Annotated in this window: 50 protein-coding genes (1 of these 50 cut by a window edge); 24 read left to right on the top strand and 26 right to left on the bottom strand. The window is 72.0% G+C overall.

Going from position 1 to position 56827, the window contains the following annotated elements; all coding sequences use genetic code 11:
• Positions 1-361: 361 nt before the first annotated feature.
• Positions 362-2287 (top strand): methyl-accepting chemotaxis protein, encoded by a 1926-nt coding sequence (locus tag ACLBXO_RS04375; protein ID WP_447684611.1) that lies wholly within the window; start codon positions 362-364, stop codon positions 2285-2287.
• 13 nt (positions 2288-2300) lie between these two features.
• Here ACLBXO_RS04375 and ACLBXO_RS04370 read toward each other — a convergent pair whose 3' ends face one another.
• From ACLBXO_RS04370 to ACLBXO_RS04360, 3 genes are read right to left on the bottom strand one after another with little or no spacing between them, the layout of a single operon-like run.
• Complete coding sequence (locus tag ACLBXO_RS04370; RefSeq protein WP_447684610.1) at positions 2301-2963, bottom strand: ribonuclease HII; 663 nt, start codon at positions 2961-2963, stop codon at positions 2301-2303.
• A 38-nt stretch (positions 2964-3001) separates the two neighbouring features.
• The gene (locus ACLBXO_RS04365) at positions 3002-4048 is read right to left on the bottom strand and encodes a glycosyltransferase family 4 protein (RefSeq protein WP_447684609.1); all 1047 of its coding nucleotides are present in this window, start codon (positions 4046-4048) and stop codon (positions 3002-3004) included.
• Positions 4049-4058: 10 nt separating this feature from the next.
• The gene (locus ACLBXO_RS04360) at positions 4059-4874 is read right to left on the bottom strand and encodes a UDP-2,3-diacylglucosamine diphosphatase (protein WP_331313483.1); all 816 of its coding nucleotides are present in this window, start codon (positions 4872-4874) and stop codon (positions 4059-4061) included.
• A 521-nt stretch (positions 4875-5395) separates the two neighbouring features.
• On the opposite strand from ACLBXO_RS04360, the gene ACLBXO_RS04355 reads away from it, so the two are divergent.
• The 8 genes from ACLBXO_RS04355 (at position 5396) to ACLBXO_RS04320 (ending at position 15941) form a co-directional block, all read left to right on the top strand.
• Complete coding sequence (locus ACLBXO_RS04355) at positions 5396-6604, top strand: aminotransferase class V-fold PLP-dependent enzyme (RefSeq protein WP_149310232.1); 1209 nt, start codon at positions 5396-5398, stop codon at positions 6602-6604.
• 103 nt (positions 6605-6707) lie between these two features.
• Positions 6708-7652 (top strand): D-2-hydroxyacid dehydrogenase, encoded by a 945-nt coding sequence (locus ACLBXO_RS04350; protein WP_331313484.1) that lies wholly within the window; start codon positions 6708-6710, stop codon positions 7650-7652.
• A 181-nt stretch (positions 7653-7833) separates the two neighbouring features.
• Positions 7834-8697: an NADP-dependent methylenetetrahydromethanopterin/methylenetetrahydrofolate dehydrogenase gene (locus ACLBXO_RS04345; protein WP_447684608.1), complete on the top strand. Its 864-nt coding sequence runs from the start codon at positions 7834-7836 to the stop codon at positions 8695-8697.
• A gap of 14 nt (positions 8698-8711) precedes the next feature.
• A complete protein-coding gene (gene fchA / locus ACLBXO_RS04340; protein ID WP_447684607.1) occupies positions 8712-9353 on the top strand; it encodes a methenyltetrahydrofolate cyclohydrolase in 642 nt (213 codons plus the stop codon).
• 435 nt (positions 9354-9788) lie between these two features.
• Positions 9789-10982, top strand: coding sequence for a malate--CoA ligase subunit beta (locus tag ACLBXO_RS04335; RefSeq protein ID WP_447684606.1), 1194 nt, complete (start codon positions 9789-9791; stop codon positions 10980-10982).
• A gap of 16 nt (positions 10983-10998) precedes the next feature.
• Positions 10999-11889 carry a succinate--CoA ligase subunit alpha gene (gene sucD / locus ACLBXO_RS04330; protein WP_331293864.1) on the top strand — a complete coding sequence of 297 codons (891 nt, stop codon included), beginning with the start codon at positions 10999-11001 and terminating at the stop codon, positions 11887-11889.
• A 141-nt stretch (positions 11890-12030) separates the two neighbouring features.
• Positions 12031-14781, top strand: coding sequence for a phosphoenolpyruvate carboxylase (locus tag ACLBXO_RS04325; RefSeq protein WP_331313488.1), 2751 nt, complete (start codon positions 12031-12033; stop codon positions 14779-14781).
• Positions 14782-14969: 188 nt separating this feature from the next.
• Positions 14970-15941 carry an HpcH/HpaI aldolase/citrate lyase family protein gene (locus tag ACLBXO_RS04320; protein ID WP_447684605.1) on the top strand — a complete coding sequence of 324 codons (972 nt, stop codon included), beginning with the start codon at positions 14970-14972 and terminating at the stop codon, positions 15939-15941.
• A gap of 180 nt (positions 15942-16121) precedes the next feature.
• Here ACLBXO_RS04320 and ACLBXO_RS04315 read toward each other — a convergent pair whose 3' ends face one another.
• The 4 genes from ACLBXO_RS04315 to ACLBXO_RS04300 form a co-directional block, all read right to left on the bottom strand.
• Positions 16122-16973 (bottom strand): glycosyltransferase family 2 protein, encoded by an 852-nt coding sequence (locus ACLBXO_RS04315; RefSeq protein ID WP_447684604.1) that lies wholly within the window; start codon positions 16971-16973, stop codon positions 16122-16124.
• Complete coding sequence (locus ACLBXO_RS04310) at positions 16970-17563, bottom strand: SAM-dependent methyltransferase (RefSeq protein ID WP_331313490.1); 594 nt, start codon at positions 17561-17563, stop codon at positions 16970-16972. The genes ACLBXO_RS04315 and ACLBXO_RS04310 overlap by 4 nt, the downstream gene beginning before the upstream one ends.
• Entirely contained in the window at positions 17560-18297 is a 738-nt protein-coding gene (locus ACLBXO_RS04305; RefSeq protein WP_331313491.1) for a PIG-L deacetylase family protein, read from the bottom strand. The genes ACLBXO_RS04310 and ACLBXO_RS04305 overlap by 4 nt, the downstream gene beginning before the upstream one ends.
• 192 nt (positions 18298-18489) lie before the next feature.
• Positions 18490-18813 (bottom strand): XRE family transcriptional regulator, encoded by a 324-nt coding sequence (locus ACLBXO_RS04300; protein ID WP_331313579.1) that lies wholly within the window; start codon positions 18811-18813, stop codon positions 18490-18492.
• A gap of 217 nt (positions 18814-19030) precedes the next feature.
• Between ACLBXO_RS04300 and ACLBXO_RS04295 the strand changes: the two genes are divergently transcribed.
• Together ACLBXO_RS04295 and ACLBXO_RS04290 are read left to right on the top strand one after the other, a co-directional pair.
• On the top strand, positions 19031-19546 hold the full coding sequence (locus tag ACLBXO_RS04295; protein ID WP_331313492.1) for an META domain-containing protein: 516 nt from the start codon (positions 19031-19033) through the stop codon (positions 19544-19546).
• A gap of 94 nt (positions 19547-19640) precedes the next feature.
• Positions 19641-19811: a hypothetical protein gene (locus ACLBXO_RS04290; RefSeq protein ID WP_331313493.1), complete on the top strand. Its 171-nt coding sequence runs from the start codon at positions 19641-19643 to the stop codon at positions 19809-19811.
• Between the two features lie 29 nt (positions 19812-19840).
• Here the strand turns inward: ACLBXO_RS04290 and ACLBXO_RS04285 are convergent, their stop codons facing one another.
• Together ACLBXO_RS04285 and ACLBXO_RS04280 are read right to left on the bottom strand one after the other, a co-directional pair.
• Positions 19841-20056: a hypothetical protein gene (locus ACLBXO_RS04285; RefSeq protein WP_331313494.1), complete on the bottom strand. Its 216-nt coding sequence runs from the start codon at positions 20054-20056 to the stop codon at positions 19841-19843.
• 107 nt (positions 20057-20163) lie between these two features.
• The gene (locus tag ACLBXO_RS04280) at positions 20164-20442 is read right to left on the bottom strand and encodes a hypothetical protein (protein WP_331313495.1); all 279 of its coding nucleotides are present in this window, start codon (positions 20440-20442) and stop codon (positions 20164-20166) included.
• A 157-nt stretch (positions 20443-20599) separates the two neighbouring features.
• On the opposite strand from ACLBXO_RS04280, the gene ACLBXO_RS04275 reads away from it, so the two are divergent.
• Positions 20600-21133, top strand: coding sequence for a gamma carbonic anhydrase family protein (locus tag ACLBXO_RS04275; protein WP_331313496.1), 534 nt, complete (start codon positions 20600-20602; stop codon positions 21131-21133).
• 40 nt (positions 21134-21173) lie between these two features.
• Here the strand turns inward: ACLBXO_RS04275 and ppa are convergent, their stop codons facing one another.
• Positions 21174-21707, bottom strand: a complete 534-nt coding sequence (ppa, locus tag ACLBXO_RS04270) for an inorganic diphosphatase (RefSeq protein WP_020092642.1) — start codon at positions 21705-21707, stop codon at positions 21174-21176.
• Positions 21708-21818: 111 nt separating this feature from the next.
• On the bottom strand, positions 21819-22325 hold the full coding sequence (locus tag ACLBXO_RS04265) for a GNAT family N-acetyltransferase (protein ID WP_331313497.1): 507 nt from the start codon (positions 22323-22325) through the stop codon (positions 21819-21821).
• Between the two features lie 208 nt (positions 22326-22533).
• Here ACLBXO_RS04265 and ACLBXO_RS04260 point away from each other — a divergent pair, with 208 nt between their 5' ends.
• Entirely contained in the window at positions 22534-23259 is a 726-nt protein-coding gene (locus ACLBXO_RS04260) for a tyrosine-protein phosphatase (protein ID WP_331313498.1), read from the top strand.
• Positions 23260-23268: 9 nt separating this feature from the next.
• Here the strand turns inward: ACLBXO_RS04260 and ACLBXO_RS04255 are convergent, their stop codons facing one another.
• Genes ACLBXO_RS04255 through ACLBXO_RS04240 form a run of 4 tightly spaced genes read right to left on the bottom strand, consistent with a single transcriptional unit; the run spans position 23269 to position 25525 of the window.
• Positions 23269-23571: a BrnA antitoxin family protein gene (locus ACLBXO_RS04255; protein WP_447684603.1), complete on the bottom strand. Its 303-nt coding sequence runs from the start codon at positions 23569-23571 to the stop codon at positions 23269-23271.
• Positions 23552-23848 (bottom strand): BrnT family toxin, encoded by a 297-nt coding sequence (locus tag ACLBXO_RS04250; protein WP_447684602.1) that lies wholly within the window; start codon positions 23846-23848, stop codon positions 23552-23554. Before ACLBXO_RS04250 ends, ACLBXO_RS04255 begins: the two co-directional genes overlap by 20 nt.
• 51 nt (positions 23849-23899) lie before the next feature.
• Positions 23900-24757, bottom strand: coding sequence for a prephenate dehydratase (locus tag ACLBXO_RS04245; RefSeq protein WP_447684601.1), 858 nt, complete (start codon positions 24755-24757; stop codon positions 23900-23902).
• 24 nt (positions 24758-24781) lie between these two features.
• Complete coding sequence (locus ACLBXO_RS04240; protein ID WP_447684600.1) at positions 24782-25525, bottom strand: 3-deoxy-manno-octulosonate cytidylyltransferase; 744 nt, start codon at positions 25523-25525, stop codon at positions 24782-24784.
• 308 nt (positions 25526-25833) lie between these two features.
• Between ACLBXO_RS04240 and ACLBXO_RS04235 the strand changes: the two genes are divergently transcribed.
• Both ACLBXO_RS04235 and ACLBXO_RS04230 read left to right on the top strand, forming a co-directional pair.
• On the top strand, positions 25834-26805 hold the full coding sequence (locus ACLBXO_RS04235) for a c-type cytochrome (RefSeq protein ID WP_331313501.1): 972 nt from the start codon (positions 25834-25836) through the stop codon (positions 26803-26805).
• A gap of 158 nt (positions 26806-26963) precedes the next feature.
• Complete coding sequence (locus tag ACLBXO_RS04230) at positions 26964-28124, top strand: multidrug effflux MFS transporter (protein WP_331313580.1); 1161 nt, start codon at positions 26964-26966, stop codon at positions 28122-28124.
• Between the two features lie 269 nt (positions 28125-28393).
• On the opposite strand, the gene ACLBXO_RS04225 is transcribed toward ACLBXO_RS04230, so the two are convergent.
• Both ACLBXO_RS04225 and ACLBXO_RS04220 read right to left on the bottom strand, forming a co-directional pair.
• On the bottom strand, positions 28394-28897 hold the full coding sequence (locus ACLBXO_RS04225; protein WP_447684599.1) for a GNAT family N-acetyltransferase: 504 nt from the start codon (positions 28895-28897) through the stop codon (positions 28394-28396).
• Between the two features lie 64 nt (positions 28898-28961).
• The gene (locus ACLBXO_RS04220; protein WP_331313503.1) at positions 28962-30158 is read right to left on the bottom strand and encodes an MFS transporter; all 1197 of its coding nucleotides are present in this window, start codon (positions 30156-30158) and stop codon (positions 28962-28964) included.
• 80 nt (positions 30159-30238) lie between these two features.
• Here ACLBXO_RS04220 and ACLBXO_RS04215 point away from each other — a divergent pair, with 80 nt between their 5' ends.
• Entirely contained in the window at positions 30239-31030 is a 792-nt protein-coding gene (locus ACLBXO_RS04215) for a helix-turn-helix domain-containing protein (protein ID WP_447684598.1), read from the top strand.
• A gap of 13 nt (positions 31031-31043) precedes the next feature.
• On the opposite strand, the gene ACLBXO_RS04210 is transcribed toward ACLBXO_RS04215, so the two are convergent.
• The 8 genes from ACLBXO_RS04210 to ACLBXO_RS04175 form a co-directional block, all read right to left on the bottom strand.
• On the bottom strand, positions 31044-32507 hold the full coding sequence (locus tag ACLBXO_RS04210; protein ID WP_447684597.1) for an FAD/NAD(P)-binding protein: 1464 nt from the start codon (positions 32505-32507) through the stop codon (positions 31044-31046).
• 224 nt (positions 32508-32731) lie between these two features.
• Positions 32732-33838 (bottom strand): microcin C ABC transporter permease YejB, encoded by a 1107-nt coding sequence (locus ACLBXO_RS04205; protein ID WP_447684596.1) that lies wholly within the window; start codon positions 33836-33838, stop codon positions 32732-32734.
• A 4-nt stretch (positions 33839-33842) separates the two neighbouring features.
• Positions 33843-35690: an extracellular solute-binding protein gene (locus tag ACLBXO_RS04200; protein ID WP_447684595.1), complete on the bottom strand. Its 1848-nt coding sequence runs from the start codon at positions 35688-35690 to the stop codon at positions 33843-33845.
• Positions 35691-35704: 14 nt separating this feature from the next.
• Entirely contained in the window at positions 35705-37630 is a 1926-nt protein-coding gene (locus tag ACLBXO_RS04195) for an extracellular solute-binding protein (RefSeq protein ID WP_447684594.1), read from the bottom strand.
• Between the two features lie 146 nt (positions 37631-37776).
• A complete protein-coding gene (locus tag ACLBXO_RS04190) occupies positions 37777-39858 on the bottom strand; it encodes a hypothetical protein (RefSeq protein WP_447684593.1) in 2082 nt (693 codons plus the stop codon).
• A 250-nt stretch (positions 39859-40108) separates the two neighbouring features.
• Entirely contained in the window at positions 40109-42928 is a 2820-nt protein-coding gene (locus tag ACLBXO_RS04185) for a DUF4159 domain-containing protein (protein WP_447684592.1), read from the bottom strand.
• A 7-nt stretch (positions 42929-42935) separates the two neighbouring features.
• The gene (locus ACLBXO_RS04180) at positions 42936-43847 is read right to left on the bottom strand and encodes a DUF58 domain-containing protein (RefSeq protein WP_447684591.1); all 912 of its coding nucleotides are present in this window, start codon (positions 43845-43847) and stop codon (positions 42936-42938) included.
• Positions 43848-43849: 2 nt separating this feature from the next.
• On the bottom strand, positions 43850-44854 hold the full coding sequence (locus ACLBXO_RS04175) for an AAA family ATPase (RefSeq protein WP_331313511.1): 1005 nt from the start codon (positions 44852-44854) through the stop codon (positions 43850-43852).
• A gap of 336 nt (positions 44855-45190) precedes the next feature.
• On the opposite strand from ACLBXO_RS04175, the gene ACLBXO_RS04170 reads away from it, so the two are divergent.
• The 5 genes from ACLBXO_RS04170 (at position 45191) to ACLBXO_RS04150 (ending at position 52701) form a co-directional block, all read left to right on the top strand.
• Entirely contained in the window at positions 45191-48325 is a 3135-nt protein-coding gene (locus ACLBXO_RS04170) for a rhamnan synthesis F family protein (RefSeq protein ID WP_447684590.1), read from the top strand.
• A gap of 19 nt (positions 48326-48344) precedes the next feature.
• The gene (locus tag ACLBXO_RS04165; RefSeq protein ID WP_331313513.1) at positions 48345-49877 is read left to right on the top strand and encodes a glycosyltransferase family 2 protein; all 1533 of its coding nucleotides are present in this window, start codon (positions 48345-48347) and stop codon (positions 49875-49877) included.
• A 138-nt stretch (positions 49878-50015) separates the two neighbouring features.
• Positions 50016-50522, top strand: a complete 507-nt coding sequence (locus ACLBXO_RS04160) for a cupin domain-containing protein (protein WP_331313514.1) — start codon at positions 50016-50018, stop codon at positions 50520-50522.
• 116 nt (positions 50523-50638) lie between these two features.
• Positions 50639-51673, top strand: coding sequence for an acyltransferase family protein (locus ACLBXO_RS04155; RefSeq protein ID WP_447684589.1), 1035 nt, complete (start codon positions 50639-50641; stop codon positions 51671-51673).
• Positions 51674-51747: 74 nt separating this feature from the next.
• A complete protein-coding gene (locus ACLBXO_RS04150) occupies positions 51748-52701 on the top strand; it encodes a phosphatase PAP2 family protein (protein WP_447684588.1) in 954 nt (317 codons plus the stop codon).
• 10 nt (positions 52702-52711) lie between these two features.
• Here the strand turns inward: ACLBXO_RS04150 and ACLBXO_RS04145 are convergent, their stop codons facing one another.
• Entirely contained in the window at positions 52712-53977 is a 1266-nt protein-coding gene (locus ACLBXO_RS04145) for an FAD-dependent monooxygenase (protein WP_447684587.1), read from the bottom strand.
• Between the two features lie 101 nt (positions 53978-54078).
• Between ACLBXO_RS04145 and tesB the strand changes: the two genes are divergently transcribed.
• The 3 genes from tesB to ACLBXO_RS04130 form a co-directional block, all read left to right on the top strand.
• Entirely contained in the window at positions 54079-54978 is a 900-nt protein-coding gene (gene tesB, locus ACLBXO_RS04140) for an acyl-CoA thioesterase II (protein WP_447684586.1), read from the top strand.
• Between the two features lie 300 nt (positions 54979-55278).
• On the top strand, positions 55279-55617 hold the full coding sequence (locus ACLBXO_RS04135) for a P-II family nitrogen regulator (protein WP_010683623.1): 339 nt from the start codon (positions 55279-55281) through the stop codon (positions 55615-55617).
• Between the two features lie 81 nt (positions 55618-55698).
• A protein-coding gene (locus ACLBXO_RS04130; RefSeq protein WP_331313517.1) for an ammonium transporter crosses the window boundary here: on the top strand, positions 55699-56827 show its 5' portion. 371 nt of this gene lie beyond the right edge of the window; only the first 1129 of its 1500 coding nucleotides appear in the window; it begins with the start codon at positions 55699-55701; its stop codon lies off the right edge, out of view.

The following is a 56827-nucleotide window of genomic DNA, read 5'->3' as shown; positions in this document are numbered from 1 at the left end:
ACATACCGCGCTCCTCGCGGAGATGAGGAGTTCGACCGCGCGAATACTTGGCTTGTTGACCTGAGGTTTAACCGTGTTTGTCAGAATACACATTTCGATTGAGTCGTAAATCCGAGGTTGACAGCGAAGATCTTTCGTCATCTATGAAGTCGTTTTCCGGTTCTTTTTCAAGAAGGGTCTCGCTTTGTCTCGATATTTTAGATTTTCAATAGGTTCGGTCATCGGATTAGTATTGCTGGGTATGGGGGTGATGCTGATTGCGGTGCGTACAGACACGCTTCTGAGCGCCGTGGAGCATGCGCGAGAGGGGCAGCGCGTCGTCACGCTCACGCGTGTCAGCCGCACGTTGCTCCGATCGGTGATGGCGGCCCGCATGGCGCGGGGCATCGTTCAGAAGGTCCTGGCCGTTGAGGGGCCGATCTCGGTTGCCGACAGGGCGGATCAGCTGTCCGAGCGGCAGGCCCTGATGGACGCAGAGAGCGAATTCTGGACCCTCGTGCGCGACCTCGCCGTGCCGTCGGTCCAGGCAACGCTGGAGCCGCTTCGGAGTGCGCAAGCGACCTTGGCCGCGCTGAGGCCACAGATCGACACGGTCGTCGCGCTCCCGAGGGAGCGCCGCGATGCGGCGTTCGGACAGACCTTCGACACAGCCGTCACGAGCCTCCTCGACGCCTTCGCGGCAACCAACGCCGCGGTGGACGCGGCCATTCCGCGCCGTGACGCGGCGGTGGCGAAGGCCCTCGACATCAAGCGCGCCAGCTGGGCGACGCGGGTCGCCCTCGGCAATTCCTGGCGCCGTATCGAAACCTCGGTGGCTGCCAAGGCGGCTTGGTCGCAGGAGGAGATCGTCGCGGCGGCCGAGGAGCGGGGACGCCTGATGGCGGACTGGGGGGAAGTCGTCGGCCTGTTCACGGGGGACGTCCCGGTCGCCCTGCGTACCGCCTTCGAGAAGGCGGGAGCCAGCAACTTCGAGGGTGAGTCGGCGCGGCGCCGCGTAGCGGTCACGGACGCGCTCAGCCGCGGCAGGCCGCCCGGCATCGAGGCCGAGGCGCTGCGCGCGCGCGACATCGCCGACGGGAAGGTGCTTCTCGATCTGGTCCACGCGGGTCTCGACGCGATGATCGACCGGGCCCAGCTCCTCGCCGCCGAGTCGGAGCGCGCGCTTTCCGGGGCCGTGCTGTTCCTGACCACCGCGGTCCTGCTGGCGGTCGGCGGTATCATCATCGTGTTCCGCTGGGTGCTCCGGCCGTTACGGGCCATGACCCGCGCCATGCAGGCGCTCGCGGAAGGAGACGCCGGCGTGCCGATCCCGGCCCGCGGGCGGCGGGACGAGATCGGCGCGATGGCGGCGGCCGTGCAGGTCTTCCGGGACAACCTCGTCCGCACCCGCGCCCTGGAGGCGGACGCGGCCGAGGCGGCGCGCGCCGCGGAGCTGCAGCGCCGGACCGTGACGCACGCGCTGGCGGACACCTTCGAGGCGGCGGTGGCCGGCATCGTCGGGCGGGTCTCCGCCGCCGCGACCGAGCTGCAGACCACGGCCTGGCAGATGACCACGACCGCCCAGGAGACCGCCAGCCAGTCCGATACCGTGGCCGCCGCTGCCGAGGAGGCCTCCGCCGGCGTCAGGACGGTCGCCGCCGCGGTTGAGGAACTCGGCACCTCCGTCCAGGAGATCGGCCGGCAGGTCCAGGGCTCGTCCGATCTGGCCCGGGGCGCGGTCGGCGAGGCCGATCAGACGGCCGCCCTGGTGGCGGCGCTCAACGCGTCGGTCGCCCGGGTCGACGCCGTCGTCGAGCTCATCGCCGGCATCGCGGCACAGACGAACCTGCTGGCGCTCAACGCCACGATCGAGGCGGCGCGGGCCGGCGACGCCGGGCGCGGCTTCGCGGTGGTCGCCACCGAGGTCAAGGCACTGGCCACCCAGACCGGCCGCGCCACCGACGAGATCGGGCGGCAGATCGGGGAGATCCGGGCCGTGACCGGGCAGGCGGTGCGGGCGATCGGCACGATCACCGGCCGGATCGGCGAGATCGACACCGTGGCGGCGGCCATCGCGGCCGCGGTGGAGCAGCAGGGGGCGGCCACGCGCGAGATCGTCCGCAACGTCGCCCAGGCCAGTGCCGGCACGCAGGAGGTGACCGGCAACATCGCCGGCGTGGCGCAGGCGGCCGACCAGACCGGGCGCGCCGCGGACCACGTGCTCAAGGCCGCGACCGCGCTCGCGCGTCAGTCGGAGGAGCTCGCCGCGGAGGTCCAGCACTTCCTCACGGGCGTCCGGGCCGCGTGACCCCCCGCCCGCCTCAGTCGAAGCCGCGGGTGAAGCTGAGCCGATGGTGCGGGCTGCGCCCGAGCTGCGTCAGGCCGGCGCGGTGGACGGCCGTCCCGTAGCCGACGTTGCGCTCCCAGCCGTAGCCGGGATGGCGCCGGGCGAGGCGCCGCATCAGCTGGTCGCGGAGCACCTTGGCGACGATCGAGGCGGCGGCGATCTGCGGCACGAGGTGGTCGCCGCCGATCACGGCGCGGCCGGGCAGGCCCGGCAGGGCGTCGCGCCCGTCGACCAGCACGGGCGCGGCGAGGCCGAGCCGCGCCACCGCCCGCGCCATGGCGTCGAGGGTCGCGCCGCGGATGTTGATCCGGTCGATCAGGGCGCGCGACCCCGCCGCCACCGCGACCCGCGCGTGGGCGCGGATCAGCGGCGCCAGCCGGTCCCGCACGGGCTCGGGGACGCGCTTGCTGTCGTCGAGGGCCGCGAGGAGGTCGGCCGGGATCGCGGTCGGATCGAACCAGACCGCGGCCACCACCACCGGTCCGCAGAGCGCGCCGCGGCCGACCTCGTCGCAGCCGATCGCCGCCGGATACGCGGCGGCCCGGGCGGGATCGAACGGCCCGGCGACCGGGGGGCGGGCTCTGGCGGACCCGGCCGGTCTGGCTGGCGGCTTAATCGGCGGCATGGCGGGCGGCATGGCGCCGTCCTGCCATGCCGCGCGGACGCCGTCACGGGTCAGGCGGCGTCGCGGGTGCTCCGGGCACCGCCATGCGCCTCGACGATGTTGCCGAAGAACTGCCGGGCGCTCACGTCCCAGCCGCAGCGCAGGGCCTCGGCCCGGCACTCGGCGCGCGACAGGCGCAGGGCGGCCAGCGCGGCGACCCGCAGATCCGGGTCGAGCACGCCGACCCGGGTGCCGCCGACGACGTCGTTGGGGCCCGGCACCGGGAAGGCCGCCACCGGGAGGCCGCTGGCCAGTGCCTCCAGCAGCACGATGCCGAACGTGTCGGTGAGGCTCGGGAACACGAAGACGTCGCAGGCGGCGTAGACCGCCGAGAGGTCCGCGCCGGTGCGGGTGCCGAGGAAGCGAGCCTCCGGCGCGAGCGCCTGCAGGCGCGGGCGGTCCGGCCCGTCGCCGACCACCACCTTCGTGCCGGGCAGGTCGAGGTTCAGGAAGGCCGCGACGTTCTTCTCCACGGCGAGCCGCCCGACGTAGAGGAACAGCGGTCCCGGCAGGCCGGCGAGTTCCGGCGGCACGGGCGTCCCGGGCTCGGCCGGCCGGAACCGCTCCGTGTCGACGCCCCGGGTCCAGCGCATCAGCCGGCCGAAGCCCCGCGCCGCGAGTTCGCCCTGGAGCGAGGCGGTGCTGACCATCGTCCCCCGGGCGGCGCCGTGGAACCGGCGCAGGTACGCGTAGGACCACGCCTCCGGCACCGGGGCGCGGGCGGCGAGGTATTCCGGGAAGCGCGTGTGGTAGCTCGTCGTGAACGGCAGGTCGTGGGTGAGGCAGTGCCGGCGCGCCGCGAGGCCGACCGGCCCCTCCGTGGCGATGTGCACGTGGCTCGGCCGCTCGGCCCGCCAGCGCGCCGCCACCCGCTCGCGCCCGGCATAGGCGAGGCGGATCTCGGGATAGCCCGGCAGCGGCAGCGAGCGGAAATCGGCCACCGACAGCAGGGTCGTGGCGAAGCCGTGCTCCGGCGCGCGCCGGACCATCTGCTCGAGGGAGCGCACGACGCCGTTCACCTGCGGGTGCCACGCGTCGCTGGCGATCAGGAGCTTCACGGCGGCACCCTCACGCCACCGCGCGCCGGCCCGGCAGGGGCTGCGGCAGGGCCTCGGTCGCCCGCGCCCGCAGGAGGCTCGGATAGTGCAGCACCTCGATGCGGCCGTCGTAATGCTCCACGAGCCCCGTGCAGGATTCCACCCAGTCGCCGGTGTTGAGGTAGCGCAGGTCGCCGATCGGCCGGTCCGCGGCGTGGTGGATGTGGCCGCAGATCACCCCGTCGGCGCCGTGGCGTCGGGCCTCCTCGGCCAGGATCGTCTCGAAGCGGCCGATGAAGCTCACCGCGTTCTTCACGCGCAGCTTCGCCCAGGCCGACAGCGACCAGTAGGACAGGCCGAGGCGCCGCCGCACCTTGTTGATCAGCGTGTTGAGGGAGAGCGCCAGCGTGTAGGCGCCGTCGCCCAGGTGAGCGAGCCACGGCGAGTGGCGCACCACCATGTCGAACTGGTCGCCGTGGATGACGAGGTAGCGCTTGCCGTCGGCCGCCTCGTGGATCGCGGTCTCGGCCAGCTCGATGCCGCCGAAGCTCGTCCCCACGTAGTCGCGCAGGAACTCGTCGTGGTTGCCGGGCAGGTAGACGATCCGCGCGCCCTTGCGGACCTTGCGCAGGAGCTTCTGCACCACGTCGTTGTGCTCCTGCGGCCAGTACCAGCCGGAGCGCAGCTGCCAGCCGTCCACGATGTCGCCGACGAGGTAGATCGTGTCGGCGTCGTAATCCTTCAGGAAGGACAGCAGCAGGCCGGCCTGGCAGCCGCGCGTGCCGAGATGCAGGTCCGACAGGAACAGCGTCCGCACGCGGACCGGCATCTCCTCAACCTCGGCCACGGCATCCTCTCCCGGCGGCTGTACGGTGCCGGGATCCAGAGCGCGATCCGATCTCAGTTTGATGACGCGGGTCCGGACGGGGCGGAAAGACTTCGGTGTGCGGCGCCGCGAAGCCTCTCAACCGGAGCTCGACTTCGCTGCGGCGCACAAAAAATTTTTTTGGCAAGTTCCGGAAGTTTTTCCGGTTTTCCTTTCGAGCTTCACCGCCTCATAATACCAAGAACCGGCGGCTCGGCACGAGCTCGCCCGGACCTTGACAGGAAGGCGGCGAGGACGGCCCTGGAGCCGTTGGACGGGACGGCAATTCGGAGGCGACCGGCGCGCGGGGGGCGCGCCGCGACGCGAGCGGCGTGAGGCCGCCTGCCGCTCCGCGGACGCCCCCCCGATCACGGCAGAGGATGGCGTTCGAGGGGGTGCGGCGCGAGCCGCTTTCGACGGCGCCGGACCGACTCCCTGACGACGCTTGAACAACCCGGCGCGGGGTCACGCCCGCGCGCAACGGACTTTTCGGAGGAAACATCATGGCCGCAACCCGGCGCCCCGGTCGCAACCACCTCTTCATCCCGGGCCCCACCAACATCCCGGAGCGCGTCCTGCGCGCCATGCACGTGCCGTCGGAGGATCACCGCTCGCCGAGCTTCCCCGAGCTGGTCAAGCCGCTGCTGCAGGACTCCAAGATGGTGTTCGGCTCGACCAACGGGACGGTCATCCTGTTCCCGTCCTCGGGCACCGGCATCTGGGAATCGGCCCTGTCCAACACCCTCTGCCGCGGCGACAAGGTGCTCACCGCCCGCTACGGCCAGTTCAGCCACCTCTGGGTCGACATGGCCCAGCGCCTCGGCCTCGACGTGATCGTCCAGGACGAGGAGTGGGGCGCCGGCGCCGACCCGCAGAAGATCGAGGAGGCGCTCCGCGCCGACAAGGATCACGCCATCAAGGCCGTGATGGTCGTCCACAACGAGACCGCCACCGGCGTCACCAGCGACATCGGCGCGGTGCGCAAGGCGATCGACGCCGCCGGCCACCCGGCGCTGCTGTTCGTGGACGGCATCTCGTCGATCGGCTCGCTGCCGTTCTACATGGACGACTGGAAGGTCGACTGCGCCATCGCGGGCTCGCAGAAGGGCTTCATGCTGCCGGCCGGCCTCGGCCTGATCTGCATCAGCCCGAAGGCGCTCAAGATCGCCGAGGGCGGCACCGGCCGCAACGACCGGCTCGGCCACGCCTACTTCGCCTGGAAGGACCAGCTGGCCGCCAACGCCACCGGCTATTTCCCCTACACCCCCGTCCTGCCGCTGCTCTACGGCCTGCGCGAGGCGCTGGCGATCGTGAAGGAGGAGGGGCTGGAGAACGTCTACCACCGCCATCACGTGCTCGGCGAGGCGACCCGCCAGGCCGTGGCGGCCTGGGGCCTCAAGCCCTGCGCCAAGGAGCCGAAGTGGAACTCCGACACGGTCACGGCGATCGTGGTGCCGGAGGGCGCCGACGCCGCCAAGGTGATCACACACGCCTACGAGCGCTACAACCTCTCGCTGGGCGCCGGCCTGTCCAAAGTTGCCGGCAAGGTGTTCCGCATCGGCCACCTGGGCGACCTGAACGAGCTGTCGCTGCTGGGCGCCATCGCGGGCGCCGAGATGGCCATGCTCGATTGCGGCATCAAGGTCACGCCGGGCTCGGGCGTCGCCGCCGCCTCCAGCTACCTGCGCGAGAATCCGCTGCATAAGGCGTGAACCGCGCACGCGATCGGGGCGGGACCGGGTTGCCGGGCCCGCCCCGACGCGCAAGTAAGAACAAGACTATCGAGGAAGCCGCCCGTCGTCCGAGAGGGGTCCTATGACCAAGAAGATCGTGTTCCTGGATCGTGAATCCCTCGATGCCAGGGTCCGACCGTTCAACTTCCCGCACGAATACGTCGAGCACGAGTCGACCTGGACGCCGGAGGAGATCGTCTCCCGCCTCCAGGGCGCGGAGATCGCGCTGATCAACAAGGTCCCGATGCGGGCCGAGACGCTGAAGCAGCTCCCCGACCTGAAGCTGATCGCGGTCGCCGCCACCGGCACCGACGTGGTCGACAAGGCCCAGGCCAAGGCCCAGGGGGTGACGGTCGTCAACATCCGCAACTACGCGTTCAACACCGTGCCGGAGCACGTGGTCGGGCTGATGTTCGCCCTGCGCCGGGCGATCGTGCCCTACGCCAACTCGGTCCGGCGCGGCGACTGGGCGAAGTCCAAGCAGTTCTGCTACTTCGACTACCCGATCTACGACATCGCCGGCTCGACGCTCGGCATCGTCGGCTACGGGGCGCTGGGCAAGTCGATCGCCAAGCGCGCCGAGGCGCTCGGCATGAAGGTCCTCGCCTACGACGTGTTCCCGCAGGACGGGCTCGTCGATTTCGAGACGATCCTGACGCAGTCCGACGTGATCACGCTGCACGTGCCGCTGACCCCCGACACCAAGGGGATGATCGGCGCCGCCGAGCTCAAGAAGATGAAGAAGAGCGCGATCCTCATCAACACGGCCCGCGGCGGGCTCGTGGACGAGGCGGCCCTGCTCGAGGCGCTCAAGGACGGCACCATCGCGGGCGCCGGGTTCGACGTGGTGGCGCAGGAGCCGCCCAAGGACGGCAACATCCTGTGCGACGCCGACCTGCCGAACCTGATCGTCACGCCGCACGTCGCATGGGCGAGCAAGGAGGCGATGCAGATCCTCGCCGATCAGCTCGTCGACAACGTCGAGGCCTTCGTGGCGGGCAAGCCGCAGAACGTGGTCGAGAGCTGACGCGACGCAGATCGCACGCCGTCGTTCCGGGGCGCCGCAGGCGGGCCCGGAAACCGGAGCCGCCGACGGTGTCGGCCGAGAATCACCTGTGCGTCTGGATTCCGGGCTCCGCTCCGCGGCCCGGAATGACGGGGTGGATGTCCCTGACGTGATCATGCCCATCCTGGGCCGAGGTTAAGACATGACCAAGAAGCTGCTGTTCCTGTTCGACACCGATGCCGTCCCCAACGTGTTCGACACGGTCGTCGGCTACGACGGCGGCGCCGACCACATCACCGGTTATGGCGGCGTGAACCCCGACAATGTCGGCGCGCTGGTGGACGGCACGATCTACACGCGCGGCGGCTCCGAGAAGAAGTCGACGGCGATCTTCGTCGGCGGCGGCAGCATGGCGGCCGGTGAGGAACTGTTCACGGCGGTCAAGAAGCGCTTCTTCGGTCCGTTCCGGGTCTCGGTCATGCTCGATTCCAACGGATCGAACACCACGGCCGCCGCCGGCGTCGCGCTGGTGGCCAAGGCCGCCGGCTCGCTCCAGGGCAAGAAGGCCGTCGTGCTGGCGGGCACCGGCCCGGTCGGCATGCGCTCGGCCGCCCTGCTCGCCGGCGAGGGCGCCGAGGTCACCATCGCGGGCCGCGCCCTCGACAAGACCCAGGCCGCGGCGGACCAGATCAACAAGCGCTTTAAGGTCAACGTGAAGGCCGCCGCGACCCCCGACGAGGCCTCCCGCGTCGCCCTGGTGAAGGGCACGAACCTCGTGTTCACGGCCGGCGCCATCGGCGTCGAGCTGCTGCCGGAGGCCGCCTGGGCGCAGGACTCGTCGATCGAGTTCGTCGCCGACTACAACGCGCAGCCCCCGACCGGCATCGGCGGCATCGACGTGATGGACAAGGGCAAGGAGCGCAACGGCAAGCAGGCCTTCGGCGCCCTCGGCATCGGCGGCCTGAAGCTCAAGCTGCACCGGGCCTGCGTCGGGCAGCTCTTCGAGAGCACCGACAAGGTGCTCGACGCCGAGGAGATCTACGCCCTCGCCAAGACGATGGCCTGACCGGAGGGGCGCCCATGTCGGACACGCAGCAGCCAGAGAACGCGACCATCCAGACCTTCCTGACGGAGCTGGCGAGCGCCGCCCCGACCCCCGGGGGCGGCGGCGCGGCGGCGATCTCCGGCGCCATGGGCGCGGCCCTGGTGTCGATGGTCTGCAACCTCACCATCGGCAAGAAGAAGTACGTCGAGGTCGAGGCCGAGATGAAGGAGGTCCTGGCCAAGTCCGAGGGCCTGCGGGTCGTGCTCACCGGCATGATCGGCGAGGACGTCCAGGCGTTCGACGCGGTGATGGGCGCCTACGGCCTGCCCAAGGCCACCGACGACGAGAAGGCCGCGCGCGCGGACAAGATCCAGGCGGCGCTCAGGACCGCCTGCGACGTGCCGCTCGCCTGCTGCCGGGCCTGCCGCGCCGTGATCGACCTCGCGGCGATCACGGCCGACAAGGGCAATCTCAACGTCGTGTCGGATGCCGGCGTGGCGGTGCTGTCCGCCTATGCCGGCCTGCGCAGCGCGGCGCTGAACGTCTACGTGAACGCTAAGGGCCTCGAGGACCGCGCGTTCGCCGACGAGCGGCTGAAGGAGCTGGAGGACCTGCTGTCCGATGCCGGCGCGCTGACCGAGAAGGTCTACGCGGTCGTGAAGGACAAGGTGAACTGAACCGCGACGCCCTTCGTCCTTCGCGGAGGGCGGGCGCGTCCCCGCTGGGGCAGCGCCGCGCTGAACAGCGCGTTCGGTTCGATCACGTCGACGCCGCCGTCTCTGCGAGCGGAGCGAAGCAATCCAGTCGGCGTCGCAATGTCAGAGGTCGCGCTGCCCTGGGTCACTTCGCGGCGCTCGTGATGACGGAGCGGGCGCATCGAACGAAGCGTTCCAGCGAACTTTGTATCGATTCAACAGTCGAGGCCGGGTGCATGATGCCCCGGCCTCGTTGTTTTTCTGTATGCTGCGTCGCAATATCGAATACGGTCCGTGCTGCGACCGCGAAAAAGTCGCGGTCAATCAGGGGCTTAAAAAATTTGACGGGCGTAATCTTTCGACTCAACTAAAGTAGAGGGCGTCAACGGCGGCAACGAACCGCGGAGGAGGCGCCGAATGGACGTCCACGAGTATCAGGCCAAGGAGCTGCTCGCGAGCTTCGGCGTGGCCGTCCCCAAAGGAGCCATCGCGTTCAGCCCGGACCAGGCGGTCTACGCCGCCACCGAGCTCGGCGGCTCGTTCTGGGCCGTCAAGGCGCAGATCCACGCGGGCGCCCGCGGCAAGGCCGGCGGCATCAAGCTGTGCCGGACCTACAACGAGGTCCGCGACGCCGCCAAGGACCTCCTCGGCAAGCGCCTCGTCACGCACCAGACCGGCCCCGAGGGCAAGCCGGTGCAGCGGGTCTACGTCGAGACCGCCGACCCGTTCGAGCGCGAACTCTACCTCGGCTACGTGCTGGACCGGAAGGCCGAGCGCGTGCGGGTCATCGCCAGCCAGCGCGGCGGCATGGACATCGAGGAGATCGCCGCCAACGAGCCGGACTCGCTCATCCAGGTGGTGGTCGAGCCGGCGGTCGGCCTGCAGCAGTTCCAGGCCCGGGAGATCGCCTTCCAGCTCGGGCTGAACATCAAGCAGGTCTCGGCCGCGGTGAAGACGATCATGAACGCCTACCGGGCGTTCCGCGACTGCGACGGCACCATGCTGGAGATCAACCCGCTCGTCGTCACCAAGGACGACCGGGTGCTGGCCCTCGACGCCAAGATGAGCTTCGACGACAACGCGCTGTTCCGCCGGCCCGGCATCGCCGACATGCACGACCCGTCCCAGGGCGATCCCCGGGAGGCCCAGGCCGCCGAGCACAACCTCAGCTATATCGGTCTCGAGGGCGAGATCGGCTGCATCGTCAACGGCGCCGGGCTGGCCATGGCCACCATGGACATGATCAAGCACGCGGGCGGCGAGCCGGCGAACTTCCTGGATGTGGGTGGCGGTGCGTCCCCCGAGCGGGTGGCCACGGCCTTCCGGCTGGTCCTCTCGGACCGCAATGTGAAGGCGATCCTCGTCAACATCTTCGCCGGCATCAACCGCTGCGACTGGGTCGCGGAGGGCGTCGTCCAGGCGGCCCGCGAGGTGAAGATCGACGTGCCGCTGGTGGTCCGGCTCGCCGGCACGAACGTGGAGGCGGGCAAGAAGATCCTGGCCGACAGCGGCCTCGATCTCATCACCGCCGATACCCTGGCGGAGGCGGCCAAGAAGGCGGTCGACGCCTGCGCCGCCGCCAAGGGCCATCTCGACACGACGCAGCACTGAAGGGGGAGACCGCGCCATGAGCATCCTCATCGACGAGACCACCCCGATCATCGTCCAGGGCATCACGGGCGACAAGGGCACCTTCCACGCCAAGGAGATGCTCGACTACGGCACGAACGTCGTCGGCGGCGTCACGCCCGGCAAGGGCGGGCGCACCCATCTCGGCCTGCCGGTGTTCAACACCGTCAAGGAGGCGGTGGCGGCGACCGGCGCCACCACCTCGATCACCTTCGTGGCGCCGCCCTTCGCGGCGGACGCCATCATGGAGGCGGCCGATGCCGGGCTGCGGCTGGTCTGCTCGATCACCGACGGCATCCCCGCCCAGGACATGATGCGGGTGAAGCGCTACCTGTACCGCTACCCCAAGGAGCGGCGGACCATGGTGGTCGGCCCGAACTGCGCCGGCATCATCTCGCCCGGCAAGGCGATGCTCGGCATCATGCCCGGCCACATCTACCTCCCGGGCAATGTCGGGGTGATCTCCCGCTCGGGCACGCTCGGCTACGAGGCCGCCTCGCAGCTCAAGGAGCTGGGGCTCGGGATCTCGACCTCGGTGGGCATCGGCGGCGACCCGATCAACGGCTCGTCCTTCCTCGACCACCTCGCCCTGTTCGAGACGGACCCGGATACCGACGCGGTGCTGATGATCGGCGAGATCGGCGGCCCGCAGGAGGCCGAGGCCTCGGCCTGGATCCGCGAGAACATGTCGAAGCCGGTGATCGGTTTCGTTGCCGGGCTCACGGCGCCGAAGGGCCGGCGGATGGGCCATGCCGGGGCGATCATCTCGGCGGCCGGCGACAGCGCCGCCGAGAAGGCCGAGATCATGCGCTCGTATGGCCTGACCGTGGCGCCGGATCCCGGCAGCTTCGGGCAGACCGTGGCCGACGTACTCGCCCGCGCGGCGTAGATCCTTCCCTCCCCCTTGCGGGGGGACCGAGGGTGGGGGTGGTGCAGGATCGGGCGATCCGGTGCCTTCTGAACCACCCCCACCCCCAACCCCTCCCCGCAAGGGGGAGGGGAGCGCAGCCTTGCGCCACGAGGTGGCCCCATGACCCGCACCCTTCACGCAACCCCCGGTCTCGTCGACGCCACGGCCTTCGCGCCGCCGGTCATCGTCGGCACGTCGTCGGAGCAGGCGCTGGACATCCTGTTCCAGGCGCTGCTCGACGTCGCCCGCCGGCACGACCCCGACCTCGAGGCGGTCCTGCACGGCACGGCCGACATCTCGCGCTTCTCGCCGCAGATGCTCGCGCGCGCGCTCCAGGTGCAGGGCATCTGGTTCCAGCTGATCTCCATCGCCGAGCAGAACGCCGCGATGCGCCGCCGCCGGCACGTGGAGCGCACGGAGGGCCGGGCCGCGCTCGGCGGCTCCTTCGCCAAGGTTTTTTCCGACGCGCGCAAGCAGGGGGTGCCCCCTGAAAAGATCCAGGCGCTTCTCAGCGACCTGCGTATCCGCCCGACGCTGACCGCCCACCCCACCGAGGGCAAGCGGGTCACGGTGCTGGAGAAGTTCCGCCGGATCTACCTCGTCCTGCGTGAGCTGGAGATGCCGCGCTGGACCGACCGCGAGCGCAACGGGCTCATGAACGAGCTGCGCGACCAGATCGAGCTGGTCTGGATGACCGGCGAACTGCACCTGGAGAAGGCGACCGTCGAACGGGAGGTGGCCTGGGGGCTGCACTTCTTCGACGAGACCCTGTTCGAGATGCTGCCCGAGACCCTGGAGACCCTCCACGAGGCGCTGGCCGAGACCTATCCGGGGACCGACTTCAAGGTCCCGCCGTTCTTCCAGTTCGGCTCGTGGATCGGCGGCGACCGGGACGGCAACCCCTACGTCACGGCGGCGGTCACCCGGCAGACCCTGCACCGCAACGCGCTCGCCTCGCTCACGCGCTACCGGGACGGCGTGCGCGAGCTGGGCCGCACCCTGTCGCTCACCGAGCGCTCGCTGCCGCTGCCCGAGAGCTTCCGCGCGGAACTCGACCGCCACCTCGCCGAGAGCGGGCAGTCCCGCGCCATCACCCGGCGCAATCCGGGGGAGCCGTATCGCCAGTACCTCTCCTGCGTCCTGCGCAAGATCGAGGCGACCATCGCCCGCAACGAGGGCGAGCACCCGTCCGGCCCCGACTACGCGAGTGCGGACGGTCTGATCGAGGACCTGCGCACCCTGGAGCGCGGCCTGACCGAGGCCAAGTGCGGGGCGCTGGCGCGCGATCTCGTCCGTCCGGTCCGGCGCATGGTCGAGATCTTCCGCTTCTCGACGGTCCGCCTCGACCTGCGCGAGAACACCACCCGGACCACCGACACGCTCCACGCCCTCTGGCGCCAGCGCAACGGCGAGGGTGAGCCGCCGGCCCTCGGCTCGACCGCGTGGCGCCAGTGGCTCGACGCGGAGCTCGCCCGACCGCGCGACCCGGAGCGGTCCTTCGAGGACCTGCCCGACGCGGCCCGCGAGACGCTCGCCACCTTCGCCCTCGTCGCCGAGATGCGCGAGGCCCTCGACCGCGAGGCGTTCGGCGCCTTCGTGCTGTCGATGACGCGCTCGGTCGAGGACGTGCTCGGCGCCTATCTGCTGGCCAAGGAGGCGGGAGTGTTCCTCGACGCGGCCGGCACCGAGATCTGCCCGCTGCCGATCGTGCCCCTGTTCGAGACCATCGACGACCTGCGCGCCGCCCCGGCGATCATGCGGGCGCTGCTCGGCACGCCGGTGGTGCGCCGCTCGACCCGCTGGCAGGGCGGGGTGCAGGAGGTGATGATCGGCTACTCCGACTCCAACAAGGACGGCGGCTTCGTCGCCGCCAACTGGGAGCTCTACAAGGCGCAGAGCAAGCTGACCCGCCTCGGCGAGGAGCTCGGCGTCGGGATCGCCTTCTTCCACGGGCGTGGCGGCTCCGTGAGCCGCGGCGGCGTGCCGACCCAGAAGGGCATCATGGCCCAGCCGCCGGGCTCCATCCGCGGCCGGTTCCGCACCACCGAGCAGGGCGAGGTGGTCTCGTTCAAGTACGCCAACCGCGGCACGGCCGCCTACCAGATGGAGCTGCTGGCGGCCTCGGTGTTCGAGCACGCGCTGGCCGGCGACGGCGAGCGGGCGGGGCCGGGCCACGACGACGCCCTGGAGGCGCTCGCCGGCGCCTCGCGGGCGGCCTACGTCCAGCTGCTCCAGACCGACGGGCTGGTCGATTACTTCCAGGCGGCGAGCCCGCTGGACGAGATCGCGCTCCTCAACATCGGCTCGCGCCCGGCCCGCCGCTTCGGCGCCCGCTCGCTCTCGGACCTCCGGGCGATCCCCTGGGTGTTCGCGTGGTCGCAGAACCGGCACGTCATCACCGGCTGGTACGGCGTCGGCTCGGGGCTGGCGAGCTTCATCGACGTGCGCGGCCGCGACGGAGAGGCGACGCTCAAGCGGCTGTTCACCGAGTCCCGCATCCTCCGCCTCGTCCTCGACGAGGTCGAGAAGACGCTGATGATGGTCGATCTCGACATCGCCCGCGCCTACGCGGGCCTCGTCCCGGATGCCGGCATCCGCGATCGCATCTTCGCGATGATCGAGGCCGAGTACGCGCTGACCCGCGAGATGGTGCTGCGGGTGAGCGGCGGTGGGGAACTCGCCGAGCGCTTCCCGCTGTTCCGGGATCGGCTGAAGGGCCGGCTGCCGACCATCAACCAGGTGAGCCGCGAGCAGGTGGAGCTGCTCGCCCGCTACCGCTCCGAGACGGACGAGGACCGGCGCGAGGCGGTGAAGTCGGCCCTGCTCCTGTCCATCAACTGCATCGCGGTCGGCTTCGGGGCGACCGGTTAGGAAGGGGCGCAACAGGCTCTCTCTCCTGCACGGGAGAGGAAACCCGAGCCTGAGACGAACCGCGATGGAGCGAACCGAAACGCGCCTCCCCGCCCTGTCAGGGGCCGAGGGGCGCGCCATTTGCCGCCGGTGAACGGGAGCGCATCCCGCAACGGCACCAGAACCGTCACCAGGAGAGAGAACCCGAGATGAGCTTCACCCTGATCCAGCAGGCCAAGCCGCGCCTGCACCGGTCCGAACTCGCCGTGCCCGGCTCCAACCCGACCTTCATGGAGAAGTCGGCCTCCTCGGCGGCGGACGTGATCTTCCTCGATCTCGAGGACGCGGTCGCCCCGGACGACAAGGAGAAGGCCCGCACCAACATCATCCAGGCGCTGAACGACCTGGATTGGGGCAACAAGACCATGATGATCCGCATCAACGGTCTCGATACCCACTACATGTACCGCGACGTGGTCGACATCGTCGAAGCCTGCCCGCGGCTCGACATGGTGCTGATCCCCAAGGTCGGCGTGCCGGCCGACGTCTACGCCATCGACGTGCTGGTCACCCAGATCGAGCAGGCCAAGAAGCGCGAGAAGCAGATCGGCTTCGAGGTGCTGATCGAGACGGCCCTCGGCATGGCCAACGTCGAGGCGATCGCCCAGTCTTCGAAGCGCCTGGAGGCGATGTCGTTCGGCGTCGCCGACTACGCCGCCTCGACCCGCGCCCGCTCCACCGTCATCGGCGGCGTGAACCCCGACTTCTCAGTGCTGACCGACAAGGACGAGGCCGGCAACCGCCAGACCCACTGGCAGGATCCGTGGCTGTTCGCCCAGAACCGCATGCTGGTCGCCTGCCGCGCCTACGGCCTGCGCCCGATCGACGGACCGTTCGGCGACTTCTCGGATCCGGACGGCTACCGCTCGGCGGCCCGCCGCTGCGCCGCCCTCGGCTTCGAGGGCAAGTGGGCGATCCACCCGAGCCAGATCGAGCTCGCCAACGAGGTGTTCACCCCGTCGGAGGCCGAGGTCACCAAGGCCCGCCGCATCCTTGAGGCCATGGAAGAGGCCGCCAAGGCCGGCCGCGGCGCCGTCTCCCTGGACGGACGCCTCATCGACATCGCCTCGATCCGCATGGCGGAGGCGCTGATCGAGAAGGCGAACGCCATGAAGAGCTGAGGCAGCCCGCGGGCGGATCCCGGCACAGGGCCGGGATCCGCCCTCCGCACCGCGATGAACGTCTCGTCGTTGCGAGCGCAGCGAAGCGATCCAGGATCGCGGCAACGGCGACATGCGTGTCGCTGCTGGATTCCTTGGCTGCGCGCGCGCGGACGGCGGCGCCGCGCGGGCCGAGTCCCGTCAGAACGGACGATCGTCCGGCAGCCGCGCCGCTTCCATCTCGCCCGGCGTCGGGTCCCGGTGAACCACGATGCCGCTCGACCGATCCGCCGCGATCAGCCCGAGCCGCGCGAACCCGTCGAGCCATCCGTCCATCGGCCAGATCCCGTGCCGGTCGTGAAAGCGGGCCGCGTTGGCGACGATGTCGCGGAAGTGCTGCAGCGGCGGGTCGTAGCCCGGATGATGCTGGTGGTAGGCCCGGGGGCCGCCGAGGAACAGGATCGGCACGCCGGCCCGCTCCGCCCGGAAGGCGAGGTCGGTATCTTCCGCGCCGTAGCCCGAGAAGGTCTCGTCGAAGCCGCCGAGGCGGTCGTAGGTCGAGGCCCGCACCGCGAAGGCGAGGGACCAGAACAGGCCGGGCTGCGGCGCCGGCGCCACCGTGCCGGCGGGCGGGAAGGCCCGCACCGGGTGCGGCGCGCCGAGACGCGCCAGGTCCGTCTCGCGCCACCCGTCCGCGACCGCCCCGGCCGGCAGGTAGCCGATCTCGCAGCAGATGAGGCCGTCCCGCTCGGCCACCGCCCGGGACAGGCCCGCGACGAGCCCCGCCGAGGGGATGCAGTCCACGTCGAGGAACATCAGCGTGTCGGCGCGGGCGGCCCGGCGTCCGGCATTGCGCGCCGCGGCCAGCGGCAGGCCGGCATGCGGGAACGGCACGCGCTCCACCGGGAAGGGAAGGGCCGGGTAGGGCGCCGCGTCGTCGCCGATCTCGACGACCACGCAGCGATCGGGCGGGTCGCCGCGGCCGAGACCCTCGAGCAGGCGTGTCAGGTGCGCGCGCCGGCCCTTGTTGAGGGTGATGACCGCGACGCTCACGGGGCGGTTCCGGCGCGCAGGACATCGAGCCGGTACTTGTCCGTCCGCGCCTGATTCAGGACCTGGGCGAAGGGCGCGGACAGCCGGATGAAGCCCTCGGCGGCGCCGTCGCCCGAGAGCGGGTAGTCGGTCTCGCCCAGCCAGTGCACCAGCACGATGTCGCCACCGGGCACGATCGTCGCGCCGGCCCGGCGCACGAGCGCGGCGAAATCGTCCGGAGCCAGGAAGTACAGGAACTCGGAGAGGACGATCAGGTCGAACCGCTCCTCCGGCCAGTCCGCCGGCATCGCGCCCTGCCGGACCTCGACGTGGGGGCGATCCGCGCAGCGTTCCCGGGCGGCCTCCGCGGCGGCCGGGACCAAGTCGGTGGCGAGCAGCCGCTCGCAGCGCTCGGACAGGGCGCGGGTGAAGACCCCGATGGAGCAGGCCGGCTCGAAGGCGGCCCGGTAGCGCGCCCGCGGCAGGGCCGCCAGCGTCGCCGCGTACTTGTCGCGCTCGTAGGATGACGTGGTGAAGCGCCAGGGATCCGGGTCGCTGGCGTAGATGCCGAGGAAGTAATCCTCCGGGAGGGTCTGGGTCCGCCGGGTCATGCGGGGACCGCGACGAAGCGTTCGTAGGGGCCGCAGAGCCGGTCGATCATGGCGGGCTCGAGCCGGAAGCCCGCGGGATCGTCCGCGATCAGGTCGGTGGTCTGCGATTCGTGGGCGGCGACGGCGCGCACCTTGGTCTCGCGATAGGCGGAGACGTCGAGGCGCAGGCCGGCCGGGCTCGGCCCGACCTCGGTCTCGGGTGGCAGGGTCCAGCCCCAGACGGGGTACTCGTAGACCCGCACGCCCGGCATCCGCGGCCGGGCGAGGGCGACGATCGCGGCGGCCGCCCTGTGGTCGCAATGGGGATCGTGGCGCCACGTGACGAAGACCGCGCCCGCCCCGATCGCCGCGGCCGCGCCGGCCACGGCGGACGCGGCCGCCTCGGCCTCGGGGCCGTCGCTCGGGACGTGCGCGTCCGGCAGGCGCAGGAAGGTGACGGCGTCGGGCCCGAGGCCGAGGACCGCCACGGCCCGCCGGGTCTCCGCCTCGCGCAGGGCGCGCAGCTTCTCCGGCGGGTAGAGGCGGGAATGCGTGTGCGACCCGCAGCCGTCGCTGACCACGACGAGGTGCACGGGCCGCCCCGACGCCCGGGCAGCGGCGATCAGCCCGCCGCATCCGAGGCTCTCGTCGTCGGGATGCGGCGCGACGACCACGAGACCCCGGCTTCCCAGGAGGGCATCGAGGCTCGCCACGGGCAGCGCGTCGGCGGCGGCCAGGAAGGCGTCGGCGCGCATCAGCGGCCTCCCGTCCGGTCGGCGGCCAACCGGAAGACGGCCATGGGGGAGCGCCGGTCGCACCGCGACGGGCTGCAGACGGGATCGATCACGGGACGCTCCAGGGACGGTGCGCGGGTTCGGACGTCCCCGGTTCTCAGGCGCGGCGCATGAACGCGCCATGAGCGGCGCGTTCGCAGTGGCCGGCGGGTGTCAGCGATCGTTCTCCGTGGTCAGGGCGTCGGCGCGGGTGCCCTCGTCGACGCCCCGGTCCGCCGCGAGCCGGACGCCGGGCGTCGGCGCGTCGCTGAACACCGCCCCGGCCGCGCTGAGGGCGCTGCGCAGGGCCTCGATCTGTCCGCTCGGCGCATCGCTGTAGCCGCCCTCGAAATCGCGCACGAATCGCTCGTCCAGGCCGATCTTGCCGGCGAGATCGGCCTCCGACCAGCCGAGCAGCCCGCGGGCGGCCCGCGACTGCGCCGGGGTCATGGCGAGCGCCCGGGTCCCGCTCTGCGCGCCCTCGTCCGATCCTGCCAAGGTCATCCTCCTGCTCCGCGATGATCAACAACGATCGCCACCCCGGATCGTTTCCGGTCGGTCTTCGGCCGAGCGCGACCATAATTGTGCTGAAATCCTGTCGCATCCGCCAAGGCGCAAGATTCGGAGCGGTCTCGCGAGGGACCGGGCCGCGCGGCCGGCGCGGCGTTTCCGGAGGATGACCTGCGCGCGGCGCGCGCGACATGGGGACTGGACGATGAGAGGGGTGCTGATCGCGAGCTTGGCCTGCGCCGTGCTGGCCATGGACCTGTCGGCGGCGACGCAGGCGCAGGCGCAGATGGGCGGCTCGCCGACCGGCTTCGGCCGGGGCAACCGCCGGCCGGGCGGCGAGGAGGAGAAGAAGCCCCAGTACGTGCCGGGGGCCAAGGCCAGCGAGAAGATGTTCCCGCTGGATTCGACCTGGACCGCCGTGAGCCTGAACGGCAAGCCGTTCACGGGCGGCGACCGGCCGAGCTTCATCATCGACAAGCAGTACCGCGCCCGCGGCTACGGCGGCTGCAACACCTTCGCGGCCACCGCCTTCCCGCTCAAGGAGCAGCACATCGCCGTGGGCCCGCTCGCTCTGACCAAGAAGAGCTGCGACAAGGGCCTCGCCGCCACCGAGCAGGCCTTCTTCATCGCCCTGCGCACCTCGGCGGTGTGGGACATGGTCGGCTCGCAGCTCGTGCTCAAGAGCCCGAACGGCGAGCTGAAGTTCGACCGGGCCCTTTAAGGACCGGTTCACCACGCCGGACGAAGGCATCGGCCGGTTCAGACGCCCTTGAGGGGCGTCGAGGCTCACTCCTCGCGTATCGAGGAGGCCACGGATGCCAGTCGGGATCGGGATCGGGATCGGACGCGGGGACCCCCTGCGTCCCGCGGTGACGCGGACCTCGCGCTTCTCGGGTCCCGAGGGCTTCCATCCCGGTGCCCTGTGGCTCGCCACGGCGGTCCCGCTCCTGGCGACCGTCCTCCTCATGATCCGGCTCTTCGCCTGAGGCGGAGTCCGCGCCGGGCTGGCCGAGCGTCATCGGCAGCCGGTCGTATCCGGTCCCCGACGAAGCTCCGCGACGCGGCTCGGTTCGGGCACAGCCTCCGATCGCAACGCGACGGGCGGGAACAGGGCCGCCAGGCCCGCGGCCACGCCGTACAGGACGGGATCGGCATTCGGGCCCACCTCGGGTGGACGCAGATCGCTGGTCAGCTTCGTGCGCCGGCGGGCATCGCGCGCGTTCGCGAGCATCTGTCCGCGTCCCCGTTGTTCACCTGATCGGACTGTCAATGCCGCGCTCCGCGTTTCGTTGCCGCGGAGGTCCGATATTTCTCCCGATCCTCACCCGCGGCCGAATCTCAGCCCCGGCGGCGGAGAATCGTCACCGGTCGACCCTCGTAGAGCGGGCAGGCGGCCGGGACGACCTCGACGATCGACGCGCTCGGGCAGCGCGCCCGGCACCGCTCGGCCGCCGCGATCTGATCGCCGCCGCAGGCATCGGCGAAGCAGAAGGTCCCGAGATCCTCGCAGGTCGCCCGGAACCGGCCGAGGGGCGCGGGCCCCCGCAGGTCCGCGGCCCCGGCCGCCTGGGTCATGAGGAGCGCCGTCAGGCCGATCAGGGCCGGGAGCCGTGCCATCTCTGTCTCCGATCCGGGTCGGTACCGCTTGCGGAGCCAGCCTAGCATTGGCAGCCTGGAGACGTCGTACCATTCCCGCGACAGGCGACGCGCGTCGTCCGCCGCGATCCCGGCCGCGCCGCGCGGCCGGGACGACCGCTCCCTCCGAAAGGCCGCCATGCCGCTCTACGCCCTCGACGAACACGTCCCCCACCTCGCCGACCCCGACCGGGTCTGGATCGCGCCCGACGCGCAGGTGGTCGGCCGCGTGCAGCTCGGCCTCGATGTCGGGATCTGGTTCGGCGCGGCCCTGCGCGGCGACAACGAGCCGATCCGCATCGGCGACCGCACCAACGTCCAGGAGGGCGTGATCATGCACGTCGATCCCGGCTTCCCCCTCGTCATCGGGACCGACGTCACGATCGGGCACGGCGCGATCGTGCACGGCTGCACCATCGGGGACGGCAGCCTCGTCGGGATGGGGGCGACGGTTCTGAACGGGGCCCGGATCGGCCGCGGCTGCCTCGTCGGCGCCAACGCGCTGGTCACCGAGGGCAAGGAGTTCCCGGACAACAGCCTGATCGTCGGGGCGCCGGCGAAGGCCGTGCGCACCCTCGACGAGGCCGCGATCGAGGGTCTGCGGCAGGCCGCCCTGCGCTACGTGGAGAATGCCCGGCGCTACCGGGCCGGGCTGCGCCGCATCGACGGCTGACGCGCCCGGGCCGCTCCCGAGCGGGAGCGGCCGGGTCGACTCACTTCTTGGCCTTGCCGCGCTCGATCGCTTCCTCGATCAGGCGGTGGGCCTCCTCCTTGTCGCCCCAGCGGACGAACTTGACCCACTTGCCGGGCTCCAGATCCTTGTAGTGCTCGAAGAAGTGCTGGATCTGCTGGATCGTGATGTCGGGCAGGTCGGTGTAGTTCTCGACCCGGTCGTAGCGCTTGGTCAGGTGGCGCGAGGGCACGGCGATGATCTTCTCGTCCTCGCCGCCCTCGTCCTGCATCACCATGACGCCCACGGGGCGCGCGCTGATGATCGCGCCCGGCAGCACCGCGCGCGTGTTGGCCACCAGCACGTCGCAGGGATCGCCGTCGCCCGACAGGGTGTGGGGGATGAAGCCGTAATTGCCCGGGTAGAACATCGGCGTGTACAGGAACCGGTCGACGACCAGCGCGCCGGATTCCTTGTCCATCTCGTACTTGATCGGCTCGCCGCCGAGCGGCACCTCGACGATCACGTTGACGTCGTGCGGCGGCTTCTTGCCGAGCGGGATGGCGTCGATCTTCATGGCCTGTCGCTTCCGGAACGCGGTCTCGTCCGCTTCCCGGATCTCTTAGAGGCGCGGCCTGGCAAAGCAAATCAGTCGATGGTACGGCCCGGCAACGAGCGCTGGAAAACGTTAGCCGAAGAGAAACCCGACCTTCGGGAGCGGGAGGCCCGCCACGCGGTCCAGCACCCGCGGGCCGGCGACGCCGCCGAGCCCCTCGTAGAAGGCGCTGGCGCGGGCGTTGTCCTCGAGGCTCCAGACGCCGAGCCGCGTGAGGCCGTGATCCGCGAGGTCGTTGCGCACCGCCCGGAACAGGCGGCGGCCCAGGCCGACACCCTGGTATTCCGGGAGCAGGTAGAGTTCGTCGATCTCGGCCTCGGTGCCGAGCGTCCGGCTGCGCGTCCGTCCGTAGGCCGCGTAGCCGACGACGAGATCGCCCGTCTCGACCACCGCGATCGGGCGCCCGCGGCGCAGGGCGCCCCGCCACCACGCCCGGTCCCGGGTGGAGATCAGCCGCTCCAGGGCGACGCCCGGGATGATGCCGCGATAGGCCTCGCGCCACGACGCATCGAACACCTTGGACAAGCCGCCGAGATCGGCCTCGCGGGCCCGGCGGATGCTCGTGGTGCGCGTGCTCATGGGCCTCGGGCCTCCCATCGTCCGACCGGCGGATAACCCGCGCGGCCCGCGCAGGTTCGATGCCGATCCAGGCAGAGTGAAGGCAAGAATGGCGCCGGATCGCGTCGTCGGGCGCGTCGCCCGCCCGCCGGTCGTCGGGCGGCCGGCGAATTGCCGGGTCGGCGGGTGGCTGGTAGAGCCCGGGCTGGTCCCCTCCCGGCAGCACCCCGTGTTCAACCGCTTCCTCAAGCCCGAGACGCGCTACGCGCGCCGCATGGCCCGGATCGCCCGGTTCGAGCGGCCGATCGCCGGCCCCGGCGACCGGCTGATGGCCTGGGCCAACATGCTGCTGATGGACCACGGCGTGTTCCGCCTCGCCTATCTCAACCGGCACCGGGTCGGCTCCGGCGCCCTCTGGCGCTCGGCCCAGCCCGGCCCCCACCAGCTCGCCCGCTTCCGGGCCGAGGGGGTGCGGACGATCATCTCCCTGCGCGGCGGGCGCGAGCACGGGTCCTGGCCGCTGCAGCGCGAGGCCTGCGAGCGCCACGGGCTCACGCTCGTCGAGTTCGTGCTCCGCTCGCGGGAGGCGCCGGACCGCGCCACCATCCTCGGCGCCAAGGCGTTCTTCGCCGGCATCGAGTACCCGGCCGTGATGCACTGCAAGTCCGGCGCCGACCGGGCCGGCCTCGCCTCGGCCCTGTACCTGATCCTGCACGAGGGCCGCCCGGTGGCCGAGGCCGCCCGGCAGCTCTCCGCCCGCTACGGCCATCTCCGCTTCGCCAAGACCGGCATCCTCGACGCGTTCTTCGCCCGGTACCGGATCGAAGGCGAGGCGAAGGGGATCGACTTCCTCACCTGGGTCGAGACGATCTACGACCCGGAGGCGCTCAAGCGGGACTTCCGGCCGGGCTTCTGGTCGGATCTGGCGGCGGACCGGGTGCTGCGGCGGGAGTGAGACGCCGATCTAGCGCCGCTTCTCCTGCGACCGCACATAGCTCTTCAGCACCGCGTTGATCCGTGATTGATAACCGCGGCCGCCATCTCTGAAGTGTCGTAGCACGTCCGCATCGAGTCTCAAGGTGATCTGTTCCTTGGTTTCCGCAGGGACTGAGGCGGCGTTGTCCCAGAAGCCGGGCGGCACGAGGCCGGCATCAGGATCGGCTTCGGCGCGCCGATCGATCTCCGCATCGTCCAACGCCTTGAGGGCATCGCTCAGCGGTGCGGCGCGGGGCATCGCGTCGAGGCTTTCATACCGGACGATGGCCATACGCCCGCGCCCTGGCCTCTGCGTAGACTTCCCTGTCATGGCGGTTCGCCTTCCATGCCGAGATGATGCGGATGTCGCCGTCGCGTTCCACGTGAACCACCCGCAGAACAACTCCGTCGTATAGGCCGAGGCTGATGAAGCGGTGCTCTCCATATTCGCGACGCGTGTCCTCCCGCGTCAGGCGGAACCCCCGGAAGATCTCGGCAGCCTGCCGGAACCCAACGAGATGCTTGGTCCGATTCGCCGCATCCTTGTCGGGATCCCACTGAAAGCCCATGGCTGGATGTAGCTACAGCGCGTCGCTACAGCAATACGAACGTCGCGTGCCTCACTCCGCCGCGGGCCGCGCCGCCTCGCGGAACGGATGGGCCGGGTAGGTGCCGATCACCCGCAGCTCGCGTGAGAAGAAGCCGAGCTCGTCCAGCGCGCGCCTGAGCCCCGGATCCTCCGGGTGGCCGTCGACCTCGGCGTAGAACTGCGTCGCGGTGAACTCGCCGTCGACCATGTAGCTCTCGAGCTTCGACATGTTGACGCCGTTGGTCGCGAAGCCGCCGAGCGCCTTGTAGAGGGCGGCCGGGATGTTGCGGACGCGGAACACGAAGCTCGTCACGCAGGGCCCGGTGCCCTCGCCGACCGGCTCGGGCTCGGGGGAGAACACCACGAACCGGGTGGTGTTGTGCGCCTCGTCCTCGACGTCGCGCTCCAGGATGTCGAGGCCGTAGACCTCGGCGGCGAGCGCGGGCGCCAGGGCCGCCCGGCTCGGGTCGCCGATCTCGGCGATCTCCCGGGCCGCCCCGGCGGTGTCGCCGGCGACCGCTGCCTTCAGGCCCAGCCGGCGGATGATCCGGCGGCACTGGCCCAGCGCGTGGACGTGGCTGTGGACGCTCCTCAGCGCCTCGAGCTTCGTGCCCGGCAGCACCATCAGCTGGAAGTGGATCGGCAGGAAGTGCTCGGCCACGATGTGCAGCGGCGAGATCGGGATCAGGTGGTGGATGTCGGCGACGCGGCCCGCGATCGAGTTCTCGATCGGGATCATCGCCCGCTGGGCGCGCCCCTCCGTGACCGCCGCGAAGGCGTCCTCGAAGGTCGGGCAGGGGAGGGGCGTCCAGTCCGGATAGGCCTCCGCGCAGATGATGTGCGAGTTGGCCCCGGGCTCACCCTGGTAGGCGATCGTGCGGTCGGTCATGGCGGCGCGGATTCGTTCGTCGGGTCAGTTCAGGCGCCGGCCCCGCAGCAGGGCGCGGGCCCGCTCCAGGTCGGCGGGGGTGTCGACGCCGAGCGGCAGGTCGTCGACGATGGCGGCATCGATGCGCATGCCGGCCTCGAGGGCCCGCAGCTGCTCCAGCTTCTCCCGCACCTCCAGCTCGCCGGGCGGCAGGGCGACGAATCGGCGGAGCGCCGTGCGCCGGTAGGCGTAGAGGCCGATATGGTGCCAGAGGGGCCCGTCGCCCCAGGGCGCGCGGGCGCGGGTGAAGTAGAGGGCGCGCAGCCGCCCGGGGCCGACCGCGTGGCCGACGAGCTTGACCACGTTGGGGTTGTCGGCCTCGTGCGGATCGGTGATCGGCGCGCAGAGGGTGACGATGTCGACGGTGCGGTCGGCGAGCGGCACGATGGAGGCGCCGATGATCGCCGGATCGATGGTCGGCAGGTCGCCCTGCACGTTGACGATCACGTCGTGGCGGCCCTCCGGATCGACGATCTCGAGCGCCTCGGCGAGCCGGTCGGAACCCGACGGGTGGTCGGCCCGGGTCATCACCGCGAGGCCGCCCGCGGCCTCGACCGTGCGGGCGATCTCCGCCGTGTCGGTGGCGACCACCACGGGGCCGATGCCCGCCTCCACGGCCCGTCGCCAGACATGGACGATCATGGCCTCGCCGGCGATGTCGGCCAGCGGCTTGTTCGGCAGGCGGGTCGCGGCGAGGCGCGCCGGGATCAGGACCAGGGGATCGGACATCGAGATTCGGATCCGGATGCGCGGATCGGGGGCCGCGGCGGGAGGCGGCCGGCTGCTTAACAGGCCGGCCCCCGGTTGTCGTCCCCCGGAAACGGGCCGGGCGGCGGTGGAGAAAAGGTGCCACCCGGTGACAAGCTGGGCAATTCGGTGGAACAATCCTGCGCTGGAGCGACGCGGAGCGCCCCTGCGGCATTGTCAGGAACCGCCCTGAACCGCTAAGGCAACCTCGAAATCTTCCAATGTCCGGTGTCCGAGCCCGCTCGCCCGTGTCGGGCGCGCGATCGGCACGGCCGAGTTGCGAGAAGAGCATGAACTCGTTCGAGGTGAACAAGGTCCTGGGTGCGGTCCTCGGCGCCCTTCTGTTCGCGGCCGGATCGGGTTTCGTCGCCGAATTGATCTACCACCCGAAGCCGGCGGGCAAAGCCGGCTACGACCTGCCCGAGCCGCAGCCCGAGGCCGCCGCCGCGGCGCCCGAGGCCAAGGTCGAGCCGATCGCCGTCCGCCTCGCCAGCGCCAATGTCGAGAAGGGTGAGGCCGGCACCAAGGCCTGCCACGCCTGCCACAGCTTCGAGAAGGGCGGCCCGAACAAGGTCGGCCCCGACCTGTACGGCATCGTCGAGCGGCCGAAGGGCGCGCATGCGGGCTTCGACTACTCGGCGGCCATGAAGGAGAAGGGCGGCTCCTGGACCTACGCCGACCTCGACGAGTTCCTGACCAGCCCGAAGGCCTACGTGAAGGGCACCAAGATGGCCTTCGCCGGCATCGCCGCGCCGCAGGAGCGGGCCAACGTCATCGCCTACCTGCGGACGCTCGCCGAAGCGCCGAAGCCGCTGCCGGCCGTCGAGAAGAGCGACGCCGCCCCTGCGGCCGCGCCCGCCGCTGCCAAGCCCGAGGACAAGCCCGCCGCCGACAAGCCGTCCGCCGACAAGCCCGCCGCCGGCAAGGCGTCCGAGGGCAAGGACAGCCCGGCCAAGCCCGCCGATACCGGCACCGCCAAGCCGGTCGACGCGAAGTCGCCCGGCAGCCCGCGCACGACCGGCGAGTCGAGCGACCGAAACGCGCCGGCCCCGCCGGCCAGCGCCCACGACGGCGACCAGCAGGGCCAGCCCTCGAGCCTGATCCCCGCCGAGCCGACCGCGCCGACGGCGCCGGCCGCCAAGGAGCCGGCCGCGAAGGCCAATCCCGAGGCGGTCGAGCGGGCGAAGGACCTGGAGGTCGGCGGCCCGACCAAGGATCTGAACGCGCCGCTGCCGACCCCGCAGCCGCTGCCGAAGGAGTAGGCGGCCCCGCCGGGTGGGGGGACGGTCCCGCCCCTCGCGTGTCTGGCGCGTTCCGCCGGCATGGCTCCGGGCGTAGCCCTTGCTCTAAGGCGGCCGCGCCCCGGCATCCTGCCGGAACGAGAACCGCGTAGGACCCCTTGGCTGATCGAAGTCCCGCCGTGCCGGAGCGCCGGGCCCCCCTGCCGCTCCTCGTCGCCGTGACCATGACCGGTACGGTAGCGCTGCACATCTTCGTGCCGGCACTGGCGGCGGCGGCCGTCGACCTCGGCACCAACGCCGCCGGCGCCCAGCTGACGATCACCGTCTACCTGATCGGGCTCGCGGGCGGTCAGCTCCTCTACGGTCCGCTCTCGGACCGGTACGGGCGGCGCCCGATCCTGATCGGCGGGCTCGGCCTCTACCTCGCCGGGCTGCTGCTCGCGATCCCCGCGCCGAATATCGGCGTCCTTCTCGTCGCCCGTGTCCTGCAGTCGCTCGGCGCCTGCGGCTCGCTGGTGATCGGCCGCGCGATGGTCCGCGACGTCTCGACCCGGGAGGACGCCGCCCGGAAGCTCGCGATCCTCACCACCGCGATGACGCTCACGCCCGCGCTGGCCCCGGCGATCGGCGGCGTGGTGAACGAGGCCTTCGGCTGGCGCGCGGTGTTCGTGGTGCTGGCCGGCCTCGTCGCGGTGCTGGGCGCGCTCGTGGTGTTCACCCTGCCCGAGACCAACCGCCACAAGGTGGCGCTGCCGGGCCTCGTCGCGGTGCTGGCCGGCTACCTGCGCCTGGTGCGGGTGCCGGTGTTCCGCGCCTACCTGGTGGCGGGGGCCTGCGGCGGCACCAGCCTCTACGCCTTCCTGGCCGTGGCGCCGTTCCTCCTCGTGGACCGGCTCGGGCGCTCGTCGCAGGAGGTGGGCTTCGACTGCCTGATCGTCGTCTTCGGCATGGTCGGCGGCGCCGTCCTGGCGAGCCGGCTCGCCGCCCGGGTGCCGATCCGCAAGGCGGCGCGGAGCGGCAACCTGCTCTGCATCGTGGCGGCGCTGTCCCTGCTGATCGTGGACCGCACCGGCATGCTCGGCGTGGTCAGCCTGATCGTGCCGCTCTTCGCCTACGCGGTAGGCGTCGGCCTGCTCAGCCCCAACGCGGTGGCGGGGCTGATGAACGTCGACCCGCACGCGGCCGGGTCGGCCTCCAGCCTCTACGGCTTCACCCAGATGACGTTCGGGGCACTGTTCACCGCCGCGGCCTCGGCGTGGCCCGCGACCTCCGCGACGCCGGTGGCGCTGGCGCTGCTCGCCGCCGGGCTGATCGCCGCGCTGGCGCTCCGGCGGGCCTGAACGGGGGTCCGAACGGTCGGGCACCGGCCCTGGAGGTGTTCGCCGCTCGGCGGACCCGTCGGCCCCTCCGTCATCGCGAGCGACAGCGAAGCGACCCAGGGTCAGGGCGCCCTCCGTGAGTGTGGCGCTACGGGATTGCTTCGCTTCGCGCGCAATGACGGCGGCTGCGTGCGGGTTGAGCTGAGCCATCCACGCGCATGCGGAAGACCAGCCCGGTGCGGATCGAAATCACCGTCGGGGAGCCGAGGCATGCCCTTCGGGACCCCGCTTCAGGTCCTGACCGCCTCGATCAGGCCCGACACGCCCGCACGGAACTCCTCGGCCAGTTCCAGCCACAGCAGGCGCGCCGGGTCGACCGGCCCCGGCAGGGTCAGGCGCCCGGGCGGAACCGGCGCGAAGCCGAAGCGGGCGTAGTAGGGCGCGTCGCCGACGAGGATCACCAGACCCTCGCCCGCCCGCCGGGCCCCCTCGATCGCCGCGCGGGTCAGGGTGCCGCCGATGCCGCGGCCCTCGAAGCTCGGATCGACCGCCAGGGGGCCGAGCATCACGAAGGGCGTCGCCCCGGTGCGCACCGGACCCATCCGGACCGAGCCGACGAGGAAGCTGCCGACCGAGGCGGTGATGCCGAGATCGATCCGCTCGGCCGCGCCCTCCCGGAGCCGGTAGGCGGTGCGGGCGAAGCGGCCGGGGCCGAAGGCCCGGGCATGGAGGCGCTCGATGGCGGGGGCATCCTCCGGCCGCTCCGGCCGGATGACGAGGGACAGATCGGTCACGGGGTACTCGCGGGTCGGACGGGCGCCGCGTAGCAGCGCCGGGCCAGACCCGCAAACCGTCGCGCTACTCGGCGGCGGCCAGCGCGGGCCGCGCGCCGCCCTGCGTCAGCCTCAGGAAGCCGAGGGCCGCGAGCCAGATCACCGCGCCGCAGGCGGAGGCGACGCCGAGGACCAGCGCGAAACCGCCGCGATCGTGCAGCAGGGCGATCGCCGGCACCACGAAGCCGCTCGCCGTGAAGCCCACGAAGTAGCGCACGCTGTAGGCGCGGGCCCGGTAGGCGGGCGGCACGTAGCGGGCGATCATCGCGTCGTTGATCACCACCTGCCCGTAGATCGCCGTCATGGCGAGGACGAGCCCGGCGAGAAGCGGCAGGCCGGTGGAGACGGCCGCGAGCCCGAGGCCCAGAGGCTGCAGCACCGAGAGCGCCACGAACAGGGACGGCAGGCTGTAGCGGTCGATCAGGCGGCCCATGGCGAGTTGCATCAGGGCGCCGAACAGGAAGACCCCGGTGGCGATGGAGCCGGTCAGGGCCAGCGGCAGCGCCTGCCCGACCCCCTCGTCGATCACCTTGGGCAGGCTGATCGTCGTCAGGTTGAAGGTCAGGCCCCCCGCGAAGATCGACAGGGCGAACATCGCCATGAGCGCCCAGGGCCGGGTCACCGGGATCACCGCGGCGCCGCCGGCCTTCCGGCCCGCGGCGTCGCCGTCGCCCGGGACCAGGGCCACGAAGGCGGCCCCGCAGGCGAGGCAGACGAGGCCGGGGACGACGAAGGCCGCGCGCCAGCCGATCGTGGCGGCGAGCAGCGCGGTCAGGCCGGAGGCCGAGGCCGCGCCGAGATTGCCCCAGACGCCGTTGATGCCGAGATCGTGCCCGAGCCGGCGGGCATGGGTCACCAGCATGGCCGAGCCGACCGGGTGGTAGATCGCCGAGGCGAGCCCGAGGACGCAGAGCCAGAGGGCGAAGGCGAGCGGTGTCGAGGCGGTCGCCACGCCCAGGCAGGACAGGCCGTAGCCGAAGAAGAACACCGCCAGCATGTTGCGCCGCCCGAACCGGTCGGCGAGCGAGCCCATCGGCAGCGAGCACAGGCCGAAGGCCACGAAGGCGCCGGTGGCGAGCCCGATCAGCTCGCCGTAGCCGAGCCCGGTCTGGGCCGCGATGGCGATGACCGCGGTCGGGTAGATCAGCAGCACGAAATGGTCGAGGGCGTGCGCGACGTTGACGAAGCGCAGGGTGCGGCGGGACAGCGTATCCGAATCCATCGCGGCGTTTCCTCCGGGACGACCCCCTGATAGCCTGACCCGATGGCGGTGTTGGGCCGGATATGTACGCGAACGGGCCAATGTTGACGGAGGCGCACGGCGCCGCGGGGCGGTCGACCGAGGCGGCCGACTACCAGGACGTGCCCCGCCCGGTCGCGGTGATGCCCAAGACCTACGCGGCCGGGATGCATCTCGCCCGGCACTTCCATCCCCGCGCGCAGCTGCTCTACGCCACGTCCGGCCTGATGATGGCGTTCGCGGAGGACGGCACCTGGGTGGTCCCCGAGGGGCACGCCCTCTGGATCCCCCCGCTTCTGCCGCACGCGGTCGCGACACACGGGGCGGTCGCGATGTGCTCCGCCTATCTCGATCCCGCCGCGGTCCGGTCCTTCCCGGCGAGTTGCCGGGTGATCGCGGTGTCGCGGCTCCTCGCCTCCGCGCTCACGGCGCTGGCCGAGGAGCCTGTGCTCTACGCAGAGGATGGCCGCGGCGGCCATCTCGCCGCCCTGGTGCTCGACGAGATCGGCCGGGCCCCCGCCACGCCGCTCGCCCTGCCACTCCCGCGCGACGCACGCCTGCGCCGGGTCTGCCTGGAGCTGATCGAGAATCCGGCCTCGGAGGCCGATCTCGACGCCTGGGCCGACCGGGCCGGGGCGAGCCGGCGCACGCTGACCCGGGGGTTCCGCGCCGAGACGGGCCTGAGTTTCGGTGATTGGCGGGCCCGGGCCCGGGTGATCCGCGCACTCGCGCTTGCGGCCGAAGGACGCCCGCCCCGGGTTGTGGCGGCGGCGGTGGGGTATCGAAGTGTCCAGACACTACGACTGACGGTGGCGCGGGTGCTCGACGCTCACCCTCCCCGCTCGGCAACCTGATCGGGACCGACTCTCAAGCCTGTGCAGAGGGCTCAAGCGATGCGGACGGTTCCTGCGCCGCCGCGACGGACCGAGCCAGGTCGACGGCTTGGTTGCGGATGTCCGGCACGGCCGTGCATTCCCAGTATGCGCCGCGGAGCAACGGGCCCAGAGTCCAGAGGCGCGCCGCTGTATCGGATGCACCCAGGACCGTCAGATCGGGGCGCACGGCAAGACCGAGGCCGAACGGACCGGCTCGGACAAGGCCGCGACCGATCAGATTGCGCAGAAGCGGGTCGGTCGTATCCGCGACCCGTCCGACGCCGCGAACATCGAAGATGCGCTGCACGCCGAGGGTTCTGGGTTCGGATGCCCCCCGCGGCCGGTACGTGACGCGCGCTTCACCGGTCTGATCCTCGATCGCCACCAGCTTTCCGGCGAGCACCTGAAGCGAGCCGGCTTCGATCTCGTCGGCGATGGCCGCGCCCGTGGGCGGTGCGGAGCGGTGCCGATGCGTGTCCCAGAACGGGCGGAGATGGCGCAGGAAGCGCGCCTGGTCGGCTGGCGGCAAGCCGAGCCAGAGGGCGTCCGTAACCGGTCGCAGAGCGTCGATCACCCCGTGCCAGGCGATGCGAGCCTCCGCCGCGGAGGCGACCTCCCGGCGGATCCGGCCCAGAAGCCGGGTGATCGAACGTGTCTCGGCGGCCGTGAAGTCCGGACGCGGCCAGGGGTCGGCGCGTACGTGCACGGCCGGGATCCGCCCCCGCCGCGAGAGCGCGATGATCTGCCCGCGAAAGCCATGGCGCCGAAGACTGATCACCGCATCGACCATGCTGAGACCGGTCCCGATGATGAGAACCGGATGATCCGGATGCAGCCGCGCGTCATGCTCCGGATTCCACGGATCGCCCCGGAAGCGGCTTTCCGGTTCCTGGGGCAGGGTGAGGTTGCCCATCGCCAGCACCGCACCCGCGACGTCGACGCGTCGGCCGCCCTCGGCAACCATGACCAGACGGTCCTCGTCCGGCACGAGGTCGATGATCATGTCGTTGATCAGGTGCAGCCGCGGCGTCGAACCGCCGGTCGTCGCTTCGGTCAGAAGCGCCGCCAGATAATCTCCGTATAGCCCGCGTGCCGCGAAGGTCCCGGCCGGGGTCCGCCAGATGCCCACATGTCCGTGCCCGATCGCGGGGTTGCCGGCACCGGTGCCCGCCTCACCCGCGGCGATCTTCGAAAGCCAGTCTTCGAAATGGGAGGGCCGGTCGGGATAAGCGCTCATGTTGGCGGCGCGCACGTTGAGCAGGTGGTCGGGGTTCCCGGTGGCGTAGGCGCGACCGCTCCCGAAGCGCTCCGCCCGTTCACACAACAGAACCGACTGGTGCGGCGGCAAGCGGGCGAGCAGCTGTATCGCCGCCATCGTGCCGCTGAAGCCTGCCCCGATGACGGCAATGGGAGCGGGGTGCGGCCCGGATTTCAAGCTTTCGTCCTGGTCCAACATCGACGACGAGCCTGCGCCAGAAGACAATGCCACGACCCATCTGCCTAAAGTCGCGGATCAGGATCGATTCTGCCATGACATTGCCAGCAAAGGCGATCTGTGTCAGCCGGCACATGCGGGTTGAAGGGGGCTGGATCGGGGTGAATCTTTTCTGTCCCGCGGGATGAGGAAGAACTTTCCGCGATCCGTATCCTTTCGTATGGTGTGGGCGCCCTGGAAAATCTTCACGTCGCCCGCGCCGAGAAATCGATCCGCGGGTCGATCCAGACGTAGATCAGGTCGGACAGCAGGTTCACCGCGAGCCCGAGCAGCGAGAAGATGTAGAGCGTGGCGAATACCACCGGATAGTCGCGCCCGACGATCGCCCGGAACGACAGCTCGCCCAGGCCGTCGAGGGAGAAGATCGTCTCGATGAGCAGCGAGCCGGTGAAGAAGGCCGAGATGAAGGCACCCGGAAAGCCCGCGATCACGATCAGCATGGCGTTGCGGAACACGTGCCCGTAGAGCACGCGCCGCTCGGACAGCCCCTTCATCCGCGCGGTCAGCACGTACTGCTTGCGGATCTCGTCGAGGAACGAGTTCTTGGTCAGCAGGGTCGAGGTGGCGAAGGCGCCGATCACCAGGGCGGTCAGCGGCAGCACCATGTGCCACGCGTAGTCGGTCACTTTGTGCCAGGGCGAGAAGCCCTCCCAGCCCTCGCTGGTCAGGCCGCGCAGCGGGAACCACTGGTAGAACGAGCCGCCGGCGAACAGGATGATGAGCATCAGCCCGAACATGAAGCCCGGGATCGCGTAGCCGATGATCACCACGAAGGAGGTCGCGCGGTCGAAGCGCGTGCCGTCCGCCACGGCCTTGCGGATGCCCAGCGGGATCGAGATCGCGTAGGACAGCAGCGTCATCCACAGGCCCAGCGAGATCGAGACCGGCAGGCGCTCCTTGATCAGCTGGATGACCGTGACGTCGCGGAAGTAGCTGCGGCCGAAATCGAACCGGACGTAGTCCCAGAGCATCTTGGCGAAGCGCTCGGGCGCCGGCCTGTCGAAGCCGAACTGCTTCTCGAGCTTGGCGATGAATTCCGGGCTCAACCCCTGCGCGCCGCGGTAGCGGGAGCTGGCGTCGCCGCCGCCGCCCGACGGCCGGCTGGCGCCCCCGAGGTCGCCCGCGCCGCCGGTGACGCGGGACATGGCCCCGTCGCGCTGGCCCTGGAGCTGCGACAGCACCCGCTCCACCGGGCCGCCCGGGGCGAACTGCACGATGGTGAAGGTGATCAGCATGATCCCGAACAGCGTCGGGATCATCAGGCCGATTCGGCGCAGGATGTAGGCGAGCATGGCGTCAGTCCCGCCCGATCCGCTTGGCTTTGTCGGCGTCGAACCACCACGTCCCGGGGGCGCCGAGGTCGTATCTCGGCGGGGTCGTCGGGCGGCCGTACACGTCCCAGAGGGCGAGGCGGTGGGTCGAGGCGTACCACATCGGCACCCAGTAGCGCCCGGCCCGCAGGACCCGGTCCAGCGCCCGGCAGGCGGTGGTCAGGTCCGCCCGCGACGTCGCGTCGGCGACGGCGGTGAGCAGCGCGTCGATCGCCGGGCTCGCGATTCCCGAGAGGTTGTTCGAGCCCGCGGTCCCGGCGGAGCGGGAGCCGTAGGTCTCGCGCAGCTCCGCGCCGGGGGTGAGCCCGCTGCTGTAGCGGCGGGGCGTGACGTCGAAGTCGAAATCCTTCAGCCGCGCCTGGTACTGGGACGGGTCGACCGTGCGCAGGCTCGCCCTGATGCCGAGCAGTCCGAGGTTGCGGATGAAGGGCTGCGTGACCGCCTGGAAGACCGGATCCTCGTCGAGGAACTCGAAGGTCAGGGGCTGGCCGCCGGGCAGCAGGAGGCTGCCCCCCTGGCGGGTGCAGCCGGCCTCCCGCAGGAGCGCGTCGGCCCGCTTCAGCAGCGCCCGGTCCTGGCCGGACCCGTCGGAGACCGGCGGCACCCAGGCCTCGCCGAACACCTCGGGCGGCAGGTCCTTGAACGGCTCCAGCAGGGCGATCTCATCGGCCGAGGGCTTGCCCGTGGCCTTGAGGTCGGAATTCTCGAAGAACGAGGCCGTGCGCCGGTAGGCGCCGTACATCAGGTTGCGGTTCGACCACTCGAAATCGAAGCACAGGCCGATCGCCTCGCGCACCCGCGGGTCGCGGAACGCCGCGCGGCGGGTGTTGATCCACCAGCCCTGCGTGCCGCTCGGCCGCGCGTCGGGCACGGTCTCGCGGACGACGCGGCCCTCGGTCATCGCCGGGAAGTCGTAGCCGGTGGCCCAGACCCGGGCGGTGAACTCCTCGCGGAACGTGAAGGCACCGCTCTTGAACGCCTCGAAGGCCACGGTGCGGTCGCGGAAATACTCGAAGCGAATCGCGTCGAAGTTGTTCTGGCCGACGTTCACCGGCAGCTCGGCGGCCCAGTGATCCGGCACGCGCTCGAGGCCGATGGACCGGCCCGGATCGACGGTGCCGACCCGGTAGGGGCCGGAACCGAGGGGCGCCTCCAGGGTCGAGGCCTCGAAGTCCCGGCCGGCGTAGTAGGCCGCGGAGAAGATCGGGAGCTGCGCGACGAACAGCGGCAGGTCCCGGGCGCGGCCCGGCTCGAAGGTCACCACGAGCCGCCCGTCGCCCTCGGCCCGGGCGTCGGTCATGGGACGGATCACCTCGGCGATCTCGGGGTGGCCCTTGTCGCGCAGGAGCTTGAGGCTGAAGGCCGCGTCCCGCGCGGTCAGCGGCGAGCCGTCGTGGAACCGCGCCTGCGGGCGCAACGCGAAGGTGTAGGTCAGGCCGTCCGGGCTGACCGTGACGGCGCGCGCCACCAGCCCGTAGAGGGCGTCCGGCTCGTCGAGGGCCCGGACCATCAGGCTGTCGAAGGTCAGGGGCATGCCGGCGGCCCCGTCGCCGCGCAGCACGTAGACGTTGAGCGTGTTGAAGGTGTTGAGCGACTGGTTGCCGGTCGTCGCGGCGAGCTGCGCCGAGAAGCGCCCGCCGCGGGGCGCCATCGGGTTCACGTAGTCGAAATGCGCGAAGTCGGGGCCGTATTTCAGTTCGCCGAAGCTGGACAGGCCGTGGCGCTCCTGCGCGTCGGCCGCCCGGGCGGGGCGCCACGGCGGCAGCGCCGCGAGCGCGCCGGCCCCGAGGACCAGGCCGCGGCGGGTCGGCATCCCGGGACCGCCCGTCAATGGGGCGCCCCGGTCTTGGCGGCGAGCTTCTCGTCGTACCACCACGTCGTCGGGAAGCCCGAGCTGGCGTAGAGCGGCAGGATCGCCGGGTGGCCGAACCGGTTCCAGCGCAGCGTCCGCTGCTGGTCGGAGGACCATTGCGGGACGACGTAGTCGTGGGCGAGGAGCACCCGGTCCAGGGCCCGGGTCGCCGCGATCACGGTGTGCCGGTCCTTGGCGAAGATCACCTTCTCGATCAGGGCGTCGATGCCGGGATCCTTGATCCCGATCAGGTTGCGCGAGCCGGGCTTGTCGGCCGCGGCCGAGCCCCAGAACTCGCGCTGCTCGTTGCCCGGCGAGAGCGACTCGCCCCACGACGCCGTGGTGACGTCGAAGTCGAAGTTGCGGATGCGGTTCTGGTACTGCGCCTGGTCGATGACCCGCAGGGTGGCATCGATGCCGATCAGCTTCAGCTGCGCCGAGAACGGCAGGATGACCCGCTCGAAGGTGTTCTGGAACTCCAGGAACTCGACGGTCAGCGGCTCGCCGGTGGCCTTGCTGACCATCTTGCCGCCGCGCAGCTCGTAGCCGGCCTCGCGCAGCAGGCCGACGGCCTCGCGGAGGTTCCTGCGCACCGCCTCGGGGCCGTCGTTGACCGGGTTGGCGTAGGGGGTGGTGAAGACCGAGGCCGGGACCTTGTCCTTGACGCTCTCGAGGATCGCCTTCTCCTCGCCCTCCGGCAGGCCCGAGGAGGCCAGCTCCGAGCCGAAGAAGTAGGAGTTGATGCGCTTGTACAGGCCGTAGAACAGCGCCTTGTTCATCTCCTCGTAGTTCATCGCGAGGTTGAAGGCCCGGCGGACGCGCGGGTCCCTGAACTTGTCCCGGCGCGTGTTGAACGCGAAGGCCTGCATGATGCCCATGCCGCGCTCGGGGAACGCTTCCTTGATCAGGCGGCCCTCCTTCACGGCGGGGAAATCCTCGTAGGCGGTCGCCCAGTTCCGGGCGATGTTCTCGATCCGGAAATCGTAGAGATCGCCCTTCAGCGCCTCGACCAGCACCGTGCCATCGCGGAAGTACTCGTAGCGCTCGGTGTCGAAGTTGTAGCGCCCGGCATTCACCGGCAGGTCCTTGCCCCAGTAATCGGGCACGCGGGTGTAGGTGGTGGTGCGGCCCGCCTCGAACTTCGCGAGGCGGTAGGGGCCCGAGCCCAGCGGCGGCTCCAGGGTCGTCTCGGTGACGCTGCGCGGCTTGCCGTTGGAATCCTTGGCGGTCCACCAGTGCTTGGGCAGGACGCGCAGCTGCCCGATCACCTGCGGCAGCTCGCGGTTGCCGGTCTCCGTGAAGGTGAAGGTCACCTCGTGCGGCCCGGTCACCTCGGCCTTGGCCACCGTCTGGTAGTAGGCGGCGTAGAACGGGCTGTTGGCCTTAAGCACGTCGAAGGACCACACCACGTCCTCGGGCGTGATCGGCTTGCCGTCGTGCCAGCGGGCGTTCTCGCGCAGCCGGTACGAGACCGAGCCGAGATCGGGGGCGATCCGCACCGCCTCGGCGAGCAGGCCGTAGGAGGTGAACGGCTCGTCCGACGACTCGGTCATCAGCGGATCGTAGATCTGCTGGATGCCGTTCTCGAGGTCGCCCTTCAGGCCGGCGACGACGATGTTGAAGTTGTCGAACCCGCCCTGGGCCCCGAACCGGACCATGCCGCCCTTGGGCGCGGCCGGATCGGCGTAGTCGAAATGCTTGAAGTCGGGGCCGTATTTCGGCTGGCCCATCAGCGTGATCGCGTGGGTCCACTGGCCGTTGGCGGCCGGCAGGGTGGCCGGTGTGGTGGCCGGCGTCGACGGCATCGCGGCCGGTTCCTGCGCACGGGCCGGGGCGAGCTGGAGGCAGGCGACGAGAAGCGTCGCGGCGAGGAGGCGTCCAGTCACGGTCTGCGCTGTCACGGGCAGGCTGTCTCCGTTGCGTCGGGCCCGCGCGCGGCGCGGGCATCTCGAGAGTACCGGGGTCATAGGACGCGGGCGGCCACCCGTCGACCATGCGCCGCCGCACAGGGCCGCGCGCGCCGCGCCCGGCCCGCCGGGGGTCCGCGTCACGCCGCCCGCCCCCGGCGGCCCTCGACCAGCCACATGGCGAGCAGGGCGGCCGCCAGCGCGGCCAGCGCCGCGAGGCCGAGCGCCAGCGGGTAGACCTCGACGCCGCGGATATTGGCGCTGTCGCTCGGCCGGAAGCCGATCCAGTCGCTTCCGGCGAGGCGGCCGCCGCGCACCAGCGCGAGGCGCGGCACCTGGAGGCCGCCGGTCTCGGCGACCCGGCGGACCGAGCCGCCCGATCCGTCGGCCACGGCCTTCAGGCGCTCGGTGTCGCTGAACACGTCGGCGAGCTCGCGCGGGTTGGCCGGCCCGACGCTGACGAAGGCCACGAGGTTGCCCGACCGCAGGGTGTGCAGGCCCAGGGTCTCCGCGTCGAAGGTCGCGGTGAACAGGCCGGGCTCCTTCGGCTTGAGCGTCAGCGTCGTCACCTTGCCGGTGGGCCCCGTGACGGTGACCGGCTCGGCCTGGTCCGCCATCGTCTGGCGCTCGACCCGCACCTCGCGGCCGCGCCCGGTGGTCTGGGCGCGCAGGGCCTCCTCCTCAAGGGCCGGCTCCTTCATCAGCCAGTGGCCGAGGCGGCGCAGCAGGTCGAGATAGGGGCCGCCCTCCTGATAGCCCCGTGCCCAGAGCCAGGCGTGGTCGGACAGGAGCAGGGCGACGCGGCCCTTGTCCTCGCGCGACAGTGCGAGCAGCGGCAGGTTGTCGGCCCCCGACAGGATCGGCTGGATGCCGGCCCGGGTCCGGGCCTCGACGATGCGCAGCCAGTCGCCCCAGGCGGGCGGGTTCGCGTCCGAGCCCGGCAGGTCGCGGGTCACCGGGTGGCGCTGGCCGACTTGCGTCGGCGTCGCCTTGTAGGGCTTCTCGACGACCCGGCCGTCGGGGTCGCCCGGCAGGATGCCGGCGAGCCGCGTGCGGGCGAGGCTCGCCGGTCCGGCGAATTCGGGGCCGGCGGCGATCAGCAGGGCGCCGCCCTCGCGGACGTAGCGGACGATGTTGTCGAAATAGGCCTGCGGCAGCACGCTCTGGTTGGCGTAGCGGTCGAAGATGATCAGGTCGAAGTCCTTGATCTTCTGGACGAACAGCTCGCGCGTCGGGAAGGCGATCAGGGAGAGTTCCGAGATCGGCGTGCCGTCCTGCTTCTCCGGCGGGCGCAGGATCGTGAAGTGGACGAGGTCGACGTTGGCGTCCGACTTCAGGAGGTTGCGCCACGTGCGCTCGCCCTGGTGCGGCTCCCCGGAGACGAGCAGCACCCGGAGCTTCTCGCGGATGCCCTCGATCGGCAGGACCGCCCGGTTGTTGACCGTGGTGAGCTCGCCCGGCAGCGGCTCGACCTCGATCTCCACCACGTTCGGGCCGCCGTGCTCGATGCGCAGGTTCAGGGCGAACGGCTTGTCGGTGGCGACGTCCCGCCGGCCGATCTCCTCGCCGTCGCGTCGCACCGTGACCACAGCGTGGCCGGTCCCGCCGCGCTCCATGACCTCGGCGCGGATCGTCAGATCCTTGCCGACGATGCCGAAGCGCGGCGCCTCCAGGAGCTTGATCTGCCGGTCGCGCTCGTCCGGGTGTCCGGTGACGAGGACGTGGAGCGGGGCCTTGATCCCGAGCTGGGCCAGGGACGCGGGAATATCGTGCACCACGCCGTCGGTGAGCATCACGATCCCGGCGAGGCGCTCCGGCGGCACGTCGGCCAGCGCCTGGCTCAGGGCGGTGAACAGCTTGGTGCCGTCGTCGCCGTCCTTGGAATCCGGCACGTCGATGAAGCGGGGCTCGATATCGGTGAGCGCGCCGAACCGGCGCTGCAGCTCGGCGCGGACCGCGTCGGTCATCTGCGGCCGGTCGCCGAGCTGCTGGGACCCGGACCGGTCGACCACGATGGCGGCCACGTCCTTCACGGGCTCCCGGTCCTCCCGCACCAGCGCCGGGTTGGTGAGCGCCGCCAGGACCAGGGCGAGGACGAGGACGCGCAGCAGCGCGGTCCGGCCCCGGGCCAGGACGGCGAACACCGCCAGGACGGCGACGATCCCGCCGAGGACGGCGATGGCCGGCCAGGGCAGGAGGGGGGTGAAGCTGAGGCTCAGCATGACGGTCCGGCCTCGAGCATCTGGTTTGTCGAAGCGCTGTCCTTTTCCCGGGCGCATGGAGCGTCAGCGGAATGTGACCCGGGATCCGGCACGAGACGTCGCGAAGCGTCCGGATGGCTCATACCGTGCCGCTGCGCGGCGCTCCTCGCGCTGGGGCCCGGATCACCTTCCACGGCGCTCCAGCCGTCCGGGAAAGGGCCGCGCGTCATGACCGCGGGCGGAGTGGCGCTGCGTTGTCTGTCCAACACCATCACTGCCCCAGCCGCTCCAGCAGCGCGGGCACGTGGACCTGGTCTGCCTTGTAGTTGCCGGTCAGCGTGTACATCACGATGTTCACGCCGCCCCGGAACGCCATCTCGCGCTGGCGCTGGTCGCCGCCCACGACCGGGTAGAGCGGCTCGCCCCGGCGCCCCACCGCCCAGGCGGCGGCGAGGTCGTTGCCCGTGATGATGATCGGGCTCACGCCGTCGCCGGCGCGGGCCGGGCGGCGCTCGGCGCCCTCGGCGGCGGGCGGCAGCGCCTCCACCCAGGTCTGGCCGGTGGCGTAGCGGCCCGGGAAGCTGTCCACGAGGTAGAAGGCCTTGGTCAGCACGTGGTCGAGGGGCACCGGCTCCAGTTCCGGCACCTCGAGCGTCGCCAGCATCTTCCGGAGATAGGCCCCTTCCGGGGTGGGCGGCCCGCCCGGCCGGGCGGTCAGCGCGTCGCGCGTGTCGAACAGGACCGTGCCGCCGTTGCGCATGAACGCGTCGATCTTGCGGATCGCGACGTCCGAGGGCTGCGGCCGGTTCGGGGCGATCGGCCAGTAGATCAGCGGGTAGAAGGCCAGCTCGTCCTTCGCCGGATCGATCCCGGCCGGCTCGCCCGGCTCCAGGGCGGTGCGCGCGGCCAGCATCTGGGTCAGGCCGGTGAGGCCGGTGCGGCTCGCCTCGTCGACGGCGGCGTCGCCCGTGATCACGTAGGCGAGGCGCGTGACCAGCGCCGATTCGATGCCGTTCGGCCGGTTGGCCGGCGGCTCCTCCGCGCGGACCGGGCGCGCCGGCAGGGCGGCGAGCAGGACGAGGCCGGCGAGGGCCAGCACGGCCGGGCGGCCGCGCAGGCGGGCCGCCAGACCGCCGCGGCGCAGGAAGCCGCCGAGCCACAGGCCCGCCAGGGTGTCGAGGGCCAGCAGCAGCAGCGCCAGGGTGAACAGGCTCGGCCGCAGGTCCAGGGTCTCGGCGCCGGCGAGCGACCCGAACCGGGCGCCCTCGAGCGCGGCGGTGTCGAGGGGCTTCAGCCGGTCATCCGGTTTCAGGGCGTTCACGCTGATGCCTCCGTCCGGCGGGCCGTAGAAGCCCGGCGGATGTTCGAGGTTCGCCCGGTCGGCGTAGTCGGCCGCCACCGCGGTGGCCGAGGCCGGCGGCGAGCCGAGCGCCCCGAACCCGTCCAGCGTCACCCGCGGCGCGAGCACCGGCGCGGCGGCCCGCGCGGCGTCGCCCTGGACGGGCGCCGCGGCGCCGGCCAGCGCCACGACACGCCGGAGCATGTCGATGAACAGGCCGGAGAGCGGCAGGTTCGACCACGTCGTGTCGGCGGTGACGTGGAACAGCACGATCGTGCCCTGGCCGCGCTTCTGCGCGGTGACGATCGGCGTGCCGTCCTGGAGCGAGGCCCAGGTGCGGTTCGGCAGGTCGCCGTCGGGCTCCGCCAGGATCTGGCGGCGCACGCCGATATCGGCCGGCGGCGTCAGGCCCGCGAAGGGGCTCTCGGGCGGGAAGGGCGCCAGGGTCTTGGGGCTGTCCCAGGAGAGCGTGCCGCCGAGGGTCCGGCCGCCCCGCCGCAGCCGCACCGGCACCAGCGGATCGTTGCCGGCGGCGAGCCGCGGGCCGGCGAAGCGCAGCAGCATCCCGCCGTCCTTCACGAAGCTCTCGATCCGCGCGGTGGTCTTCTCGTCGAGGGCGCCGACATCGGCCAGCACGAGGACCGAGACCTGGTTGTCGAGGAGCTGGTTGATCGAGTCCGCCGTGCCCTTGGCGCCCCGCGGCTCCTGCACGTCCGCGAAGGGCTGGAGCGCCCGCGACAGGTAGTAGGTCGGCGCCAGGAGCGGCTGCGCCTGGTCGAGGGTGCCGCCGAAGACGAGCCCGACCCGGCGGCGCTTGCCGCGCTCGTCCTGCAGCACCACGGCGCCGGCCGAGCGCTCGCCCGCGATCTCCAGCCGGCTGATGCTGTTGCGCAGCTCCACCGGCATCTCGAAGGTCGCGTCCGCCTCGGTGGCGTCGGCCGCGAAGGCGAAGTCGCGCTCGGCGAGCGGCAGGCCCTTCTGGTCGAGCGCCCGGATCACGCCCGCGTCGCGCCCGTTCGGCGCCGCCCGCAGGGCGTGCGTCACGAGCTTGCCGGCGTTCTCGGTGGCGGTCAGGGCGAGGGCCGGCGGCCTGTCGGCCCGCAGCACCGTGAGGGCCGCGCCCCTGTCGCCCGCGAGGTCGGCCAGCCCCTTGGCGAAGCGCGTGTCGCCCGCGCCGGCGACGCCGTCGCTGATCCAGACGAGGCCGGCGCCCCGGTTCTTGTCGAGGAAGGTCTCGATCGTCGCGAGATGCGCGTCGCGGGCGGGGAGGATCGGCCGCGGCGCGAGGGCGCGCAGGCGCTCCAGGGCGGCGGCCGGGGTCTTCGCCTCGAAGGCCGCGGGGGCGTCGGCGAGGCCGATCACCGCGACGGGCCGTCCGTCCCGGGCGGCGCCCTCCACGGCGTCGGTGGCGACGCGCAGGCGGTCCCGCCAGTCGTGGGCGGCGGCGAAGCCGTTGTCGAGGAGCACGAGGAGCGCGCTGCGGCCGCCCCCGGCCCCGACGCCCCCGGCATTCCAGACCGGGCCCGCCACCGCGAGGATCAGGGCGGCGGCGATCAGCAGCCGCAGGATCAGCAGCCAAGGCGGCGTCCGGGCCGGGGTCTGCCGCTGCGGGATCAGGTCGGCGACGAGCTTCAGCGGCGGGAAGTTGATCCGCCGCGGGCGCGGCGGGGTCACCCGCAGCAGGAACCACAGGGCCGGCAGGCCGATCAGGGCGGCGAGCGCCAGCGGGGCGGCGAAGGTCAGACCCAGCATGGCGGCCTCACTCCGTGCCGCGGGCGGCGATCAGCGTGGCGAGCCGCAGGGCCGCCTCGCTCGCCGGCCGGTCCGTGCGGTGGATCGTCAGCGTCCAGCCCTGGCCGCGGGCGATGGCGGCGAGCGCCGCCCGGTGCTCGGCGATCCGGGCGCGGTAGCGCGCGCCCCAGGCGTCGGCATCGCCGATGTCGAGGCTGAGGCCGCCCTCGAGATCGTGCAGGACGGCCTGACCGGTGAAGGGAAAGGTCTCCTCGATCGGGTCCACCACCATGAGGAGATGGCCGCGGCTGCCGCGGCCGGCGAGGCTCTGCACCGACGCGGCGATCCGGTCGGGCTCGGTGAGGAAGTCGCCGATCAGCACCACCTCGTCGAAGCGGGCGGGGTGCGCCTGCGGCGGCAGGTCCTGGGTGAGGCCGGCCGTGTCGGCCACGAGCGCCTGGGCCAGGCGCTCGACGATCCCGCGGGAGGCGCTCGCGCGGGTCAGGCCGAGCAGGCCCACCCGCTCGCCGCCCTCCACGAAGGCGTCGGCCAGGGCGAGGCCCAGGATCAGCGCGCGCTCGATCTTCGGCGCTGAAGCCAAATCCGAAGCAAAGCCCATCGAGGCCGAGCGGTCGATCCACAGCCAGATGTTGTGGGCGGCCTCCCATTCGCGCTCGCGGACGTAGAGCCGGTCGTCCCGGGCCGAGCGGCGCCAGTCGACGCGGGCCGCGGCCTCGCCGGTCACGAAAGGGCGGAACTGCCAGAAGCTCTCGCCGGGCCCCGCGCGGCGGCGGCCGTGGAGGCCGTGGGCCAGCAGGCTCGACACGCGGCGCGCCTCCAGGACGAGGCGGGGCATCTTGTCGGAGAGGGCGGTCGCGCCCTCGCTCTCGCGCCGGCCGGGGGTGCGCCTGCCCGCGTCGAGGGCGTTCGTCGCGACCAAAGTCAGAGCTTCTCCGCGAGCTTGGCGATCAGGCCCTCGATGGTCTCGCCGTCGGCGCGGGCGGTGTAGCTCAGCGCCATCCGGTGCTTGAGCACCGGCTCGGCGAGCGCCTTCACGTCGGCGACCGAGGGGGCGACCCGGCCCTCGATCAGCGCCCGGGCGCGGGCGGCCAGCGTCAGTGCCTGGCTGGCGCGGGGGCCGGGACCCCAGAGGAGCTTGTCCTTCACGATCGCGTCGCCGCTGTCCGGCCGGGCGGCGCGGACGAGGTCGAGGATCGCCTCGACCACGGCCTCGCCGACGGGCAGCCGGCGCACGAGGCGCTGGGCGGTGAGCAGCTGCTCGGTCGACATGACCGCCCGCGGCCGCGTCTCGTCGACGCCGGTGGTCTCGATCAGGATCCGCCGCTCGGCGGCGCGGTCGGGGTAGCCGACGTCGATCTCCAGGAGGAAGCGGTCGAGCTGCGCCTCGGGCAGCGGGTAGGTGCCCTCCTGCTCGATGGGGTTCTGGGTGGCGAGCACGTGGAACGGGCGCGGCAGGTCGTGGCGGGCGCCCGCCACCGAGACGTGGCCCTCCTGCATGGCCTGCAGCAGCGCCGACTGCGTGCGCGGGCTCGCCCGGTTGATCTCGTCGGCCATCAGGAGCTGCGTGAAGACCGGCCCCTGCACGAACCGGAAGGCCCGGCGGCGCTCGGCGTCCTCCTCCAGGATCTCGGTGCCGAGGATGTCGGAGGGCATCAGGTCCGGCGTGAACTGCACGCGCCGCGCGTCGAGGCCGAGCACCGTGCCGAGCGTCTCGACCAGCTTGGTCTTGGCGAGGCCCGGCAGGCCGACCAGCAGGCCGTGGCCGCCGGCCAGGATGGTCACGAGTGCGAGATCGACGACCTTCTCCTGGCCGAAGATCACCCCGTGGATCGCCTCCCGCGCCGCGCCGACGTCGGCGAGGCAGCTCTCCGCCGTCGCCACGATGCCGTCGTCCAGGGCGGTGGCCGGGCTGATCCCCTGCGTCATGCCGATATCCATCTCCTGCCCGGGCCCCGCGGGACCCGCCGGCCAATCCCGCGAGTGTGGGGCTTCAGGTGCCGGGCTGGCAAGGTCGGGATCGCCGCACGCCCGTTCGGGGCCGCGTTCGCGACGTCCGGCGTCCGCGCCGAGCCCCGAGCCGCCCGCGATGGGTCGGACGCCGATCCCGCCCCGCTCTTGGCGTCGGCGACCCGGACCTTTAGGAAGGCGCCCAAGCCGGGGCGATCCTCACCCGCGACCGCCGGACCGGCCGAACCCTCTGATGTCTCTCGCGGATCGCGGCGTGGGCAGCTTTGCGGGCTTCCCGCGTATCCGGACCTGACCATGCGCCTTCGTGATGTGTTCGCCGTCGGATCGTCGGAGAAGGCCGGCCTCGCCGGCGCGGCGCAGTCCCTCGCGCGCCCGCTGACCCGGCGCCTCAGGGGCCGCCGCCGCGGTGAGCTCCGCCAGGCGGACCTCGTCCGCGCCGTCAGGGAATCCGGCCTGTTCGATCCGGCCTGGTACGCGAGGCGCTACCCCGACGTGGTCGGCGAGGGGATCGATCCGGCGGTGCACTACGCGGTCCATGGCGGGCGCGAGGGGCGCTGGCCGCACCCGCTGTTCCACGGCGATCTCTACCTCGATTCCGTCCCGGGCCTCCGGGCCGAGGGCACCAACCCGCTGCTCCACTACCTTGACCGCGGCGCCGCGGCCGGCATCCGCCCCAACCCGCTGTTCGACCCGGACTGGTACGCCACGCGCTACCTCGGCGGCGCCGAGCACCGCGCCCGGGCCTTCGCCGACTTCCTGGCGCGGGGCGACACCGACCCGTCGCCGCTGTTCGACACCGCTTGGTACCTGTCCCGCTACCCGGACGCCCGCGCGGCCGGCGGCAACGCCCTCAGCCACTTCTTCGAGACCGGCCGGAAGCAGGGCTACCTGCGCAACCCCGAGGAGTTCGCCGGCCTGTCGCGTCACGTCGACCTGATCCGCCGGTCGGGCCTGTTCGACGCCGCCTTCTACCGGGAGCGCTGCCCCGAGGCCGAGACCAGCGGGCTCGAGCCCCTGGAGCACTACGTGATGGCCGGCGGCTACCGCCGCTACGCGCCCCACCCGCTCTTCGATCCCGACTGGTACGCGGCCCAGTCCGCCGCGGTGCGGGCCGACAGCCTCAACCCGCTGGTCCATTACCTCGAGCACGGCGCCGCCGAGGGCCTCGACCCGGGGCCCTGGTTCGACACGCGCTGGTACACCGAGACCTACTTGCGCGACGACGCGGCCGGGCAGAATCCGCTGGCGCATTTCCTCGCCGACGGCGGCCGCACGACGAGCCCGTCGCCGCGCTTCGACGCGCCCTGGTACCGAGCCCGCTACCCGAAGGTCGCCGCGCTCGGCCTCAACCCGCTGATCGACTACGTCACCACCGGCCTGGAAGCGGGCCGCCTGACCCGCCGCGTCCCCGGGGCCGCGGTGCCGGAAGCCTCCGACGCGCGCCTGTCCTGCCTGAAGCGCGAACCCCGCCGGTACGGCCGCACGGCCCTGTTCATCACCCACTGCCCCGAGGGGCGGATCCGCGGCCACGTCGAGCCGTATTTGCGGGCCTTCGCGGAGAACGGGACCGACCTCGTCCTGATCATCGCCGCCGACCAGCACAAGAACGCCGTGCCGCAGGCGATCCTGGATCTCTGCGCCTCGGTCTACCTGCGCGAGAACAGCGGCTTCGACTTCGCCGCCTGGGCGCATGTCCTCCTGGAGGACACCGACCTCCTCGATTCCGAGACGCTCTACCTCGCCAACGACAGCCTCGTCGGGCCCCTCGACCGCGACGACTTCGCCGGCCTGCTCGCGAAGATCGACGCCTTCCCGGAGGCTGTGATCGGGCTCGCCGACAACTTCTACTACAGCCACCACCTCCAGAGCTTCTTCCTCGCCCTGAAGCGGCGCTGCCTGTCCTCCTACGCGTTCAGCCACTTCCTCCTGTCGGTGGCGAACTGGCCGGACAAGAACGCGGTCATCACCGAGTACGAGCTGACCTTCTCGCAGCGGATGCGGGCGGCCGGGCTCGGGATGCGCAGCCTGTTCTCGGCCCAGAACAAGCACATGTCGCTGGTCAACGACCCGCGCAACAACCGCACCCTGTTCGACTGGGAGAACATGCTCAGCCAGGGCTTCCCGTTCGTGAAGCGCTCGCTGCTGGGCGAGCACGCCGCGATCGGCGGGGCGGCGGTGCGGGAGGCGATCGCCGAGCGCGGCTTCGACCTCGACCGGCTCGACGTGACCTACACGTATCCGGGTGCCAGGATCTGGGCGGACCTGCGCCGGCCCCGGGCGCCGGAGCGGCCGCTGCGCGTCGCCTACGTCTCGCCGATGAACTACGCCAACGGCCTCGGCGTCGCGGCCCGGAGCTACGCCCGCGCCCTGCATCGGACCCCCTTCGCACTGAACGTCCACCCGATGGAGCGGCCGTTCCACGTCCATGCCCGGGTGGCGCCCGCGTGGCAGGCCCGGACCTTCTCGGGCCCCGCCGACGTCGCGCTGGTGCACTTCAACGGCGACAGCTGGCACTCGCTGATGAGCGACCGGCGGCGGGCGATCGCCGCCAAGGCGCGGCTGAAGATCGGGCTGTTCGTCTGGGAGACCTCCCACGTACCCGGCGGCTGGCTGCCGACCGTCGACGGCCTCGACGCGATCTGGGCGCCCACGGAGTTCTGCGCGGCGATCTTCCGGCAGATCACCGACATCCCGGTCGACGTCGTGCCCTACGTGGTCGAGAACGAGGCCGGCGAGCCGGTGAGCGCCGCCGCCAAGGCGAACCTGCGCAAGGCCTTCGCGATCGACCCGTCCAGGCGGGTGATCCTCTACGCCTTCGACGGCTCGAGCTACCTCGCCCGCAAGAACCCGCACGCGCTGATCCGGGCCTTCCGGGCGGCCGGTCTCGGGCAGGCCGGCTGGCAGCTCGTGCTCAAGACCAAGCACGTCTTCGACCTGCCCGAGGAGGGCAAGAAGCTCCTCGACCTCGTCGGCACGTCCGGCGACGTGGTGGTGATCGACCAGCCGCTCTCCCAGAACGAGCTCGGCGCGCTGTTCGATCTCTGCGCGGTCTACGCCTCGTCGCACTCCTCGGAAGGGTTCGGCCTGACGATCGCCGAGGCGATGGAGATGGGCAAGGTCGTGGTCGCCACCGATTACGGCGGCTGCCGCGACTTCCTCGACGCCACCTGCGGCTTCCCCGTGAAGGCGGAGGTCACGGCCCTCGACCGGACCTACGGCCCGTACCTGCGCGGCGCCGAGTGGGGCCAGGTGGACGAGGCCGACCTGACCCGGGCCCTCAACGAGGCGGCCCGGGCGGTGACCGGCGGCGACGCGGCCCGGATCGGCGCCGCCGCCCGGGCGCGCATCCGCGAGCGGCTGTCCATCGGCGCGGTGGCGCGCGCCATGGAGGCGAGCCTGACCCGCCTCCTGGCCGCCGAACGGTCCTGAATCCCCGGAGACGCGACCCGTGTTGAAGAAGAAGCCGGTCCCGGCCCCGTCGACCTCGTGGGGCACGCTCCCGTGGCCCGACGCGATCCTGCCGCTGCCCCTCGACGCGCAGCTCCGCCCCCTCGACGAGCGCCGGCTCGGCCAGGTCGCGGCCGGCCAGTTCCCCGCCTGCCGGGCGATCTTTGTCGCCCCCGCGGCCTCCGAGCTGTGCCCCGACCTCGCGGCGCACCTGACGCGCGCGCTCGCGGAGCGGCCCGATATCGGCATCTTCTACGGCGACGACGCCGTGGTGGACGGTGCCGGCCAGGTCCGCAGCGTCCACTGCAAGCCGGCCTTCAACCCGGCGCTCCTCATGGCCGACGACTATATCGGCTTCCCGCTGCTGATCCGCGTCCCGGCCCTGGCCGGCCTGAGCCCCGATTTCGGCGCGCGCCACGGCAGCGCCGCGTGGTTCCGCTTCCTGCTCGGCGCGATCTCGGCGGGGATCGGCATCGACCGGATCCCCCAGACCCTGATCGCCTCGCCGCTGGAGCGCCCGAAGGCGACCCGCACGGCGCGCGCCCACGCCCTCGACCGGTGGTTCGAGACCTCCGGCATGTCCCTGCGCGCCGCCCCCGGCCTGACCCCGGACACGCTGGAGATCCGCCGGAGCTTCGACGCGCGGCCGGCCGTGACCCTGGTCGTGCCGACCAACCAGAGCCGCCCGAAGGACGATCAGGGCCGCGCCGTCGCGGGCGCCAAGCCCCACGTGATCAACCTGCTCGACAGTCTCGGCCGCAGCACCTACCCGGCCGACCGGATCCGCGTGCTGATCGGCGACGACGTGGCCGACGACGCGATCTACCGCGGCCGCTCCGACCGCTTCACCGTGACCCGCCTGCTGACGACCCGGGCTCCGGGCGAGCGGTTCAACTACGCGGCCAAGATGAACACGCTCTGGCGCGCGGCCGAGACCGAGCTCGTCATCCTGATGAACGACGACCTCGTCGTGCGCCGGCCCGGCTGGATCGAGGCGCTCCTGACCTTCGCGCTGGACCGCGGCGTCGGCGGCGCCGGCGGCCGGCTGCTGTTCCCCACGGGCAAGATCCAGCACGCCGGCATGACCGGCGGCATCTTCGACGTGTTCGCCCACCCCTGGTACAACCGGGACGCGGCCGAGCCGACCTACGGCGACTGGGCGCTGACGCAGCGCGACTGCTCGGCGGTGACCGGGGCGCTCTTCGCCACCCGCAAGGCGGTGCTGGAGGCGGTGAACGGCTTCGACGAGGGCTTCGCCCTGGACTTCAACGACGTCGACCTGTGCCTGAAGATGCGGCAGCTCGGCTACCGCATCGTCTACACGCCCTTCGCCGAGATGGCGCACCACGAGAGCGCCTCGCGGCAGACCAGCTTCGCGCCGGGCTCGCAGATCGCCCGCTTCCTGCGCCGCTGGGGCGACGTCATCGCGGAGGATCCGGCCTACAGCCCGCAGCTGCGCATCGACACCGACGTGGTCGCCCCCCGGGCCGACGCGACGCGCTGGATCGCGGAGCGCCGGGCGGCCGCCGCCTGAGCGGCCCCGGATCCGCCGCGCCCGGGTTAAGCTAAACCCGCGAAGTTGGGCGCGGCGGGCTGGAACGGGACGGCCCGGGCCTCTACCCCTCGAGGGGAAGCGCGGACCGATTCGTCCGCGCCGGGGCGGGAGCCGACCGTGAAGACGCTGCCCGCCGCCGCCCTCGCCCTGCTCGCCGGCCTCGCCCTGGTGGGCCTCGCGGCGGAGATCCGGCTGCACGAGCGCGACCGCCCCGTCGCCAGCACGGCGGTCCGCTCCGGCGGCGCCGCCTTCGTCCCGGCGCCGATCCCGGCGGAGTGGGTCGTCTCCGGCGACCCCGTCACCGAGGTCGCGGGGGTCTCGCAGACCCATGACGGCAGCGCGCAGGTCTACCTGTGGCGCACCACGGCCAGCACGTTCCGCTGGACCCACCACGCCGACGAGATCATCACCATCCTCGACGGCGAGGTCTTCGTCACCGACGCGGACGGCCGCCGCCACCACCTGACGCCGGGCGACGTGGCGCATTTCCCGGTCGGGTCCGTCCAGCTCTGGGAAGTGCCCCGGACGCTGCTGAAATCGGCGATCCTCAAGCACCGCAGCCCGACCCTGGTCGAGGCGTCCCTGCGCTGGCTCCGCCGGGCGCGGGCGCTCGTCGCCGGCTGAGGCGCGGGCGCTCCCGACGCGCGAGACGCCGTCCCGGCGGGTCCCGCAACCGGGGGACACGGCTTGCTAAGGCCCGGCACGGCATGATCGGATCCCCGATGCCGCGAACCGACCCGATGGCCCGACCCCGCGACCTGCAGCTCGACGCCGCGCGGGGCCTCGCCGTGCTGCTGGTCCTCTCCGGCCACCTGCTGCAGCCCGTCTTCTACGGCCCGTCGGGGCCCGAGCCGGGGCCGGCCCTCGCGGTCTGGCGGGTGATCTACGCCTTCCACATGCCGTTCTTCTTCCTGCTCTGCGGGATGGTCGACCGGATCAAGGGGGAGGCGGGTCTCGCCGCCGCCTGCCGCTCCGCGCTGAAGCTCGCGGCGGTGGCGCTGGCGTTCGGCACCCTCGCGCAGATCCCGCCGATCCTCGACGGCAGTCTCGCGCCGGGGCCGGCGCTGCTCGATACGCTGCGCGGTCGTGACACGAGTCTGGGCGTGCTCTGGTTCCTGGTCGCCCTGGGGCTGGTGCGGGTGGTCGAGGCCGCGGCGCGCGCGGCGGCCTTCCCGGGCGGCTACGGGATCGTCCTGGGCGGCGCCCTGGCCGTGTCGTGGACCTGCAGCGCGCGGGCGTTCCCGTACTGGCAGGTCCACGCGCTCGTGGGCGCCCTGCCGTTCTACGTCGCGGGCCTGAGGCTCGGGCGGCGGGCGTTCGACGTGTCGGCGCTGCTCGGCGCCTGCGGCCTCGCGGTGCTCCTGCTCTGCGCCCCGCGGAACTTCGTCCACGTCGCGACCGGGCAGTACGGCGACCCGGCGCTGTTCGCCGTGACGGCCGCGGCGGGCTCGGTGTTCGCGCTCGCGATCGTCGGCCGGCTGCGCGGCCCGCCGCGCGCCGCGGCCGGCCTGCTGGGGCGGGCGAGCTTCGAGCTCTACATCGTCAGCGGCGTCTTCATCCTCCTGGCGCCGCACTGGCCCGCCTGGGACCGGTGGGACCGCCTGGTGCTGCTCGCCGCCCTCGGCCTGCCCCTGCACCTGATCGCGGCCCGCGGGCTGCGCGGGCCGATCCGGGCGGTCCGCGCGGCCGCCGGCGGCGCGGTCGACGGTTTGGTCGACGGGCTCGCCGGCCGCCGGCGTCGCGCGCGGCCGGGCCTGTCCGGGGCGGATCCTTAAGACTTGTGCGGGACGATCCTCCGGCATTCCGGCCGCAAGACCTTCGATGACAGCGCCACACGCGAGGGCCACCGATGTTCGCTGAGCGCCCGCGCGGCGGCGTCGGCGCGTGGCCCCTGATCGCCGCCACGCTGGTCGCCACGATCGTCTGGATGGCGGTCGCCGGGCTGCACTTCGCCTGGGACAGCGCCCTCGTCACCGTCGGGGCCTGCGGCGGGCTCGAGGCCCTGGCGCAGGTCTACCGCACGCGACGCCCCGAGCCGCGCATCGCCGCCACGCTCGGCGCGCTGGCGCAGGTCATCGCCTTCAGCGCCTGCGCGGCGGCGCTGTCCTACACGGTCGCGAGCACCGGCGGCCCCCTCTGGGATTCGACCTTCGACGCCTGGGACCGGCGGCTCGGCCTGGACTGGCGCGCCTACCTCGCCTTCGTGGACGGCCATCCGCGGCTCGGGCTGGCGCTCTCGCTGGCCTACCGGAGCCTGATCCTGCAGACCATGCTGGCGGTCATCCTGCTGGGCTTCAGCGGCCGGCTGCGGGCGCTGCGGGACTTCGTCCTGGCCTTCGCCCTCGCCGGCACGGTCACGGTCCTGGTCTCGGCGCTGACGCCGGCGCTGGCGAACTTCGTGTTCCTGGGCCTGTCCCCGGCGGACTTCCCCAACCTGCACCCGGCCGCGTCCTACGTCCACGTCGCGGACCTGACCGGCCTGCGCGACGGCACGCTCCGGACGATCTCCCTCGACCACGTCGAGGGCATCATCACGTTCCCGAGCTTCCACGCGGCGCTGGGGGCCCTCTACATCTGGGCCTTCTGGCACCTGCGCGCGGCCCGGATCCCGGCGCTGATCGTCAACGCCCTGCTCATCGCCGCCACGCCGATCGACGGCGGCCACTACTTCGTCGACGTGATCGCCGGGCTGGTCATCGCGGCCCTGGCGATCTGCGCCGCGCGGGCGCTCGGGCGGCGGCGGGCCGCGGACGCGCTCCGCCCCGGAGCGCCAGAGGGCGGACCCGCGCCGGGACGGGCCTGACGTCGGCGCCTCAGAGCGCCTCGCCCCGCATCAGCCGGGGCCGCGAGTCGCGCGCGGCCGCGGCCTCGCCGATGAAGAAGCGCTTGAGCCCCGGCAGCCGGTCCACGATCCCGAGGCCGAGGTCGCGGGCGAGCCGCAGCGGCAGGGCGTCGTTCGAGAACAGCCGGTTCAGCCCGTCGGTCGCCGCCGCCATGGCGAAGCTGTCGAAGCGCCGGGCGCGCTCGTAGGCGCGCAGCACCTCGGGGTTGCCGGGATCGAGGCCGAGGCGCAGCGCGCCGGTCACGGATTCGGCCAGCGCCGCGGCGTCCGCGAGCCCGAGGTTGAGGCCCTGGCCGGCGATCGGGTGGATCACGTGGGCGGCGTCGCCCAGCAGGGCGAGGCGCTCGGCGCGGAAGGCCCGGGCGATGCCGAAGGCGAGGGGGTGCCGGCTCGGGCCGTGCTCCAGCGCGAGCGCGCCGAGATCCAGGGTGAACCGGCGCTCGATCTCGGCGAGCACCTCGTCGCGCGCGCCGGAGAGCAGGGCCTCGGCGTCGTCCGACCGCTCGGTCCAGACGATCGAGGAGCGGTGCCCGAGGGGGCCGCCGTCCCGCAGCGGCAGGATCGCGAACGGGCCCGCGGGCAGGAAGTGCTCGAAGGCGCGCCCGCCGTGCGGCCGGGCGTGGCCGACGGTCGCCACGATGCCGACCTGCGGGTAGGACCAGCCGACCCAGCCGATCCGCGCGGCCTCGCGCAGCCGCGACCGCGCCCCGTCGGCGGCCACCAGCAGGTCGCCCCGCAGGCTCTCGCCGGTGGTGAGCGCCGCGCGGATCGCGGACCCCTCCGGCAGCGCGCGCACCACCCCGGCGGCGACGATCGCCACACCCGCGCCCCGGCACGCCTCCGCCAGGGCCGCGGCGAGGGGCTCGGCCTCGATCATGTGAGCGAAGGGCTCGCCGTCGTCGCGCTCGGCGTCGGCCTCGCGGCCGAAGGTCAGGAAGACCGGCCGCACCGGGTCGGCGAGGCGGCTGTCGCTGATGACCATCTCGGTGATCGGCTCGGCCGCGTCGGCGACCCGGTCCCACAGGCCGAGGCGCTCCAGCATCCGCCGCCCGCCCGCCGCGAGGGCGTAGGCGCGGCCGCGATGCCGTGCGGGGTCGGCGGCGCCCGGGTCGATCACCGTCACGGCCAGCGCCGGCCCGTGGGCCTGCTTCAGGGCGAGGGCCAGGGCGAGGCTGGGCAGGCCGCCGCCGGCGATCAGGAGGCTGCGGCTGCCGGGGCGAGGCGTCTCGGCCGTCATCGGGGCGGATCTCCTTGGGGTTCCCGCGCGCGGGACGCGTGGATTGGTTCGTCCGAAAAGCCTATGTCGCACGCGGGCAACGAACGGAAACCCCGCGGGTCATGACCGACGCCAACACCGACGCGATGACGGACGCCGTCGCCGAGCTGATCGCCATCCTCGACCTGGAGCGCCTGGAGGTCGACCTGTTCCGCGGCCAGAACCCCAGGACGGGCTGGCGGCGCGTCTTCGGCGGGCAGGTGGTCGCGCAGGCCCTGGTGGCCGCCACCCGGACGGTGCCGGACGACCGCCCCGCCCACTCCCTCCACGCCTACTTCATGCTGCCCGGCGACCCGCGCACGCCCATCGTCTACGAGGTCGAGCGGATCCGGGACGGGCGCAGCTTCACGACCCGCCGGGTCAAGGCGATCCAGCACGGGCGCGCGATCTTCGCCACGACGGTCTCCTATCAGGTCGTCGAGGAGGGGCTCACGCACCAGCCGGCGATGCCGGCGGTGGCCGGCCCCGAGGGACTCCTCGACGGCAAGGCCCTGGCGGCGGCCGGCGGCACCGGGATGCCGGAGGCGATCGCCGCCTATTTCGGCCGCGAGCGGCCGATCGCGCTGCGGCCGGTCGACCTGAACCGCTACCTGCCCGCCGGTGCGGGCGGCCGGGCCCCGGACCCGGTCTTCAATGTCTGGCTGCGCGCGGCCTCCGCGCTGCCGGACGATCCGGCGCTGCACCGGGCCGTGCTGGCCTACGCCTCCGACATGACCCTGCTCGACGTCTCGCTGATCCCGCACGCGCGCTCCGTGTTCGATCCGACGATCCAGGCCGCGAGCCTCGACCACGCCCTCTGGTTCCACCGGCCGGTCAAGATCGACGACTGGTTGCTCTACGCGCAGGACAGCCCGGTCGCTGGCGGCGCGCGCGGATTCGCCCGCGGCCAGATCTTCGACCGCACCGGTAACCTCGTGGCGTCGGTGGCCCAGGAGGGCCTGATCCGCCCGACGCGGGATTAAAGCGGGTTCCCGCGCGTGTGTTGCCGGTGCGCCACAGCGCGGAATGCACGGTTTTGGGCAGATTGCATCGATCGTGTGCACTCTCGCGGCTGAACCTGCCCGCGATCTGTCCGCGGCGGGCTAAACCATGGGCAAATCGACGAACGGTGAAAACGTTCCCGGTCAAGCTTGTCTGGCATAGTCCTTGAATAGCGGCCTTCGACCGCGGGTCATCCCGAGCCTGCGGACGGTCCGTTCCGGCTCGTCCCGCAGGTCGGGTGACGGCAACGGTTCCCAAGGACTTCGAAGGGGGCGTCGCCCATGAAAATCGTGATGGCCATCATCAAGCCGTTCAAGCTCGAGGAGGTGCGCGACGCGCTCACCGGAATCGGCGTCCACGGCCTGACGGTGACGGAGGTGAAGGGCTATGGCCGCCAGAAGGGCCACACCGAGATCTACCGCGGCGCGGAATACGCGGTCAGCTTCCTCCCCAAGCTGAAGATCGAGGTCGCCGTCGCCTCGGACCTGACGTCCAGCGTGATCGACGCCATCGCGGGGGCCGCGCGGACCGGCCAGATCGGCGACGGCAAGATCTTCGTGATGCCGCTGGAGAAGGCGGTGCGTATCCGGACCGGCGAGACCGACGCCGACGCCCTCTGATCCGCGGCCCGGTGCGCCCGGGCCCGCCGATCGCCAGACCTGCTGAAACACTACGGACTTGAGACCGGGAGCCACGTGCCCATGAAACTTCGTCATGCCCTCATGCTCGGCTTGGGAGGGGCGGCGATCGCCGCCCTCCTGATCGAGCCGTCCCTCGCGCAGACCCCGACACCGGAAGCCGCCTCGCCGCCGCCCTCGCCGGTCCCCAACAAGGGCGACACGGCCTGGATGATGATCTCGTCGGCCCTCGTGCTGATGATGAGCATCCCCGGCCTCGCGCTGTTCTACGGCGGCCTCGTGCGCACCAAGAACATGCTGTCGGTGCTGACCCAGGTGTTCGCGATCGTGTCGATCGTCGGCCTGCTCTGGGTGTTCTACGGCTACAGCCTCGCCTTCACGAGCGGCGGCGGCCTCAACGACTTCGTCGGCGGCTTCTCGAAGGCGTTCCTGAAGGGCGTCGACGCGAACTCGACGGTCGCGACCTTCTCCAACGGCGTCGTGATCCCGGAATACGCCTATCTGTGCTTCCAGATGACGTTCGCCATGATCACGCCCGCGCTGATCGTCGGCGCCTTCGCCGAGCGGATGAAGTTCTCCGCGCTGGTGGTGTTCACGATCCTCTGGGTCACGGTGATCTATTTCCCGATGGCCCACATGGTCTGGTACTGGGCCGGCCCGGACGCCGTCGGCAACGCCGCCAAGGCGCTGGCCGCCGCGACCGACGACGCCTCGAAGGCGACCGCCCAGGCGGCCCTCGACGCGGTCAACAAGGATGCCGGCTTCCTCTTCCAGAAGGGCGCCCTCGACTTCGCGGGCGGCACCGTGGTCCACATCAACGCGGGCATCGCCGGCTTCGTCGGCTGCCTGATCATGGGCAAGCGCATCGGCTACGGCCGCGACCTGCTCGCCCCGCACTCCCTGACCATGACGATGATCGGCGCCTCGCTGCTGTGGGTCGGCTGGTTCGGCTTCAACGCCGGCTCGAACCTCGAGTCCAACGGCACCGCCGCGCTCGCCATGCTCAACACCTTCGTGGCGACCTGCGGCGCCGCGGTGGCGTGGCTGTTCGCCGAGTGGGCCCTCAAGGGCAAGCCGTCCCTGCTCGGCATGCTGTCGGGCGCGGTCGCCGGCCTCGTCGCGGTCACCCCGGCCTCCGGCTTCGCCGGCCCGATGGGCTCGATCGTGCTCGGCCTCGTCGCCGGCGTGGTCT

This window comes from Methylobacterium sp. C33D, assembly GCF_053345825.1.
Note: the sequence above shows the minus strand (reverse complement) of the source record. Positions and strands in the feature narration are given on the sequence as shown.

Coding starts and splice junctions, on each gene's coding strand:
- ACLBXO_RS04375 (WP_447684611.1), top strand. CDS start 362: ATGGCGGCCCGCATGGCGCGGGGCATCGTTCAGAAGGTCCTGGCCGTT.
- ACLBXO_RS04370 (WP_447684610.1), bottom strand. CDS start 2,963: ATGCCGCCCGCCATGCCGCCGATTAAGCCGCCAGCCAGACCGGCCGGG.
- ACLBXO_RS04355 (WP_149310232.1), top strand. CDS start 5,396: ATGGCCGCAACCCGGCGCCCCGGTCGCAACCACCTCTTCATCCCGGGC.
- ACLBXO_RS04350 (WP_331313484.1), top strand. CDS start 6,708: ATGACCAAGAAGATCGTGTTCCTGGATCGTGAATCCCTCGATGCCAGG.
- ACLBXO_RS04345 (WP_447684608.1), top strand. CDS start 7,834: ATGACCAAGAAGCTGCTGTTCCTGTTCGACACCGATGCCGTCCCCAAC.
- fchA (WP_447684607.1), top strand. CDS start 8,712: ATGTCGGACACGCAGCAGCCAGAGAACGCGACCATCCAGACCTTCCTG.
- ACLBXO_RS04335 (WP_447684606.1), top strand. CDS start 9,789: ATGGACGTCCACGAGTATCAGGCCAAGGAGCTGCTCGCGAGCTTCGGC.
- sucD (WP_331293864.1), top strand. CDS start 10,999: ATGAGCATCCTCATCGACGAGACCACCCCGATCATCGTCCAGGGCATC.
- ACLBXO_RS04325 (WP_331313488.1), top strand. CDS start 12,031: ATGACCCGCACCCTTCACGCAACCCCCGGTCTCGTCGACGCCACGGCC.
- ACLBXO_RS04320 (WP_447684605.1), top strand. CDS start 14,970: ATGAGCTTCACCCTGATCCAGCAGGCCAAGCCGCGCCTGCACCGGTCC.
- ACLBXO_RS04310 (WP_331313490.1), bottom strand. CDS start 17,563: ATGACCCGGCGGACCCAGACCCTCCCGGAGGATTACTTCCTCGGCATC.
- ACLBXO_RS04305 (WP_331313491.1), bottom strand. CDS start 18,297: ATGCGCGCCGACGCCTTCCTGGCCGCCGCCGACGCGCTGCCCGTGGCG.
- ACLBXO_RS04295 (WP_331313492.1), top strand. CDS start 19,031: ATGAGAGGGGTGCTGATCGCGAGCTTGGCCTGCGCCGTGCTGGCCATG.
- ACLBXO_RS04290 (WP_331313493.1), top strand. CDS start 19,641: ATGCCAGTCGGGATCGGGATCGGGATCGGACGCGGGGACCCCCTGCGT.
- ACLBXO_RS04285 (WP_331313494.1), bottom strand. CDS start 20,056: ATGCTCGCGAACGCGCGCGATGCCCGCCGGCGCACGAAGCTGACCAGC.
- ACLBXO_RS04280 (WP_331313495.1), bottom strand. CDS start 20,442: ATGGCACGGCTCCCGGCCCTGATCGGCCTGACGGCGCTCCTCATGACC.
- ACLBXO_RS04275 (WP_331313496.1), top strand. CDS start 20,600: ATGCCGCTCTACGCCCTCGACGAACACGTCCCCCACCTCGCCGACCCC.
- ppa (WP_020092642.1), bottom strand. CDS start 21,707: ATGAAGATCGACGCCATCCCGCTCGGCAAGAAGCCGCCGCACGACGTC.
- ACLBXO_RS04265 (WP_331313497.1), bottom strand. CDS start 22,325: ATGAGCACGCGCACCACGAGCATCCGCCGGGCCCGCGAGGCCGATCTC.
- ACLBXO_RS04255 (WP_447684603.1), bottom strand. CDS start 23,571: ATGGCCATCGTCCGGTATGAAAGCCTCGACGCGATGCCCCGCGCCGCA.
- ACLBXO_RS04250 (WP_447684602.1), bottom strand. CDS start 23,848: ATGGGCTTTCAGTGGGATCCCGACAAGGATGCGGCGAATCGGACCAAG.
- ACLBXO_RS04245 (WP_447684601.1), bottom strand. CDS start 24,757: ATGACCGACCGCACGATCGCCTACCAGGGTGAGCCCGGGGCCAACTCG.
- ACLBXO_RS04240 (WP_447684600.1), bottom strand. CDS start 25,525: ATGTCCGATCCCCTGGTCCTGATCCCGGCGCGCCTCGCCGCGACCCGC.
- ACLBXO_RS04235 (WP_331313501.1), top strand. CDS start 25,834: ATGAACTCGTTCGAGGTGAACAAGGTCCTGGGTGCGGTCCTCGGCGCC.
- ACLBXO_RS04220 (WP_331313503.1), bottom strand. CDS start 30,158: ATGGATTCGGATACGCTGTCCCGCCGCACCCTGCGCTTCGTCAACGTC.
- ACLBXO_RS04215 (WP_447684598.1), top strand. CDS start 30,239: ATGTTGACGGAGGCGCACGGCGCCGCGGGGCGGTCGACCGAGGCGGCC.
- ACLBXO_RS04210 (WP_447684597.1), bottom strand. CDS start 32,507: ATGTTGGACCAGGACGAAAGCTTGAAATCCGGGCCGCACCCCGCTCCC.
- ACLBXO_RS04205 (WP_447684596.1), bottom strand. CDS start 33,838: ATGCTCGCCTACATCCTGCGCCGAATCGGCCTGATGATCCCGACGCTG.
- ACLBXO_RS04200 (WP_447684595.1), bottom strand. CDS start 35,690: ATGCCGACCCGCCGCGGCCTGGTCCTCGGGGCCGGCGCGCTCGCGGCG.
- ACLBXO_RS04190 (WP_447684593.1), bottom strand. CDS start 39,858: ATGCTGAGCCTCAGCTTCACCCCCCTCCTGCCCTGGCCGGCCATCGCC.
- ACLBXO_RS04185 (WP_447684592.1), bottom strand. CDS start 42,928: ATGCTGGGTCTGACCTTCGCCGCCCCGCTGGCGCTCGCCGCCCTGATC.
- ACLBXO_RS04175 (WP_331313511.1), bottom strand. CDS start 44,854: ATGACGCAGGGGATCAGCCCGGCCACCGCCCTGGACGACGGCATCGTG.
- ACLBXO_RS04170 (WP_447684590.1), top strand. CDS start 45,191: ATGCGCCTTCGTGATGTGTTCGCCGTCGGATCGTCGGAGAAGGCCGGC.
- ACLBXO_RS04155 (WP_447684589.1), top strand. CDS start 50,639: ATGGCCCGACCCCGCGACCTGCAGCTCGACGCCGCGCGGGGCCTCGCC.
- ACLBXO_RS04150 (WP_447684588.1), top strand. CDS start 51,748: ATGTTCGCTGAGCGCCCGCGCGGCGGCGTCGGCGCGTGGCCCCTGATC.
- ACLBXO_RS04145 (WP_447684587.1), bottom strand. CDS start 53,977: ATGACGGCCGAGACGCCTCGCCCCGGCAGCCGCAGCCTCCTGATCGCC.
- tesB (WP_447684586.1), top strand. CDS start 54,079: ATGACCGACGCCAACACCGACGCGATGACGGACGCCGTCGCCGAGCTG.
- ACLBXO_RS04135 (WP_010683623.1), top strand. CDS start 55,279: ATGAAAATCGTGATGGCCATCATCAAGCCGTTCAAGCTCGAGGAGGTG.